Origin of the sequence: Kroppenstedtia sanguinis, from assembly GCF_050433445.1 — a bacterium.
GTDB classification, from domain to species: Bacteria; Bacillota; Bacilli; order Thermoactinomycetales; family DSM-45169; genus Kroppenstedtia; species Kroppenstedtia sanguinis.
The window spans coordinates 1-56,612 of record NZ_JBNPXF010000022.1 but is presented as its reverse complement, the minus strand read 5'-3'; the positions used below and the strand labels follow the sequence as shown (position 1 = coordinate 56,612).

The window sequence follows — 56,612 nt, the reverse complement described above, 5'->3', positions numbered from 1 at the left end:
GCCGCATCTGGTTAATCAACAGCCCTGATGGAAGTCGCATTCTCTGGCAAATGGGGATTCCGATTCAACAAGGTATAAAGGATATGCGATGACTTATTTCACGTTAGGATGCTACCGCTTGGTTGGTCTGGTCAGTTATTTGTTCCTTACGCTGTACCTTCCTAACCCACTTGGGTCCCCTTTCACAAAGTAGTTTCTATCAACGTATTTTTTATGGGGGAAATGATCGGACGCAACCGAGGCCACAAAAAAAGAGACCGGTCAGCTGAGGCTGACCGGTCTCTTGGTTGTTTAAGCATCTAGACCGACGGCGTCGGTGATGGAAGTCAGACCATCTTGTTCCAGAAGTTGAAGTAACTCCAGGTTGATGGCACGGGCAATAGAAGGGCCTCGGTAAATCATGCCGGTATATACTTGAATCAATGAGGCGCCTGCCCGGATCGCCTGGTATGCGTCTTTTCCGTCAAAGATTCCTCCTACCCCGATAATGGGGAGCTTCCCTTCGCTGACCCGATGGATCTGTCGGATCCATTGGAGGGCGCGGGGTTGAAGCGGCCGTCCGCTCAAACCTCCGGACTCGGTGCGGTGGAGACTTTTCAGCCCTTCCCGGGTCAAAGAGGTGTTCACCGCGATCAAGCCATCGATTCCCTGTTCCAAACCGATCCGGACTGCCTCTGACAACGCATCCTGACTTAAATCGGGTGCCAGCTTGACGAACAGAGGACGGATCTCCCCGGTTTCTTCCCGCAACTCCTCTCGCTCCTCGATCAGAACAGACAACAATTTCGCCAGGGAGTCCGCTTGTTGCAAATCTCGCAGTCCTTGGGTGTTGGGGGAGCTGATATTGATGACAAAGTAATCCCCATGCCGATACATAGCCCGCAAGCCCGTACGGTAGTCACCCGCCGCCTCCTCCCCCGGAGTCTTCCGATTCTTCCCCAGATTGATCCCGATAGGGATGGCAGGGCGGGGGAGAGTGGCCAGGGAGGTGGATGCCTGGATGATGCCTCTGTTGTTGAAGCCCATCCGGTTGATCAGCGCCTCATCTTCGGGAAGCCGGTATAGTCGGGGGCGAGGATTCCCCGGTTGAGGCTTGGGAGTGAGGGTCCCCACTTCCACGAACCCGAAGCCCATAGCCGCCAGAGCCGGGTAGACATGAGCGTTTTTGTCAAATCCCGCCGCCAATCCCACCGGATTGGGAAATTGGAGTTGGTTGCATTGAACCGTCAATCGTGGATCCCGGACAGCCATATTCCGTTCCAAGACCCATAGCAGGCCGGGAAGGTTTTGTGCAGTCCGGAGACCGCGAAGGGCCCACTCGTGGGCTTGTTCTGGATCCATTCGGAATAATAGGTTGCGTATGAAAGAATACACGTTGTTGGAGTCCTTTCCTCAGCTTCTTCACGTAGCATATCATAACTTCCGGAAGTTGTGTTATCTAGAAGGAAACCTTGCCGATGAGCGGAGGAGATCAGCACACAAGATCTCCAGGATGATGCCTCATTATTTTCCATTAGGAGGGGAAGGGTCGGATCTGGTTCTTAAGATGATATGATGCGACCCCGCTGTTTATTGTATCTGAACAACAGAGATGGATCATGGGATCTCCTTCAATCCTCCCCGTTGCGGGAAGTATAATGAACGGCAGAGAGAAAGGAGGAAGTCCAGATGATACTACCCTTTGCCACTCAAAACCAAGGAAAACTGACGGAAGCGAGACAGGTGCTTGAGCCCATGGGAATCCAGGTAGATTCTTTGCCGTTGGATTTGGCAGAACCGGATTTCGGTTCAGTGGAGGAAGTGACCCGAGAGAAACTTCGGCAAGTCCAGGCCATGGGTTATCAACGGGGGATGGTGGATGATGCCGGGATCTTTTTCAGTGCTTATGACGGGTTTCCCGGAATCCTCAGTAAGCGGGTGTTTCAGCGCATTGGGTACAAGGGAGTGATGAGGCTCTTAGAGGGAGAAAGCCGGGAAGCCTGGTTTGAAGGGGCCGTTGCAGTGCTGTGGGACGGGGAGACGGCGATCTTCTCCGGAAAAACTCCGGGACATCTATTGAAGGCGGATCCTGCAGATCTTTCGCCGGAACCGGATTTTCCTTTCAATCCGATTTTTATCCCCCGAGGAGATGAGCGAACCCTGTCGCAAATGAGCCCACAGGAACGAAAGAAGTACTCCTACCGAAGAAAAGCGCTGGAGGAATTGGCGAGTTGGCTGAAGCAACGATTTGACATTGACGGGTGTTTCTCCCGGTGTTAAACTAGCAGAAATTATGTTGATACTTTAGTTTGCTAATGAACTAAAGTATCCGTGGGAGTGGACAGTGGATGCCCAAACCGCGCCAATTTGAAAAACCCATGGGGGTGCGTGATTTCCCACCTGAATTTGTCTCCGGAAAAAGGTGGGTGGAAAAGCAGGTGGAGGATCGTTTCTCTGCCTGGGGATATCGGGAAGTGATGACACCGACCCTAGAGTATTTTGACACTGTCGGGATGGCCAGCGCCATCGCAGAGCAGAAGTTGTTCAAGCTCTTAGACAGTCAAGGGCAGACGCTGGTCCTGCGACCGGATCAGACGGCACCGATCGCCCGCGTCGTTTCCTCTGTGCTGAGAGAGGAGCCATTGCCGATTCGGCTCTCCTATCATGCCGGTGTCTATCGCTCTCAGGAATGGGAAGCAGGGCGCAACGCCGAGTTTTTTCAGTCCGGGGTGGAGTTGGTGGGGGACAGCTCCCCAGAGGCTGACGCAGAAGTAATCGCCCTGGCGGTGGAGTGTCTGCAAGCTTGCGGTGTCGAGAATATTCAGGTGTCCCTGGGGCATATCGGTTTGTTGGATGCCCGATTACTGGAGGAGTTGGGGGAGCCGGAGATGATGGCGGATTTGAAAAAAAGTCTGGGCCGTCGCAATCTGGTCCAATTTCGGGAAAAAGTTCGAACATCGGAATTGTCGACGTGTAGGCAACAACGCCTCCTCGCTCTGCTGTCCCTCCGGGGAGAACGAGAGGTGTTACAGCGATTGCAGCGGGAGAGTCAGGGAACAGAGTCGGCGGCTGCGATCGCCCACCTGGAAGCGATGTGGGATGCCCTGGAGGATTGGGGGGTTGCCTCTCATGTGATGTTCGATCTGAGTCTGACGGGAAGCCTCGATTATTATACCGGGATGTATTTTGAAGGATATGGAGCAGACGGGTCTTACCTCTTGTCTGGGGGGCGTTATGATCGGTTGATGGCTCTGTTCGGTCGACCGGCTCCAGCGCGAGGATTCGCATTGAAGACGGATCGGTTGGTGATGGCTTGTCCCCCAAGGCCCGACTCACGGGAGGCGGTTGCCCTGGTCTGTCCCCGCCGATTGCATCGGGAAGCTTGCCAGCAGGCACAGGAATTGCGTAGACAGGGACATCGGGTCACCCTCTTGATTGCGGAATCCGGTTTTTCTCCGGAGAAGCGGGCCGGGTTTGATCAGGTCGTGGAGGTGAGAGAAGAGGATGGGGATGGATGAAAGACTGACTGTGGCGATGCCTAAGGGGAGGATCTTCAGCGATGCGCTGGACTTATTAAAAGAAGCAGGCCTAAAACTGCCCCGAGAATTGGCGCAGGATTCCCGGAAGTTGAGGGTGGAAGCGCCGGTAGAGGACCTTTCTTTTCTGTTAGTGAAGCCGGTGGATGTGCCTACTTGTGTGGAACATGGAGTGGCAGACTTAGGCGTGGTAGGAAAGGATGTACTCATGGAAGAGGAAAGGGATGTCTATGAGTTGCTTGATCTGCAAATCAGTCCCTGTCGGCTCTCCCTAGCGGGAAAGCCGGATTGGCAACCGGTTTTAAACCCTAAGGTGGCCACCAAATATCCCCGGATCGCCAATCGCTGGTTCCGGGAACAGGGACAGCAGGTGGAAGTGATCTGTCTGAACGGTTCCGTGGAGCTGGCACCTTTGACGGGTCTGGCTGACCGGATTGTGGATATCGTCTCCACGGGGCAAACCTTGCAGGAGAATGGACTGGTGGAATTACAGGAGATCACCCGGGTCACCTCTCGCCTGATTGCCAATCGGGCCAGCTACCGTCTGAAAAGCCGACGAATCGATAAGTTGTCTGAGCGATTGGCCCGGGTGGTTACGGGAGAGGGGGTTCTGCGATGATCCCGGTGGTCCGTCCGGAGCAATTGTCTACGCGCCGGAAAGTGGAGGATGGGGAAGCGTATCAGGAAAAAACCGTCCGGGAAATCTTGTCCGCAGTCCGAACTGAAGGGGATGTCGCCCTCCTGCGAGTTACCCGGGAATTGGACGGAGCGGATCTGGATAGCTTGGAGGTGGAAAAGTCCGAGTTTGAAGAAGCTTATCGACAGGTGGAGCAAACCTTTGTTCATTCCTTGCGGCAGGCGGCGCAAAGGATCCGTCGCTATCATGAGGGGCAGAAACGTCGTTCTTGGATGGAAACCGAGACAGACGGGACGGTTTTGGGTCAGTTGATCCGTCCCTTGGCTCGGGTGGGAGTCTATGTGCCTGGGGGACGGGCGGCTTATCCCTCCAGTGTGCTGATGAATGTAATCCCCGCTTCAGTGGCAGGTGTGGAGGAGGTAGTGATGGTCACCCCGCCTCGGCCAGGGGGAGATGTCCATGCTGCCACCCTGGTGGCGGCCCAGGAAGCGGGAGTGGATCGAGTGTTGAAGGTGGGCGGTGCTCAGGCGGTGGCGGCTCTCGCTTGGGGCACGGAGTCCGTTCCGGCAGTGGATAAAATCGTCGGACCGGGAAATATCTATGTCGCTTTGGCCAAACGATGGGTTTATGGACAGGTGGATATCGACATGGTGGCAGGACCCAGCGAGATTGTGGTGGTGGCTGATGAAAGTGCCGATCCCGCCTATGTGGCGGCAGACCTCCTATCCCAGGCGGAACACGATCCGATGGCTTCTCCTGTCCTACTCACCCCTTCTTCACCTCTGGCGGAATCGGTGGTACTGGAATTGGAACAACAGTGTGATCGACTGGAGCGCAAGGGGATCGCCAGCCAATCGATCCGAGAGCAGGGAGCCATCTGTCTGACCGAGGATCTCGATGAGGCGCTGGAAGTGGCCAACCGATTGGCTCCGGAGCATCTAGAATTGATGGTGGCAGATCCTTGGAGTTGGGTGGGCCGGGTGAAAAACGCCGGGGCTCTGTTTTTGGGGCCTTGGAGTCCAGAACCGGTGGGGGATTATTTCGCCGGACCCAATCATATTCTTCCCACGAACGGCACAGCACGCTTTTTTTCACCGCTGGGGGTGGATGATTTTCTGAAAAAGACCAGCCTGATATCCTACAGCCGGGAAGCTTTGGCGCGGGATGCGGAACATGTGATCACGCTGGCGGAAGCTGAAGGGTTGACGGCCCATGCTGCATCGATTCGCACCCGCATGATAAAGGGGGAGGAGAATGGGTAACCGATCTGCGGAGATCTACAGGGAGACAGGGGAGACAAGGATCCGAGTCCGTATAGATCTGGATGGGACCGGAAAAGCACATTTACAAACCGGCGTCCCATTTTTGGAGCATATGCTGGAGCTATTTTGCAAACACGGTTTGTTTGACCTGTGGGTGGAAGCCGATGGGGATTTGGAAGTGGATGACCATCATACAGTGGAGGATATCGCCATCTGTCTCGGCCAAGCCATCCGAGAAGCGTTGGGGGATAAGACCGGGATTCGCCGTTATGGTCAGGCCTGGATTCCCATGGATGAATCCCTGGGGCAAGTGGTGTTGGATCTGTCCAACCGTCCTCACTTGGAGTTTCGCGCCGATTTTCCTGCGCAGCGGGTGGGCCGTTTTGATACGGAACTGGTACATGAGTTTTTTTGGAAACTGGCCTTGGAGGCTCGCATGAATCTCCATTTGATTCTTCACTATGGGGGGAATACCCACCATCGGATCGAGACTCTGTTCAAAGCTTTGGGAAGGGCGTTGGATGAAGCGGTAGCTGTCGATCTCCGCGTTACCACCGTTCCTTCCTCCAAAGGGGTGTTGTAAAGTGATCGCCATCATCGATTACGGAATGGGTAATCTATACAGTCTCAGCCGGGCCCTGGACCCGATGGGAAGTTCGGTCCAAGTTATCTCCGATCCACAGGAGATTCAACAGGCAGATGGAGTGATTCTGCCAGGAATAGGAGCCTTTGGAAGTGGGATGAAGGCTTTGAAAGAGCAGGGATGGGTGGATGTGATCAAGGAAGTCGCCTTGAAAAGGGAGACACCCCTTCTCGGGATCTGTCTGGGAATGCAGTTGCTGTTTAGCGGAAGTGAGGAGCATGGGTACCATCAGGGTCTCAATCTGTTTGCCGGGCATGCGGTTCGCTTTAAAGAGGATCAGCAGATTCCTCACATGGGTTGGAACGGACTTCGTTTCAAGGGGCCTCATCGGCTGTTACAGGGAGTGGGAGAAGGAAGGGTATACTTTGCTCACTCCTATCATGTGCTCGCCGACAATCCCGAGGATGTTCTGGCTGTGACCAATTATGGCGGGCCCGTCACGGCTATCGTGGGCAGAAACAACCTCTTCGGGATGCAGTTTCATCCGGGAAAAAGCGGAGAGACAGGTCGCCGGCTATTGGAGCGCTTCGTTGCTCTCTGTGAAGAAAGGGTGACGGTGGGATGAGTTTTACGTTGTATCCGGCCATCGACCTCAGAGGGGGACGTTGCGTCCGCCTGGTTCAGGGGGATTTTGCGCGGGAGACAGTCTATGGAGAGGATCCGGTTCAGATCGCCTGCCGTTGGGAAAAAGAGGGAGCCCGCTGGTTGCATGTGGTGGACTTGGACGCGGCCAAAACTGGAGACCTTGTCAATCTGTCGGCGGTACAAGAAATCCTCCATGGGGTGAGCATCCCGGTACAGGTCGGGGGTGGCGTCCGGGATCTGAAGCGATTGGAGAAGCTTCTCTCCTTGGGGGTTTCCCGGGTGGTGATCGGTTCAGCAGCTATCGATGATCCCCTTCTTGTCAAGGAAGCCCTTCGCCATTATGGAGACCGGCTCGCCCTCAGTTTGGACGCCAGGGAGGGCAAGGTGGCCACCCATGGTTGGCTGGAAACCTCAGAAAACCGGGTGGAGGACCTGGGCTGTGAGATGGCGGATCACGGTGCGGAAACCTTTATCTTCACCGATATTTCCCGGGATGGGACACGGACCGGCCCCAATATCGCTGGGGTCCGTGCTCTGGCAGAGGCAACGGGAAAAGAGGTGATCGCCTCCGGCGGGGTGGGTCATCTAGATCATCTGACTGCCTTGGCACGATTGGCACCGCTAGGTGTGAAAGGATCTATCCTGGGGAAATCTCTCTATACCGGGGATGTCGATCTGCAAGCCGGGTTGTTGGCGGTAACGGAGGGGGGCCGATGATTACGAAACGGGTGATCCCTTGTCTGGATGTCCAGGATGGACGGGTGGTGAAGGGAATCTCCTTCGCTCACATGCGAGACGCCGGAGATCCGGTGGAATTGGCAGCCCTTTACGATCAGACAGGTGCCGATGAACTGGTCTTCCTCGATATTTCTGCCACTGTCGAAGGGCGAAAAACGATGGTGAAGGTAGTCCAGGAGGCCGCTGGGGTGTTGAATATCCCCTTTACCGTCGGAGGCGGGATTCATTCCACTGCGGATATGCTCACTCTGCTCCAGGCCGGGGCAGACAAAATTTCTATCAACACCGCCGCTGTCAAAAAACCGGATCTGATCGACCGGGGCGCCCGCCAGTTTGGAAGTCAGTGTATCGTTGTCGCGATCGACGCCTGTTATGATCCGCAGAAGAAAGACTGGTGGGTCTATACCCACGGTGGCCGCAAACCCACAGAGAGACGAGTGGTGGACTGGGCCCGAGAGGTAGCGGAACGGGGAGCAGGGGAGATCCTGCTGACCAGCATGGACCGAGACGGGCATAAAGGTGGGTTTGACTTGGAACTGACTGAATTCGTGTCAGAAGCGATCCCGATCCCAGTGATCGCCTCAGGAGGGGCTGGAGATCGGCAACATTTTTACGATGTTTTCACCCATACCGGGGCGGCAGCGGCATTGGCGGCTTCCATCTTCCACTACGGAGAGGTTCCCCTGCAGGAACTCAAAGCGTATCTCAAGGAGAAGGGGGTGCACGTCCGGTGAAACAGCGTCTGGATCCAACCGAGCTCCACTTTGACGATGATGGGCTGATTCCGGCGATCATCCAGGATGCGATCAGCAAAGAGGTACTCACCCTGGCTTATATGAATGAAACCTCCCTCGCCAAAACATTGGAAACCGGGGAGACTTGGTTTTGGAGTCGCTCGAGACAAGAGTTGTGGCATAAAGGGGCCACTTCCGGCCATACCCAGCAGGTGGTGGAGATCCGACCCGATTGTGACCAGGATGCCCTCCTCATCCGAGTCCAGCCCCAGGGACCGGCCTGTCACAGTGGGGAGTATTCCTGTTTTCAAGGAGCCGACGAAGTGGATTCCCCAGACCGCTATGCAATCTTGAATACCCTGGAGCGGGTGATTGCAGACAGGGACTCCCGCCGTCCCCAAAATTCTTACACATCGTATCTGTTCGATGAAGGAGTGGACAAGATTTTGAAGAAAGTGGGGGAAGAGGCGGCAGAGGTGATTATTGCGGCCAAAAATGAGTCCCATCAGGAATTGGCCTGGGAAGCCTCGGATCTCCTCTTTCATCTGATGGTCCTGTTCAGACAACAGCATCTTCCCTTGGACCGGGTTCTCTCGGAGTTGCAAGGTCGACAGGGTGCCCATTAGGAGGAGGGGGTTTCACATGGAGCGTCTTTGGTTCGTCAGAACTTGGGTACCCAAATGTGAAACCCCGTTCCTAAATCACAACGCTTTTCCTGATGTGGGCCAGGAGAGACCGAAGATGAATGGGGCGCGCCCCTTTTCCAGCTGGGAGAGGGGTGTATTGCTGTGCTTCGCAGGAAAAGAGATGCCAGTTGACGGAGGGATGAAATTGTCTCTACAATAAAATGGGGAACCTCCCATCTCGAGAGTGTGATTGCTTGAGGTGTCGGAATATTCCTGTCTCCAGTGAGACCGGATGGGAGTGCCATCGATCCCGTGTGTAGGTGCCAGTGGGAGCGAAACTGGTGTCCATCGGCACCGGTTGGATCAGGTATGTAAAATCACTTCGAATATGATATACTTTTGCCGACATGTACTCAACAAAACCTCATGACCCTGTGTGATGGGTGGGGAGTAGCGATGAAAAAACAACATGCCGATGCATGCTCCAAAGAACACAAGGTGGTCCGGTTACGGTTGGATGCGGGATTTTTCTTTGAACGGGCTGTTCGTTCTCTGGATCGCCACCGTTATGATAAGGCATTGAAATACTTTCGGCTGGCAGTTGAAAAAGAACCGGACAATCCGGTCAATCAGTGTAATCTGGCGGGAATACTGTCCGAGATGGGCTGTTTTGAAGAGTCGAACAAGGTATTGGAGAAAGTATTGACCGAAGTGGATCCGGATTTGTCCGAGTGTTGGTTTTATATGGCGAACAATGCGGCCAACATGGATGAGTTTGAACTGGCCGAAGAGTACTTGATCCACTATCTGGAGGAAGAGCGGAACGGGGAGTTCGCGGCGGAGGCGGAGGAGATGTTGGAGATGTTGGCCTATGAACTGGGCCGTTCACCTCGCCAACCCCGTCAACCCCAAGTGAGACCTAGGCAAAATTGGATGAGCAAGCATGATGAGGCGAGAGAATGCCTGGAGTCAGGCCGGTTCTTGCAGGCGATGGAGATCCTGGAGGAATTGTTGGAGGAACACTCTGATTTCCACGCAGTGATGAACAATCTCTCACTAGCCTATTATTACACCGGTGACGTCGATCAGGCGATGGAGACCATTGAGCGTGTATTGGCCTCCGATCCTGGAAACTTGCATGCTCTCTGTAATCTAGCCGTGTTTACCCAACATCTGAGGGAGTGGGAGAGTCGGAACCGGTTGGTCGGACTGCTGAAAAAGTGGATTCCTTTTTACCCGGAACATATGTATAAATTGGCCACCACTTTGGGGATTCTGGGGGAGCATGAAGCCGCTTTCGACATGTTCCTTCGACTCATCAAGCGGGAAGAGCGTCCCGAGGCCAGTTTGTACCACTATGCGGCAGTCGCTGCTTTCAACAGCAAATCCTTTGATCGGGCCCGCAAGTATTGGCGTCTGGCCCAGGAACTGGATCCGGACTCGAAGGTCCCCGTTTTCTATCTCAATCAATTGGAACAACGGGAACACCTGCCGCCGGAACAGGTGCCCCCGGTCAGTTATCACTACCAGTTGCCCTTTGAAGAGCAACTGATGCAACTGGACCGGGAACGGAGTACCATTCCGGAACAGATCCGGCAAAACCCGTTGATACGTTCCTCCTTTTTCTGGGCGTTAAATTACGGGGATAAAGAGACCAAATTGCAGGTGCTTCAAGTTTTTGAGTGGTTGGGTGACAAAGAAGTGGAGCAGGTTCTCCGAAATTTTTTGATGAAACGGGAAGAAGAGGATGACCTGAAGCGGCTGGCTCTCTATGTATTGAAAAAAATCGGTGCGGCCCAACCCTACCGAGTGGTTCTGGAGAGTCGAGAGATGACCATCCACTCCCACGAACTGGCTCAGGAGCTCCCAGGGTGGCTGAAGACGTGGGAGCAGGTTCTCCACTGTTGTCTGGAAGGGATGAAAGGGCGGTATGATACGGCCCATTTAAATGATGCACAGCTGATCTGGTCTGAATTTCTCCGTGAACATCGCGCTGATTTCCCTGAGATCCGCAAGGTGGAAGGCTGGGCTGCGGCATTGGAATATATCGTGGCCCGACTGCATGGAAGCTCCCTCACCCAGGAGTCTGTCGCCAAACGGCATGCGGTTTCTTCTTCCACTGTGGGGCGGAATGTTCGTTTCCTGGAGCAAGTATGCCGTGCAAACGAAGGGGATGAACCTCGCACTTGAATTTCACTTCCCCATGTCCCGGGCAGGGGCTTTTGACCATTCCTTCCCGGGATCCTTTCGGTTTGAAAAAGGCTGGAAGGGGTCATCGACTGTTGGCGGGATCCTGGTTCTCACGTCTCACCTCTCATCTTTCACCTCTGATCGGGAGGAGTTTGCGATGGAAAAAGAGCAACTCAGTCTCTTTGATCGTGAGATCTCTCCTTTGATTGTCCCCCGGGAAAAAGTAGTGACGGTTCACCCGGATTGGACATTGGAGAGGGCCCTGTTGGTTTTGACCCGGAAAGGATATGCCTCCGTTCCTGTGATCGATGATGACAGGAAGGTGGAAGGGGTCATCAGCAAAACGGACATTCTCGACTTGATGTTGAATCGAAGCCATTTTCACTTGGATCGTCTGGCCAATATCAATGTTCGGGATGCGATGGATCAAAACCATTCGGGCATTTTGTCCAACTCCATTTTTTCTTTTGCCTTTGATGTGTTGTTGGACCGCCCTTACATTCCCGTGATCGATCTAGACAATCGTTTCATCGGAATCTTGACGCGCAGAGTACTGATGGAGAAAGTGACAGAGTTTTTTCAGCAGGAATTCTTCAAAAGCGTGTGGGAAGGACAAGAAGGAACCCAAAAAGTATGATCCGGCTCCAAGATCTGTTGGTTATCAGGGGAGACCTCCTGTATAATAAGGGAGTGGCCCCGATCAACATTCTCACAGAACACACTACGCGGGTTGAAAAAACCCGCTTTTTTTGTGTCTGAACTGTGTACAGATTCACATTTCAGAGGTGAAGCCCATGCAACGGATTGCAAATTGCATTCTGATCTCAGAAGGTCAGGTGTTGCTATTGAAAAAACCCCGTCGTGGCTGGTGGGTGGCACCAGGCGGAAAGATGGAACCCGAAGAAACCGTGCTGGAAGCGGTCTGCCGAGAGTACGAGGAAGAAACGGGCTTGATGCTGAGAGATCCTTCACTCTGTGGTGTGTTTACCATGTGTCTGGAAGAGAGGGGAAAGCTGGAGAAAGAGTGGATGATGTTCACCTTTCGGGCGGAAGGATATGGTGGAGAGCTTCTTCCCCACTCTCCGGAGGGAGAACTCTGCTGGCATCCCTTGGATCAGGTGAGGGGTCTTCCCACATCGGAAATAGATCGGAAAATTCTGTCCGATGTGCTGGATGGCGGACCGCTATCGATTGGCCGATGGGTATATAACCGAGAGGAAGAAGTGCTCCGTCATCATCTGCATGGTGGCCTGGCTTGACCCGATGGATACAATCAAGTATATTCATAGCAAGTTTTGGGGGGGAACGGAAACCATGGGGGGAAACTTCATCGGAATCGACCTAGGAGGAACCTCGATCAAATTAGGGGTCACTGATGAGACAGGGCATCTCCTGCACAAGGTGGAGATGCCCACATGTCCTGGGGAGGGGGCCCAAGCCGGTGTGGAGCGAATGGCGGCGGGAGCCCGTCAGTTAGTGGAGTCGGCGGGGATTCCCTGGAAGGATGTAAAAGGACTTGGACTGGGAGCACCTGGCTTTTTGGATCTGGCCCAGGGGAAGATTCTCCGTCTCACCAATATTCCCTGGGAGGATGTGCCGATCCGGGATCAGTTGCAAGATTTGCTCGGAATCCCTGTCGTTCTCGACAATGACGCTAATGTGGCAGCCCTAGGAGAAGCCTGGAGCGGAGCGGGTGCCGGACTGACCGATATGATTCTGATCACTCTGGGAACGGGAGTCGGCGGGGGTGTGATCGCCGGCAATCGTTTGATTCATGGTGCTGGACTGGCGGGGGAGATCGGTCATATTCCGGTGGAGCCGGAGGGGGTCCCTTGCGGTTGCGGGCAACGGGGGTGTCTGGAGACCATTTCCTCAGCCACAGGCCTGGTTCGACTCGTGACAGTAGCCGTGGAAGCCGGGCGCAACACTTCTTTGAAATCCAGTGTGAAGACAGGGACCCTCACCACCCGGGAAATCGTGAATGCAGCAGAGAAGGGGGATTCCGTCGCCCTGGAAGTGATCGACACCGCTGTCGATGCTTTGGCCCGAGTGATGGCCATCTTGACCTTGATCAACCATCCCGCCGCCTTTGTGATCGGCGGTGGGGTATCGGGTGCGGGAGAGACTCTTTTTGCTCCTCTGCGCCGAGCTTATCACCGCCATACCTTACCCGATTCGGCCCGAGGGGTTCAGATCCTTCCGGCCCAACTGGGTAATGACGCAGGGATGATTGGTGCGGCAGGTTTAACTGCAAAAGGAACCATGATGGGTTAAAATATCATATAATGAATGAAAGCAGGTGACGGGGTATGGTTGCTGAAACGGACCAAGAGATTCAGCTGGTGGTGATCACCGGGATGTCGGGTGCGGGCAAATCCGTCGCAATGCAGAGCCTAGAGGATCTCGGCTATTTTTGCATCGATAACCTGCCGCCTGTTTTACTATCCAAGCTGGCTGAGTTATTGGAGCAGTCCGGCGGGAAACTAAGAAAAGCGGCCTTGGTGACGGATCTGCGGGGAAGGGAGTTTTTTCCTACGCTGTTTGAATCCCTTGACACCTTGGAAAAACATCACAATATCCATTACCAGATTCTCTTTTTGGATGCGGCGGATCAAGTGTTGGTCCGCCGGTACAAAGAGACCCGTCGTCGCCATCCCCTGGCTCCAGAGGGAAGTCCCATGGACGGGATTCGTCTGGAGCGCAATCTGCTGGAGGAGATTAAAGGACGAGCCCATCAGATTATCGACACCAGCCATTTGAAACCGGCCCAACTGAAAGAGAAGATCAGCTCCCGCTTTGCCCGGAGGGATCAAGACCGTTTGGCCATCACCTTTCAAAGTTTTGGGTTTAAGTATGGTATTCCCATCGATGCCGATCTGGTGTTTGACGTCCGTTTTCTTCCCAATCCCCATTACGTGGAGTCCCTCAAACCCAATACCGGGTTGGATGCGGATGTGAACGACTACGTGATGAAGTGGGAGGAGACACGGAAGTTCCTCGAAAAGTTGGTGGATATGCTCTCCTTTCTTCTCCCGCATTACCAACGGGAAGGAAAGACCAGTTTGGTGGTGGGGATCGGTTGTACTGGTGGTAAGCACCGGTCGGTCTCCATCGCCGAATACTTGAACCGTTATTTTCAGGATCATGAACAGACTCGAGCAACACACCGGGACATCGAGAAGAGCGGTTGACAGAGAATAAGAGGTGTCCACCATGAAGACAAAAGAAGCCTGCCATCGAAAACGGCGTATCGTGGTGGTAGGAGGAGGAACCGGCCTGTCCGTGATGTTGCGTGGGTTGAAGGAACTTCCTATGGAGATCACAGCCATTGTCACCGTCGCTGATGATGGCGGCAGCTCCGGCCGGATCCGGAATGATCTGCAGATGCCTCCACCTGGGGATATACGCAATGTGATGGTGGCTTTGGCAGATGCAGAGCCTTTGCTGGAAGAGGTGTTGCAATACCGTTTTCAGAATGGAAATGGTTTGGCCGGACACAACCTTGGAAATCTGATGCTCGCTGCCTTAAAAGATATCACCGGAGATTTTAATCATGCCATTCAGTATATGAGCGGGGTGCTGGCTGTCCGCGGTCAGGTTCTTCCCTCCACAGGCGAAGAAGTCAATCTGTGTGCGGTCATGGAAGACGGGAGTGTGGTGGAGGGAGAATCCCGCATTCCCCAAGCGGGTGGAAAGATCCACCGTGTCTTTCTGAAACCCAAAGTGGCCCATCCGCTGCCAGAGGCCTTGCAAGCGATTGAGGCGGCAGATGGAATCATCATCGGACCAGGTAGCTTATACACCAGCATCCTGCCCAATCTATTAGTGAAAGGGATGGCAGACGCCATCCGCAAGTCCCATGCAAAAAAAATATACATCTGTAATGTCATGACCCAGGCGGGAGAGACGGATTACTATACAGCAGCCGACCACGTGACCGCCATTGAGGACCATGTAGGGGAAGGTTTTTTTGACGTGGTGATTGTAAACAAGGAAATCCCACCAGCTTCCATTCAAGAACGTTATGCCCAGGAAGGGTCCGGGATGGTGCGGGCGGATGTGGAACGTTTAAAGAGATTCGGTTGTCAGGTGATTGCGGATGATCTGATGCAATTTCAGCAGGTAGTCCGACATGATGCCGCCAAACTGAATCGATGGGTTCGTCGCCTGGTTCAGGCATAAGGGTCGGAGGGTCGTGACAGAGGATGAAGGAAGTGACGGAGGATGTCCTTTGCATCCGCCACCAAACAGGAACTGACTCGCATCCAATCTCCCTATTGTTGTCGCCGGGCGGAGTTGTCGGCGTTGATACGGATGAATGGAACGGTTCAGATCGGAAACGGTCGAATCGGTCTGGAATTTACCACTGAGAACAATGCGATCGCCCGTCGCACCTACTCTCTGATCAAGGAACTGTACCAAGTGCAACCGGAAGTGTTCGTGCGCAAGAAGATCCGGTTGAAGAAGAATAATACCTATGCGGTACGTCTGTCCAGTGGAGCAGAAGGGATTCTTCGGGATTTACGAATCCTCGGGAAGGGGATGGAAGGGATCAGTGGGATTGATCCTGAATTGACAGCAAAGGAATGCTGTGTGAGATCCTATTTACGAGGGGCTTTCCTGGCTAGCGGTTCTGTCAACAATCCGGACAGCGGCTCCTACCACCTGGAGATGGTCTCCACGTATCAGGATCACAGTGAAGATTTGTGCTCCCTGATGAACCGGTACCATCTCCATGCAAAATGGCTGGAACGAAAAAAAGGCTTCGTCGTTTATCTCAAAGAGGGGGATAAAATCGGCGAATTCCTGAATATTATCGGTGCCCATAGCACCTTATTCCGGTTTGAAGATGTCCGGATTCTGAAAGATATGCGAAACTCTGTCAACCGACTCGTCAATTGTGAAACCGCCAACCTGAACAAAACGATTCAGGCTGCAATGCGACAGGTGGAAAATATCCGTCTGATTGACAGGGAAATCGGTCTGGATCAATTGCCGGACCGGCTCAGAGAAGTAGCTGAGACCCGGCTGAATCATCCGGAGATCTCACTGACGGAACTGGGCCAGATGCTTCCAGGACGAAAGGTGAGCAAATCGGCGATCAACCACCGACTCCGTAAGTTGGAGGAAATCGCACAAAAGTTGAGAGTTGGATCCACTGATCATACATTGTGACCCAGCCCAAATCTTATACATTCCTTGGAGGGATGATCCATGACTGAAAAAAATGTGACTGTGAATCTGAAAACGGGGCTCCATGCCCGTCCCGCGGCGCTATTCGTCCAGGAGGCCAATAAGTACAGCTCTGAGATCTTTGTCAGCAAAAACAATAAAAAAGTGAATGCCAAAAGTATCATGGGGATTATGAGTCTGGCGGTGGCCTATGGTTCGGAGATCACTATTTCCGCTGAGGGTTCCGATGCGGAGCAAGCGATTGAAGCCTTAGCTGCCATCGTCAGCAAGGAAGATTTGTAACCGCGGATACCGACCGAATAGGAGCGCCGGTCCTCACAAAGGACCGGCGCTCTGTCTTGGTCTGATCTTTATCTATCTGTAAAGGTCTTGGCCTTCTTGATCTTATGATACGACGGGGGCCGAGCTGTTTCAATAGACGAAAAGTTATTTTTATATAATATAATTCCCTGACCCTTTGGTCTATCAAGGTGGGGGTCCCACTGGGTTGTACCCTGCTCTTGACATAGAAAATCGGGGTGCATTTCTTAGAAAACGGGATCCACCTCAAAGGCGGGAATGGGTCAGACCCACTTCAATCCATCTAGAAAAAAGACAGACCAAGTTCGGTCTGTCTGCGGGTGGATGGGCGTTTAAGTATTATGATTTAAATTTCGGTAGAGAATGATGTCACTGGGGGCTTGCAACCCGATGCTGTAATTCCATATGTGAAAGGGATACGGTGACACCATGATCGCTTCCGCCGAAACCCTCCTCAACCCGGAAAGATACGGGCATCTGCTGTGGAGACTGCCGGATCAACCGTCGTCTTAGTTACCCGGTTGACGCAGAGAACGGAAGCCTAAAAGGGCGCATCCCAACAAGAACAGTTGGAGTCCGAGTTGGGCAGGGGAAGCATCCACGCCGGTTTCCGGCATCGGCCCCCCAGACTCTTTTTGACTGCTGTTCATCTGTTGCAGGGTTCCGGTCTCTTCTTCATCGGAAGAGGTCCCGGAGTTGTCGGTGTTTCCGTCACCCGAGGGTGTGGCCGGATCATCCGTCGGCGCTGTTCCTGCATTTTGCGCCGCCTCTGATTTTTTGGCCTGTTCCGCAATTTCGTCAAATCCGCAATCCTTCAACTGGATCGGATCTGTTGCAGAATCGGCATCCTGGGCTTCGAGTTGGAAACAGCCGTTCAGATCGACGGGTTGTTCGCCATCTTTTCCGTAGAACACGGCGATGATCTGATAGTTTCTTCCCGGTACCAGGTCGTCGTATTCTGCGGTGAATTTTTTCAATCCGGCGTCTTCAGGTGAGCTTTGTTCATCACTTCCGTTAAGAGTGGTGAACCAGCTTCCGAGGGGTTGAGTCCCCTCGGGAAGGGAGACTTCCACCTGGTGTTTGCCATCTTTGACAGTATAGACGGCTTGGAGGGCAGTATTCTCCTGGGGAGTTTCAGCGAAGGCGAAGGGTGCTGCCGTGAAGGTCAACAACAATATCATCATCGTGAACGCGGCAGTCCTCAAAGCATGTCCTCCTCAGCATGCCCATCACTTACCCAAAGTTAGCGTATCATATAAAGCTGTTAAAAAGCAATTAAAAATTCGGGAAAAAAACAGTGAAAAAGCCAATAAACATGAGGAATTCACAGATTGACGAAAGATACGGAAATCGATGTAGGACGTAGTTTCTATGGAGTATCAACGAAAAAACCGGCTGATCAGGGAGAGGAACATCACCAAACCGACAACAACAGAAACCCAAAACAAGATTCGCTCCTGTTTGTCAAAAGAGTTCACTGGGAAGGCACCCCCTGATGACATGTCTGGTCATTCAATGACGATGCAAAGAGAAGGAGAGACCAACGGAGAGGCACAAGTCTCGCCAATCCCTTCATACAGGCCGAAGCCGGCAATGGATGGATCAGACAGGCCCGAAGCAGAATTTCCGCCAGCTTCCTCTTGATCTTACCCTTGTTCGGGTAAATGCGGGGAAAAGAGAGGTTAACTTTTTATGAATTCCAAGAAATGAGTTCTTGCTTCCGTCAGGCGTGTCGGTTTGGCGATGCAAAAGCATGAATGGTCCCGAAGTGGGATCTTTATAAAAAGAGCCGCAGATCTGCAAAAATCCACGGCTCTAATGGGGCAGGTTACTTTTGATGTTCGATGATTTTATCGATCAACCCGTATTTCTTGGCTTCCTCCGCCGCCATGAAGTTGTCGCGGTCGGTATCCTGTTGAATTTTTTTCAAGGGTTGGCCGGTCTGCTCCGCGAGGAGATGATTGAGGCGATCCCGCATGCGCAGGATGCGCTTGGCGCTGATCTCAATGTCCGAAGCTTGCCCCTGGGCACCGCCGAGGGGTTGATGGATCATCACTTCACTGTTGGGAAGAGCCAGCCGCTTGCCCTTGGTTCCAGAAGAAAGCAGGAAGGCGCCCATGGAAGCAGCCATTCCGATGCAGATGGTCTGAATATCGCACTTGACGTGTTGCATCGTATCATAGATGGCAAATCCGGCGGAGATGGATCCTCCCGGTGAGTTGATATACAGCTGGATATCTTTGTTGGGATCTTCGGTTTGCAGGAACAGCAACTGGGCTACGATAGTGTTGGCCACAGCATCATTGATCTCGCTACCGAGGAAGATAATCCGGTCTTTCAACAGGCGGGAATAGATATCGTAGGATCGTTCGCCACGACTGGTCTGTTCAACCACATAGGGAATTAAATTCATCAGGGTCCCTCCTCTGGGATGGCATATACCCATCATAACCCAGTCAAAATGCAAAGGTCAAGATAGGTCAGGAAATAGCGGAAAATAAAAACGGCAACCGATAATGGCTGCCGTCTCTTTTGGTGCGCCTACCAGGATTCGAACCTGGGCACCTGGTTCCGGAGACCAGTGCTCTATCCCCTGAGCTATAGGCGCACAATCGCAAATTAATCAGCGACAAAGACTATTATAACGAGGCCTCGATAAAAAAGCAAGAGGTCACTTGAAATTGAATATAGTCACAATTGTGCGCCGAAGGGAGGCAACCTGAAAGGAAAATCGCGAATTTTGTTTTTTGCAGAGATGAGGAACCAGGGGCCTTTATGATAAAATATATCTTAAGTGACCGAATAACCTCCTTTTAGATATCAGGAAATCCGCCGGAAATTGCATCGAAGGCGGAAAGGCACACATATACTGAACCACACGGAGGTGACGGAAATGGCTTTATCCATGGATTACGGACTGGTTCAGGATCAGCGGATGAAGCTGGTGATGACCCCCGAACTGCGGCAAGCGATCCAAGTGCTTCAACTTTCAACTGTGGACCTTATACAGTATATACAAGATCAGGCGATTGAAAACCCGGTATTAGAAATAGAAGACCCCGCCCAGATGGCGGAGGCGGATTCAGTGGAGAGCGCAAGTGTGGATCAATTGGCGGATTGGGGAGCCTTTATGAGAAAGGGTGGAAATTTCGGCGGAGCCTCCTTCACCTATGACGAAGAAGAAGGGCATCCGGTGGACCGGATCGCTGATTCAGCCCTCAGTCTGTCCGAAGTTTTGGAAGAACAACTTCGCTACCTTTCCATAGATTCACGCATTTATCAGATCTGCCGGTATATCATCGGAAATCTGGATGAGGACGGTTATTTGAGGTTCAATGGTGAACAATTATGTAAGCGCTTTAATATCCCGGAGTCGGACTTTTCTCGTTCTCTCCAGGTGGTCCAGGGACTGGACCCAGCAGGTGTGGGAGCCCGAGACTTATCCGAATGTCTGATCCTGCAACTGAGACGGCAGGGAGATCTTAGCCCTTTGCTTTGCCACATCGTGAGCGATCACTTGCAGGATCTGGCCGAGGGAAAGCTAAAAAGAGTGGCCCAAACTTTAAATTGCACCCCATTGGAAGTGCAGGATGCCGCCGATCAAATTCGGAAGCTGAATCCCAAACCCGGTCTCGCCTGCCACGGGGAGAGCCCCCGCTATATTTTCCCGGATGTGACTGTGAGAAAAATGCAGGGGGAGTGGGAAGTGTGGGTGAATGAAGGCTATATGCCTCGCCTAGGCATCAGCACCCAGTATGAACGGATGCTGCGGGAGAATAATGAAAGTGCTCACCAAGCGGCCACCTATATCCGAGAACGGATTCAATCGGCGATGTGGCTGTTAAAAAGTATTGAGCAACGACGCAACACGCTGTATCGCGTCAGCCAAGCGATCATGGAAGTGCAACAAGACTTTTTCGAATACGGGGTCTCCCGTCTGAAACCTTTGACCCTGCGGGAAGTGGCGGAAGAGCTGGAGTTGCACGAATCCACAGTCAGCCGAGCTACCCAACATAAATATATCCAGACACCCCGGGGCCTGTTCCCTTTCCGCTTTTTCTTCCCTTCAGGTGTCTCCAATCAGAGTGGTGGGAATACATCTGCCCGCAGTGTAAAGAATCGCATTCAACAGCTGATCCAAGGGGAAAACAAGGGGAAACCCTTGTCTGATCAGGTGATTGCAGACCGGCTCCGAGAGGCGGGGATCCACATATCCCGCAGAACCGTCGCCAAATATCGGGAAGAGATGGGGATCATTTCGTCCCAAGCGAGGCGCAGGTTCGATTTGTGAAAAAGATTCATTTGCCTGAAGACAGCATCTACCCGATTCCGCGGGTCCCTCTTGTCAGGAGTACGGAAATGAACTACAATCGTGAAAGAGGATGCTGTCTCTTTTTTTAACCTAATTGGGACGTATTTTGTCACGAGGGACATTTTTCGTCCCGTACCGGAGGCGATCATGGAGTCCATTCTGAAACTGCAGAGCATACTGCTTCCCGATCTGTTGGAAGTGATGCGCAAACGATATGAAGTATTACGTCACCTGCAACTGATGCAACCGGTGGGGAGACGGGGTCTTGCTGTCGCTCTCAACCAGACGGAACGGGTCTTGCGGGCAGAAGTGGAGTTTCTCAAGGAGCAGGGTCTCCTCCGGATTGAATCAGTCGGAATGACCCTGACCCCGTCTGGAGAGGGGCTGATCCTGGAGATGGAGCCACTCATCAAAGAGCTCTCCGGTTTGACGGAACTGGAGACCGCCCTCGCCCACGTGCTGCAACTGAAAAGGGCGGTGGTGGTTCCAGGCGATTCCGACCGGTCGGACTGGGTGAAAAAAGAGATGGGGCGGGCAGGTGCCCGTCTGTTAAAGGAGATGGCCCGACCGGGACAGGTGACGGCAGTGGCCGGAGGAACCACTGTGGCTGCCGTCGCCGATCAGATCACCGCAGCCCCGGTTTTGAAGGAGACGATCTTTGTCCCTGCTCGGGGCGGACTGGGAGAGGCGGTAGAGTTGGAAGCCAACTATATCGTCTCCCTGATGGCCCGCAAGTCCAGTGGACAATACCGGATGCTCCACGTTCCCGAACAATTGAGCGAAGAAGCCTTGGAAACCCTGGTACGGGAACCTCACATCCGGGAAGTGATGGAGCTGGCTCGTTCGGCCCGCATTGTCGTTCATGGGATCGGAGATGCTAAGAGCATGGCAACCCGGCGAAAGTCATCCCCTGAATTGTTGAAGCTGTTGGAGGAAAAAGGGGCGGTGGGGGAAGCCTTTGGCTACTACTTCAACCGCCAGGGGGAGATTGTCTATCGCGGCCGTCATATCGGCCTCAGCTTGGAAGATCTGGAAAAAGTTGAGATGACGATTGCGATTGCAGGCGGAGCGGCCAAGGCGGAGGCGGTGGCGGCGGTCTGCCCGGTTTCCGGCAGTGGCGTGTTGGTCACCGATGAAGCGGCTGCTCGCGCCATTCTTGAAAGGGCCCATTGAATTTTTAATTTGATTTCAATAACGGAGGGATCCCTATGACAACCAAAATCGGGATTAATGGATTTGGACGTATCGGACGTGCTGTTTTTCGAATCGCCATGGCTCATCCAGAGTTGGAAGTGGTGGCGATCAATGATCTGACCGATTCGGAAACATTGGCCCACCTTCTCAAATACGATTCGGTTCATGGACGATTCGACGGCTCCGTTGAGGTCTCCTCAGGGGGACTACGGGTGGATGGAAAAGAGATCAAGGTCTTGGCCGAACGAGATCCAGCCCAGCTTCCTTGGGGTGAACTCGGAGTGGAGATTGTTGCGGAATCTACCGGCCGTTTCACCAAAAAAGAAGATGCGGAAAAACATTTGCAAGCTGGCGCCAAAAAAGTGATCATCTCCGCTCCGGCTAAAAACGAAGATTTGACGGTAGTGATGGGGGTAAATGACGATCAGTATGATCCTGGCCTTCATCAGGTGATCTCCAACGCTTCCTGTACCACTAACTGTTTGGCACCTGTGGCCAAAGTGTTGCACCAAACCTTCGGTGTTCGTCGCGGTCTGATGACCACCGTTCACTCCTACACCAATGATCAGCAGATCCTGGATCTTCCCCATAAGGACTTGCGTCGGGCCCGTGCTGCGGGATTGTCCATCATTCCCACCACCACAGGGGCGGCCAAGGCTGTAGCCAAAGTGTTGCCGGAGTTGGAAGGGAAACTGAATGGTTTTGCGATGCGGGTGCCCACCCCGAATGTTTCGGTGGTTGATTTTGTGGCGGAGTTGGACCGGGATGTCAGTGTGGATGAAGTGAATGAAGCTTTTCGCAAGCAGGCGGACACCGGATTGAAAGGGATTCTGGGCTATACCGATGAACCTCTGGTCTCCAGGGATTACAATGGAGATACCCACTCCTCTATCGTCGATGGACTGTCCACTATGGTTCAGGATGGAAACATGGTGAAAGTAGTGGCTTGGTACGACAATGAATGGGGCTTTTCCAACCGCATGGTGGACCTGATCCATCACATTGCCAAGAAAGGTGTGTCAGTCTAAAATAAAGGGGAAAAAGAGAGGAGAGGGGAAGACTCTCCTCTTTTTCTCTATGTCGAGGAGGAAGACGATGAACAAGCTGTCGATCCTAGATGTGGATGTTAGAGGAAAGCGCGTCTTTTGCCGAGTCGATTTCAATGTACCACTAGATCAAGGAAGGATTACTGATGACAATCGGATTCGGGCAGCTCTGCCGACGATCCGTCATCTGACGGAACATGGGGCGCGAGTGATCCTGGCCAGCCATTTAGGAAGACCCAAGGGGAGAGTGGTGGAGGAGTTGCGGCTGACTCCTGTCGCTGAACGCCTCTCCCAACTTTTGGGACAACCGGTGGTCAAGACGGAGCAAACTGTGGGCGCAGAAGTAGAGCAAGCGGTCGCTGGACTGAAGGAAGGGGAGATACTCCTATTGGAGAATGTCCGCTTCTGTCCCGGTGAGGAAAAAAATGACCCACAGTTGTCCCAGGACTTTGCCAAGTTGGCAGACCTCTACGTCAACGACGCCTTTGGCACCGCTCATCGGGCCCATGCCTCCACAGCGGGGATTGCCGAGCATCTGCCGGCGGTGGCGGGTTTCCTGATGCAACAAGAACTGGAAAGCTTGGGGCGAGCTCTGCAAAATCCTGACCGTCCCTTTACAGCGATCATTGGAGGAGCCAAGGTGAAAGACAAGATCGGCGTCATCGACAACCTGTTGGAACAAGTGGATCACCTCCTGATCGGCGGCGGACTCTCCTTCACCTTTCTGAAAGCTAAAGGATTGGAGATCGGCCAGTCTCTACTCGAAGCGGACAAGATCGATTTGGCCCGATCCTTCATGGAAAAGGCGGAACAGAAGGGGGTCCGTCTTCTTTTGCCTGTGGATGCGGTGGTGGCCCCTGCTTTTGCTGCCGATGCCCCTGCGAAGACGGTGGACGTGGAGGCAATCCCGGCGGATTCCATGGGATTGGATATCGGTCCACAAACTCGGGAGTCCTTCGCCGAGGTGATCCGTTCCTCCAAGTTGGTGATCTGGAACGGTCCCATGGGTGTATTTGAGTTTGACCGGTTTGCCGAGGGCACCTTTGCCGTCGCTCGGGCAGTCGCCGCCTGTACGGGGATGACCATCATCGGCGGAGGGGATTCCGTGGCTGCTATCAAAAAATCGGGTTTGTCAGAACAAGTGGGCCATATCTCCACCGGTGGTGGCGCTTCCCTGGAATTGATGGAAGGGAAAACGCTTCCGGGAGTGGCGGTTCTCCAAAACAAGTAATCAGGTGGTGAATCACATTGCGAAAATCAGTCATCGCAGGAAATTGGAAAATGTACAAAACGGTGACGGAAGCGCTGGAGTTTTTCTCAAAGGTTGAATTTGCCGGTAAAACAGACCGTGTCGAGACCGTAGTGTGCGCTCCTTTTGTCGCATTGCCTGCACTGGTACAAGAAACGAAAGCGAGTGGGATCCAGATCGGAGCTCAAAACATGCACTGGGAGGAAGAAGGGGCCTACACCGGTGAAATCAGCCCGTCGATGTTGACAGCGCTGGGAGTGACCCACGCGATCATCGGCCATTCCGAACGGAGAGCCTACTTTGCTGAGACTGATGAATCGGTCCGGCTCAAAACCCGTTCCGCCCTGGATCATCAGCTCACTCCCATCGTATGTGTGGGAGAGACCCTGGAAGAGCGGGAGGCAGGGCGTACGCGGGAGTTGGTGCGGGAACAAGTGGTGGCCGCCATCCGAGGGTTGAGTTCCGAAGAGGCTTGTCGGCTCATTTTAGCCTATGAACCGGTCTGGGCGATTGGGACCGGCCGTTCGGCCACTGTGGAGGATGCAACGGATGTGATCCGATTCATCCGTAAAAGTGTGGCAGATCAGTTTGATCAACAAGTGGCCAATGAAGTTCGCATCCTCTATGGAGGGAGCGTTAAACCGGACAACATCCAATCTTTTCTCGACACAGAAGAGATTGACGGAGCTCTGGTCGGAGGGGCCAGTCTGGACCCCAGTTCCTTTGCCCGGCTGGTAGAAGTTGCTGCTCAACGGGGGGATTTAGGATGAGTCAACGAAAACCTGTCGCTTTGGTCATCCTGGATGGATTTGCTCTCCGGGAAGAGACTCACGGCAATGCAGTCGCTCAAGCGAAAAAGCCCAACTTTGATCGATACTGGTCCCAGTATCCCCATACCACGCTTACCGCTTCAGGAACGGGAGTAGGTCTGCCTGAGGGGCAGATGGGCAACTCGGAAGTGGGCCATCTCAATATCGGAGGCGGTCGGGTAGTCTATCAGGATCTGACCCGGGTCAGCAAATCGATTGCGGAAGGCTCCTTCTTCGAAAATGAGACCTTTCTCGGAGCAATTCGCCATGTGAAAGAGAACCACAGCACCCTTCATCTCTATGGACTCCTCTCTGACGGCGGGGTTCACAGTCACATCGATCACCTGTTTGCACTCCTCGAACTGGCGGCCCGAGAGGGGCTCCAGGATGTCTGCATCCACGCCTTTCTGGATGGACGGGATGTCGCTCCCGACTCTGGCGTCAAATATATCCAGCAGTTGCAGCAGAAGATCGCTGACACCGGCGTGGGACGGATTGCCTCGGTGATGGGCCGCTACTATTCCATGGACCGGGACAACCGCTGGGATCGGACGGAGAAAGCCTACCGAGCCATGGTGTATGGAGAGGGGCCCCACTACCAGGATCCGGTGCAGGCGGTGCAAGAATCCTATGAGCAGGGTGTCTACGATGAATTTGTGACGCCGACAGTCATTGTGGATGAACAGGATCAACCTGTCGGCCCCATCCAATCCAAGGATGCCGTCATCTTCTACAACTTCCGTCCTGATCGGGCCATCCAGATTTCACTGCCCTTCACCAACGAGGATTTCCAGGGCTTTGACCGAGGAGAGAAGCGACCGGGCTCTCTCTATTATGTATGTCTGACTCAGTTCAGCGACGCGGTTGAGGGATATGTGGCCTATAAACCGACCAATCTGGAGAACACTTTCGGGGAAGTGGTCTCCCAGCACGGACTGAAGCAGCTCCGGATCGCTGAGACAGAGAAATATCCCCATGTCACCTACTTCTTCAGTGGCGGTCGGGAAGAGACTTTTCCCGGTGAAGATCGGATCCTGATCAAATCCCCCAAAGTAGCCACCTACGATTTGAAACCGGAGATGAGCGCCTATGAAGTGACGGAGGCGCTGGTGCAGGAGATCGAGGCGGAAAAACAGGATGCGATCGTTCTCAACTTCGCCAATCCAGACATGGTGGGCCACTCTGGCAAACTGGAGCCGACCATCCGTGCAGTGGAAGCGGTGGATGAATGTCTGGGACGGGTCATAGATGCACTGCAGGCCCACGGGGGAACCGCAGTGGTGATCGCCGATCACGGCAACGCGGATATGGTGTTGAACGAAAACAACGAGCCGGTCACCTCTCATACCACTTTCCCTGTCCCTTGTATCGTCACGGATTCAACCGTCAGCTTGAGAGAAGGCGGAATCCTAGCAGATGTGGCTCCGACGCTTCTTCAATTGTTGGGCTTGCCGCAACCTGCGGAGATGACCGGTCGTTCTCTAATTAAATAACTTTTGACAGTAGCGAGGAGGATGCATGCATGAGCATGATCATCGATGTATATGGCCGGGAAGTACTGGACTCTCGGGGAAATCCCACTGTTGAAGTGGAAGTGATTCTGGATTCTGGTGCCGTCGGTCGGGCAATCGTTCCTTCCGGTGCCTCCACCGGGGCCCATGAAGCGGTGGAGTTGCGCGATGGGGATCGGGGTCGCTTTCTGGGAAAAGGAGTGCTCCAGGCGGTGCAAAACGTCAATGAAGTGATCGCGCCGCAAATCCAAGGGATGGATGCATTGGATCAGGTCGGGATCGATCGTGCCTTGATCCAATTGGACGACACCCCGAACAAAGGGAATCTGGGAGCCAACGCCATCCTGGGTGTTTCCATGGCCGTAGCCCGGGCAGCGGCGGAAACGGTAGGTCTTTCACTCTATACTTACCTCGGCGGATTTAATTCCAAGGTTCTTCCCGTACCGATGATGAATATCCTTAACGGCGGGGCCCACGCAGACAACAACGTGGATATCCAGGAGTTCATGGTGATGCCCGTTGGAGCAAAAAGCTTCCGCGAAGGTCTGCGCATGGGAGCAGAGGTCTTCCATCATCTGAAAGCGGTCCTCAAGGAGAAGGGGCTTTCCACCTCTGTAGGTGATGAAGGAGGCTTCGCGCCGAACCTCTCTTCCAACGAGGAAGCGTTGCAAACGATTGTTACCGCAGTGCAGCAGGCGGGATACCAACCAGGAACCGATGTGTTGCTGGCTCTCGATGTGGCCTCTACGGAACTGTACAAAGAGGGCTCCTACCATCTGGCGGGAGAAGGAGTTTCCAAGTCTGCTGATGAGATGATCGCCTATTATGAAGAGCTGGTACAAAAATATCCGATTATCTCCATCGAAGATGGTCTGGCCGAGGATGATTGGGAGGGCTGGAAAAAGTTGACCCAGCGTCTGGGGAAAAAGGTTCAGCTGGTAGGTGACGATTTGTTTGTCACCAATACGGTTCGTCTTCAGGAGGGGATCGAAAAAGGGGTGGGCAACTCCATCCTGGTGAAAGTCAACCAAATCGGTACCCTGACCGAAACCTTTGATGCAGTGCAAATGGCGACACGGGTGGGTTACACAGCGGTCATCTCCCACCGTTCCGGTGAGACGGAAGATACCACCATCGCTGATATTGCCGTAGCCACAGGGGCAGGTCAGATTAAGACCGGGGCTCCTTCTCGAACCGACCGGGTGGCTAAGTACAATCAATTGCTCCGGATCGAAGAAGAGCTGGAGCAGAACAGTCAGTACCTAGGGAAGAATACTTTTTACAATCTGCGCGGATAACTTATCAGCCGGACCTAATCGGGTCCGGCATTCTTATGTCCGTGGGTTGCACTTTTATTGAAAACTGCAGTCGGTTGTGATACATTAACACCAGTGAAAAATCGAACGGGCAACACCCGATCGGAGGTGTAGCATAACTATGAAACTCGCCATCGACATCATTTTGGGCATTGTTTGTGTCGCACTGATTCTCGTGGTTTTATTGCAATCAGGTAAAAGTGCAGGCCTTTCCGGTGCGATTGGGGGAGCATCCGAACACTTGATTGGGAAGACTAAGGCCCGCGGCATAGATGCGCTGTTGGGGAAAGTCACCGTCGTTTTGGCCGTCCTCTTCATGATCCTTACCCTATGCGCCGCCTTCTTTGTCAGTTAAGAATCGCCCTTGGAGTGATCTTCTCAGTTGGATGGGGAGCTGAGGGAAAATAGGAAATAACAGACCCGCATGTCCAGCGGGTCTGGAACGCTTGTTTGGGGTTGCGAGGATCCATTTTTCTTAAAAAAAGTTGAAAAACCCTCTTGTCAAAAAGAGAGGGCCATGCTATTATAATAAATGTCTGGTGGCGATGGCGGAGGGGAACCACCCGTTCCCATCCCGAACACGGAAGTTAAGCCCTCCAGCGCCGATGGTACTTGGGGCGCAGGCCCCTGGGAGAGTAGGACGTTGCCAGGCAGAGAGACAGCTCCGCAGAGCTGTCTCTTTTGTTTTTTTTATGACATGGTTTTTGATCTGTGATATCTGTGATACCCTGAAAACAGACCCGGTTTCCAGTTCTTTTTCCATCTGAGCCCGGTTCGAAATCGACTGGGTTGGAAAAACTGAGATTACAGCAGGGTCCAGACAAGGAGAGGAGACCCAAGAGCATGAAGATCAAACGCCGTTCTCCGGATCCTTTTTTTTATCCAGGAGGAGAGACGGGAATCTTATTGGTGCATGGTTTTACGGGAACGCCTTCAGAGATGCGCCCCCTGGGACAATTTTTGCGGGATCAAGGATATACCGTCCATGCTCCGTTGCTGGCGGGTCATGGCACCACTCCTGAAGATATGGAACAGAGTGCTTGGCCGGATTGGTGGAAGAGTGTGCTGGATGCCTATGATCGTTTGCAGGAGGAGGGGAATGTGCGCCAGATTTTGGCCGTGGGCTTGTCCATGGGTGGGGCATTGGCGCTCCAACTGGCACATACCCAGCCTTTGGCGGGAGTGGTTTCGCTCTGCGCTCCGGTTTGGCTTCGGGACAAACGCCATCACCTGGCTGGGGCTGCCCAGTGGGTACAGCGTTATCATAAACGAGGTGGGGGCAAACTCCCTCATATTGAGGAGCACCTGGTTCCCTATGATCGCACTCCGCTAAAATGCATTTCCAGTCTGAACGTACTGATCCGGCAGGTGCGGCGAAATCTTTCCGAAGTGGAAGTTCCAGCGTTGATCATACAGTCCAAACTGGATGAGACTGTGGATCCGAACAGCGCTAAATACATATACAAGCATATTTCCTCCAGAGAAAAACAGCTCCGGTGGTATGAAAAATCGAGTCACATCATCACCTTGGACAAAGAACGGGAACGGTTGTTCAACGAGATCGACGCTTTCGCTGTCCAAGTGACCGGAGATAACCGCTGAACCGGCTCATGGGGGGAAAGGAGATTAAATAGGTGGAACCGGAAATTCTGAAATTCATGCGAAAAAATGCATACAAGCCTTTGACCGCGGAAGAATTGCACCAATCCTTCGCAGATCTGGAGTGGAACTCTTTTATCGATATCCTGAATCAGATGGAAGCGGAGGGCAAGATTGTCCGCACCCGAAGCCATCGTTATGGGGTGCCGGAGCGTCTCAATCTGGTTCGCGGTCGGTTGCAGGGAAATGCCAAAGGATTTGGTTTTGTGATTCCTGATGCGGAGTTTCCCTTTGAACAGGATGTCTTTATCCATGGGACAGATATGAACGGAGCCATGGATGGGGATTTCGTGTTGGCCCGGGTAGAGAGCTACAAAAAGGAAGGCAGGAGGCCGGAAGGGGAAATTGTGCGTATTTTGAAACGAGGTCGGACGGAAGCAGTGGGCACCTACTCCGCCTCTAAACATTTCGGCTTTGTCATTCCCGATGATAAACGTCTCTCATCAGATATCTTCATTCCCAAGGAAGCCATCAGCGGTGCCAAAGAAGGGGATAAAGTGGTGGTTGAACTGACTAGTTACCCCAAAGGGCGGCGCAGTGCTGAAGGCAGAGTGAAGGAAGTGATCGGTCATAAGGATGATCCGGGAGTAGATATTCTGTCGATTATTCGCAAATATCATCTGCCAGAAGCATTTCCCACCGAGGTGATAAAAGAGGCCGAGACCGTCCCGGACTCCATCACTGCCGATGAGATCCAGGGGCGCCGGGATCTTCGCGGGCGGCGCATGGTGACCATCGACGGGGAAGATGCCAAGGATCTGGATGACGCAGTCTCCGTGGAGACACTGGAGGGTGGCAACATCCGGCTGGGTGTCCATATCGCTGATGTCAGCTATTATGTCAAAGAGAACAGCGCACTGGACCGGGAGGCGTATCTTCGGGGAAACAGTGTCTATCTGGTGGACCGGGTGATTCCCATGCTTCCCCAACGACTGTCCAATGGGATCTGCAGTCTGAATCCCCAGGTGGATCGGCTCACCATGACCTGCGATATGGAACTGGACGGTCAAGGGAACTTGATTCACCACGAAATTTACCCCAGTGTGATCCAAACAGACGAACGGATGACCTATCATGATGTGAAACGGATTCTGGTGGATGAAGACCCGGAATTGATTCAACGTTACCAGACCTTGGTGGAAGACTTTCGCCTGATGGGACGACTGGCCAAGATCCTGAACCAGCGACGTGTGAACCGGGGAGCGATCGATTTTGATTTTCCTGAGGCCAAGATCTTGGTGGACCCTCAGGGCAAGCCGGTGGAGATCGTAAAAAGGCCCCGCACCGTAGCTGAACAGATGATCGAAGAGTTTATGCTGGCGGCCAATGAAACGGTTTCGGAGCACTTTTTCAAGCGGAAGATTCCCTTCTTGTACCGGATTCATGAGCGTCCCAATCCGGATAAACTGCAATCCTTCGTTGAGTTTATCACCCGGTTTGGTCACTCTGTTCGGGGAAAGATAGATCGGATCAAACCCCGTGCCCTTCAGCAGTTACTGCATGAAATCAAAGGAGAACCGGAAGAGCCGGTAATCAGCAAGGTGATGTTGCGCTCCATGCAACAGGCCAAATACTCACCGGAATGTCTCGGTCACTTCGGTTTGGCAGCTCCATATTATTCTCACTTCACCTCACCGATCCGCCGCTATCCTGATCTGATGATTCACCGGATCATCCGGGAAGTGTTGGAGAATGAGGGAAAATTGTCGGACAAGCAGCGGAGTCATTTCAAGGATGTGCTGCCCGCGACGGCGGATCATACCTCGGAGCGGGAGCGGATCGCCATTGATGCTGAGCGAGAAACCGATGATCTGAAGAAAGCCGAGTTTATGATGGACAAGGTGGGAGAAATCTTCACGGGCACGATCAGCAGTGTCACTTCCTTCGGTGTCTTTGTTGAATTGGAGAATACGGTGGAAGGCTTGGTCCATGTCAGTTACATGACCGATGATTACTACCATTTCAACGAATATAGCATGTCTCTGATCGGGGAACGAACCGGAAAAGAATACAATATCGGAGATCCGGCCCAGGTTCGGGTGACCGGAGTGAACCTGGATGAGCGCAAGGTCGACTTTGAATTCACAGAGGGGGAAGATTCCGACTCGCCCCGTGCGGCCCAGGTACCCTCAGCGGAGACCAAGGTAAAAAAACCGCACAAACCCACAGCCGGCCGTACAGGCCGTACCAGCCGTGCCACCTCCGCCAAGCCAGGTAAACCCTCTACCAGTCCCACCAGTCGCCGCAGAAAAAGCAAAGAGAAGGGGCACAAAGGGAAAAGAAATAAGCGAAAAAGATAAGGCGGGGCCAGGGCTGTTGATGAACCTGAAAATGGGCGGTGGTGTGTTATTACCTTAGCGACATACCATCTGAAATCAAGGTAGCCATCTAGCCAGTGGATAAGTTTACGAGAGGGCGACTGGACCATACCCAGAGCACACGTCCTACCTGCTGCACGATCAGGGAGGATAGGGTTTCACATGGAGCGATTTTGGATCGTCAGAACTTTGATGCCGGAATGTGAAACCCTATCCCGACCGTCGGCGAACGCAGGGGTTCACCACGTTACTAGGGGCGACATTTGCTCCCATCCCGGTTGCCCCTGCTCGAGGTGATTCTTAAGCGAACCGTCTCCATTTCCTTGGGGGATGGCAGGGTCATCTCCCTCATCAAAAGGCGGGGAATCTTCCATTGACACCGATCCTCTGTGGTTGGTATAATTTAGATTACGATATTTAAAGATGGAGGTGGGGCACGATGTCCAAGGGCGGAGTCAAAGTGGTGGCCCGGAACCGAAAAGCCCGTCATGAGTACCATGTGGAAGACACTTATGAAGCGGGCATCGTGCTCACGGGAACCGAGATCAAGTCGATTCGGCAGGGGCGGGTCAACCTGAAGGACAGCTATGCCTTGATCAGTGACGGAGAGGTTCACCTGGTCAATATGCATATCAGCCCTTTTGAACAAGGCAATCGGTTTAACCAGGATCCTACCCGAACCCGAAAACTCCTGCTACACAAAGAGGAGATCAACAAGCTGATCGGATTGACCAAGCAGAAGGGATTTACCCTGGTCCCGCTGGATCTTCATCTTCGCAACGGCTACGCCAAGATTCAATTGGCCTTAGCCAAAGGGAAGAAACTGCACGATAAACGGGAAACTGCCGCCAAGCGGGATGCGGACCGGGAAATCCGCCGTCAGTTGAAACAGAGGGTGTTGGGATGACTCCTACCGGATGAAACCTCCGGCGGGATTCCGCAGGAAAACCCTTTACAAGCAAGCGTGATCAGAGTTATAATAGATGACGTTGACGCTTGAAACCTTATGCGGGGGCGTTTATAGGACTCGACGGGGACAGTTCGAGCGTCGGTAGCGAGCCGTGGGGTTGCGTCCTTCGTTAAAAACGCAAAGTGCCTAAATTTAACTGGCAAACAAGAAAACTACTCTCTGGCTGCTGCTTAATCTAAGCCAGCCAGGATCCGTTGCTCCATCGCCTGTGTGGAGTACTCGGGTCTCATAACTTAAGCAGGCTAGCTGACCGGCTCCGCTACTGACCGGAAAGCGAATCTAAAGTAGCTAGCATTTCGGGACGCCTGTCGCTTGGGCAGTCCGGGATGCGAATCCTAAATACAGCGACTGCGCTCGGAGAATCCGATGTGGCGATGTCTTCGGACAGCGGTTCGAATCCGCTCGCCTCCACCATTATCAACCCATAGTTTTTTGCTGATGTAGCTCAGCTGGCAGAGCACTTCACTCGTAATGAAGGGGTCGGGGGTTCGAATCCCTCCATCAGCACCATAACACAATTATGCTTAATTGGAAGAGCAGGGGAAATCCCTTGCTCTTCTTTAATTGTATTCAATATTAATGTCTTGGTCTGTCTTTATAGGCATTTAAGGTGATTTCTTGTATCAACGCTTTTGATAAGTACTTTGAAACTCTGAATGCAGGATGGTAATCTCCTCTAGGTAACGAAATTCATCATCGGGTAAGATCACTTCATCTATCAAAACTCCAAAAAAAGCAAAAAAGACCAATCGTGGTTTTAACGAATGGTCAGCTTCGTTATCGACTGGCTACCATGAATTGGGGCGAAAGGGGCCATGGATCTGGAAGCCGGGACGTTTTAAGTTTACTTCTGAAGAATATTCAACGCCAGGCGTATTGATTAACCATATTTTAGGTGGGGAGATCGTGTTCTACCACCATTGCCATCTGGCAAGGCTGTCGATTATCCAAATTTAGAAAAAAACGCCCGTTGTTGCTTACCCGAAACAATAATAAACAGATAATCACATTTCTCCTATTCCATAGATAAGAATACTAAATAAAAAGCTAATTATTGTTAGGCCTCCAACGGGAATAGAAAAAAACTTGTTGTTTTTGAATTCAACGATAGCTGTGATTGCACTCCCTACACACAGCACCAACCATACAGGCACAAACAATGCATCCGCAACGTTCACTGGTAATAAAGCGTAACCACCAGTCAAGAAAAACACCCATTGAAAAATCAATAGTCCCACTACTACATAAGAAATCTTATAGGGGCGTTTTCCTTTCTCACTTTTTCTAATAGCTATAATCGCAGGTACAATACACATTGAAAGCACAATGACACCTACAATCGTTAAAAATATTAATGAAAATGTAATGATTAACACCCCCATCCAATTGTTGTAACAAGTACGATCTTCTATATCTCTTGTATCTTGCAGTAATCACTTCACAAGATATCATGTTCAACTACTTTTTTCCTGCATATTTCACTAGTAAATAAATCGATAATAGTCCCCAAATCAAAAGCGATATCCAAAAATATTTAACAGGTATAATAAGTATAGATATTACTCCTATTACCACTAGTATCAGACTAATTCCAATTATTATTAGAATAATATCAAACATTTCCAATATCATCTTTGCTTTCCCTCTTGTATCTCATTTTTTTGTATTTATTAATCACCATTTGTTGCAAGACTTCAAGCTCGATTTCGCCATCAACATATGTTTGCAATAATGTCCGATTTTCTTTGGTGAATGCTTTAGCACCAAGGGAATTAATCGCTAAAGCGTCAGCAAAAAATTTCGCTCGTTGCTCTTTTGTCGCTATATTTACTCACAAAAATCAATCTCAACATCCCATATTTTTATCTATAAATTTATTCCTTTCATAATCATTCGGGTCAATCTCATAATTAACTGTTCCAGTACGTTTAAAATAAATCATTTGGAGACTTTCTGTTAAACTCTCTGTACTAACTTCTGGTAGTTTCAAAGTATCTAATGGCTCAATGAACTTACCTTTCTTGAAGCCACAGGAGAGACCTGTTTCACGTCTTATTTGTGATCCAGTTGTTTCAACAATCATATTTTCCTTCCCATCCCTGTTTCATTCCAGTCACTTTCATCTATCATAAGTATAGCATAAACTATTTTGAAACATTGCTATAAACTTGTAGATATGAAAGGGAAATATAATAGTTCAGGCGTAAACGGGTGGAGCATTTATTTACAGAATCCAAAGAATGGCATGGACTGCGAAAGCCTGGGGACGGGGCCTTTGGTGTGTCCGAAGTCAGGCACTCCTGACGGCCATCATGCAAAACTTCAAGCGGATAGTCCATTTTTTCCACCGCCACAGTCCGGTGGAGGAGATGGTTATCCGTTATCCTTTCGGGAATTCTTCACCTTTTCCACCTAACCAGCATTCTACATCGGTACGCCTGATGGATTGAATACATATTTCAATACGCTAGGGAGAGGTTATTATGAAAAAAACAGGTATTCTTAAGAATAGGAATTACCGTTATCTGTGGTTGGGTCAAGCCAGTAGTGTAATGGGAGATTGGTTTAATCAAGTCTCCTTGGCCCAGACGGTTCTTTTTTTGTCCAATTCCGCTTTGTCCGTTGGGATCCTGTTGATGTGTAGAGCATTACCCGCTGTGATTTTGGGACCCTTTGTCGGCCCTTATGTGGATCGGTTACCTAAGAAAAAAACGATGGTGATGACAGACTTGCTTCGGGGAGTGACCGTCGCTACTTTTATTTTCGCCTTTCTTTTTGAACAGATCTGGTTGTTGTATGTAGGATCTGTGGTGATTGGACTGCTCAGCATGTTTTTTAATCCTTCCCGTCAAGCCACTATCCCGATGATTGTTTCTAGAGAAAAATTAGCGGAGGCTAATGCATTCTCATCAGCTACCAACAGTTTTGTCACCATCCTGGGATCGATCCTGGGGGGAATCCTATCTGCCATCGCCGGCCCTTTAATCTGTTTTACTCTCAATGCATGTTCCTATTTTTGGTCTGCTCTGTGTATTTTTCAAATGAAATGGTCGGAAAACAAATCGACAGTAACCTCGGTCCCTTACGGGGTAGCCCTCAAAGAAGGATTTCGAGAAGCGACTCAGAATCCGGTTATACGCGCGGTGATCTGGATCGGGATCAGCTGGGGATTTGCCGGGGGCGGTTATCAGATTTTAATTCCCCTGCTAGGGAGTAACGTGTATGACATGCAAGGATTTGGCATCGGTGCTTTATATGCCGTCGATGGATTAGGCGTATTAACAGGTGCGTATTTGGTTAAACAATTTATTAAAGATCAGCATCGTCGGGCCGTCATTTGGTATGGGGCTTCTTATTTGATTCAAGCGTTATTTTTTGTATTACTTACCCAAACGGAAACCCTTTTTTGGGGTGTTTTAATGCTCTATTTCATGCGGATCAGTTCTGGTGTGATCATTCCACTGGATAGTTATATGTTGCAGACCCATACCCAAGAAGAAGTTCGCGGACGTGTGTTTTCCCTTCACTTGGCGACTTATGGAGGATTTATGCAACTTTCCTATATTTTATCTGGATTGGCATATGAACAGTGGGGAATTCCATATGTGGGGTGGGGAATTGGGATCGTCTCCTTTGTCTGTGGAACCAGTTGGCTCATTCAATATCGACAGGGGAAACTGACATCCTCTCCGTCTGCTGTTCCGATGGAAAATCGACTGTATAAGTAAAATCCTTATGGTCTTAACCCAAAAAAGGGCATGCTACTTTGTAGTAAAGGCAAGAGATTTCCTGATCGTACAAGTCACTATCAGGATGAGAGATCACCTAGGTGGGACTCACTTCAGATAGGGGAGGAGGAAGGTTAATAGTTCAGATTACTATGTATGTTCGCCAATTATTAATCACTTAGGCAAAGGAGTGCAATTCAGGAACAAATATCTGCGCGCTGTATTGTAGAATCGAGCTGGTTGGTTAACCGAAAAATGGGCGTTAGAAACGAGTAAATGGCTTTTGCTTTGACGCTTACATCTATAAAACATAGTCGAAGATATCGTCATCATTCCGGATTGCAGCTGAAAAAGCCATGGGTTTTGTATGGTTTGCATATCCTCCTTTACAGTGTGTATAATAAAGACAAGAGAGAACGGCTTAGGGGAGCCCCACCGTGGGCCTGTAGCCATTAACGAGGTGCAACTCGTTAATGGCTTTTAACTTCCTGCCCAAAATTTACAAGGGGTCAACGCTTACTTCTTCCGCTGGCGATCCTGCCAGTCTAGGAAGAAGCGAGCAACGGCCACAAGTGCGACGAGTAATGCCGCGATAACCTGAAGCCATTCCATGCGCCTCACCCCCTTCCACCGATGACTCGGCCCGGGCGGTGAGGCTTTTCCGTTCTCTCCTGTCTACGAATCCTTTACCCTGGGCAGTGATGGCATACTAGACCGGGATTTCGTATGAATCAGACGAATCAGGCGGATGATGCTACCTGGGTACCTCGAATACATCTGCAAAACTTTTTGCATGATTCATAAACCAGAGCCCGACAGGCTTTTATTTATTATCAGGCGTATTGATTAGCCATATTTTAGGTGGTAAATCAGGTCGAGATGGTGGGGACGGTGAAAAGCCTTTGCACCCATAGGGCACAAGTCTCGCCAGGGTCGCTTTCCGCTCCGGGTCTCGCTATGCGTTCTTTGCAAGAGATCGGAGCCGTCCCACCATCCCCGTCCCCGCAAGCCATATTTTACGATAGAGGGTCGTTTCGTTCCCGTCATCCACTTGATGGTTAATCAACAGCCCTGATTTATTATAGGTTCTTGATACTGCTATAATGGTCAATAAAGCCGCGAAATTCGCCCTACCTTGCGAAGGGCGTCGCCATCCCATCCTTCCGGCTTTGCGTTTAGTTGCTACTATTAGAACAAGGTGGTGTGGACATGCTGAAGGTACATGGACGTCTGTTGGATCTGTTAGACCAATTTCTGAAAAATGAGTCTGTATTAAACCGGTCGATTCTTTCCCAGGCACTGGGTGTCTCAACAAAAACGATCCAAAAGGATATTCGAGAATTAAATGACCTGATGAGACCCTATGGGGCGGAGATTGAATCCCGGCGTGGAAACGGTTATAAACTGCGAATTGAAGACAAAGAAAACTTCCGTCGCTTTCGCCAAGAATTCTACCCATCGGCTTCATCCCGAATTCCCTCGACTCAGGAAGAGCGAATCACCTATATATTGACGAAATTATTAACCGGAAAATCATATATCAAATTGGAGGAGTTGGCAAAGGACCTATATGTCAGTAAATCGACGGTCCATCTATTGATGAAAGAGGTGTCGGAGATCCTCCAACCCTATCGCTTGACGATCGAAAGACGGCCTTACCATGGCATCCGTGTGACTGGGGATGAACTCTCCCTCCGGTCTTGTATATCCCAGTACCTGCTTCCAAGGGATGTTCATGTCCCCTTACTGGAAAAGGAATATGAATGGGAAGGGATTTCTGATCTTCATCTGATCCGAGATACAGTTTTGAAATATATTGAACAGACCAATGTTTATCTATCGGATTTGGAACTGGATAATTTGGTTATTCACATTGCGATTGCTATTCGAAGGATCAAGGAACAGCATTATATTGAGTCATTTCAACTGGATCTACAAGAAATTGCCGAAACGCGGGAGTATGAGATTGCTGAACACATTATCGGGTATTTGGAAAAAGTGCTTCAGATCTCGTTTCCGAAAGAAGAGATCTTTTACGTGACCATTCATTTGCTGGGTACGAGCATGACGACCCGGGGCTTGGGGAGTTTGCAGGAGGTGCTGGGGGAACCCGTCCATTCCATATTGGAAGAGATTTTGCAGACAGTCAGCCACCGGATGGGCAGGAATTTCAAGCAGGACCGAGAATTAAAGTTCGGGTTGGGATTGCATATCAAAGCGGTGATGAATCGTATGAAATATGGTCTAAACATTCGGAATCCGTTGTTGAGTGAGATCAAAACCAGCTATCCCTATGCTTTTGAACTGGCCTTGACGGCATCGGACATTTTAAGCCGTCATCTGGGCACCCCCATCCATGAAGATGAAACGGGATACTTGGCCATTCATTTTGGTGTGGCATTAAACCGTTCCCAGGATGCCAAGCCGCGGAAGCGGTGTTTATTAGTGTGTGCTTCCGGATTGGGCAGTGCTCAATTATTGAAAAATAAGGTCCATGAAACCTTTAAAGATGAAATCGAGATTGTAGGGGTGATCGGATACTATCAATTAAGCGGGGAAGAGATTGCCCGCCAAAATATTGATCTGGTTGTCAGCACGGTCCATATTCCCCTTTCCTTGCCGGTTCCCGTCATCAAAGTACATTCCATCTTTGATCAACAAGATGTGAAAGCGATCCGAGAGGGTTTGTCTATTGAAATTCGGAATGAAGTCAAGCCCTACATCCGAGAGGACATGATTTTTTTACAACATAAATTTTCCAGTAAGGAGGAAGTGATCCGGTTTTTATGCGATCAGGCGAAGCAAGCAGGTCTGGTCCCGGAAGGTTTTTACAACGCGGTGATCGAGAGGGAAAAAGTTTCTTCCACAGCTTGGGGGCATTCCGTTGCGATTCCCCATCCGATTCGCCCTTTAAGCGATCAAACCTTTATCGCCTTTTGTACACTGAAAAAACCGATTCCATGGAAGGACCAACAGGTGCAGCTGATTGCTTTACTCAGTGTGAAGCAAGGGAATGTTCAAGACTTGCAAATGTTGTATGATCTCTTGTATAACTTGATGAATCATGTGGGGACCGTGCATCACTTGGTTCGAGCAGAAAATGTGAGGAACTTTGTGAATATACTATTAAAAACTTCCGTTACCTAACGGAAGTTTTTTGTGTTTAGGTGCATGGAAGTATTCGATATGATCGTTCTTAAGATATACATATTGAATCATAGGAGGAGAACCATTGGAGGAACAAATGCCTATTGCGTTTCAGCTGATCCTGCATGGGGGTAATGCACGCAGTGCAGCTCTAGAGGCGATTGCCTTTGCTAGAAAAGGGGATGTCGAAGCGGCGGAGACAAGTCTAGATCAAGCTGAACAGGAAATATCGACGGCACATCGCATCCACATGGATCTGATACAGAAAGAAGCAGAAGGAGACGAAACGAAAGTCAATCTCATCCTGGTTCATGCCCAGGATCATTTGATGAACGCCGTGACCATCAAAGAACTGGCGACAGAATTTGTTCATCTGTATCGCGAAATCAAAAACAAATAAAAGGAGACTGAATGATGAAAAACATTTTACTGTGTTGTTCTGCAGGAATGTCGACGAGCATGTTGGTGAAAAAAATGGAGAAAGTGGCCAAAGAACAAGGTAAGAGCTATCGAATCAAGGCGGTGGACACCGGAAAAGCCAAAGAAGAAATGGCAGATACCCATGTGTTGCTGATCGGGCCGCAAGTCAAATATTTGCTCGCCTCGATGAAAGAGTTCGCCTCCCATTACCATGTTCCCGTAGCAGTGATCAACCCGGTTGACTATGGAATGTGTAACGGTGACGCTGTTTTAAAGCAAGCTGAACAATTGCTTTCGGAGGCATCGTCCCAGTAAAAGGGTTTGGGAAGGAGAGAAACAGCATGAATGCATTTATGGCTTTTATGGAAAGCAAAGTGATGCCGATTACACAAAAGATTGCCGCTCAGCGACATTTGCTGGCGGTTCGAAATGGGATCTTATCGACATTGCCTTTAACAATTGTCGGCTCCTTTTTTGTCATTTTTTTAAATGTTCCTATTGAAGGTTACAACGAATGGGTTGAACCCTATCGAGAAGTTCTGGATGTCCCCTTTCGATTTACGGTGGGGATGATGGCTCTGTATGCCGCCTTTGGGGTGGGAGCCTCATTGGCAACCTCCTATCAGCTCAATCCATTGAGTGCCGGGTTGCTATCGGTGATCGCCTTCTTGATTTCTTCTGTGGTGCCTGTTCAAGTGAATGAATCCGTCGAGGGAGTCATCGAGGCGGGGAAGTATTTATCCATCGGAGATTTAAGTGCCACTTCGTTATTTGGTGCGATTGTCACTTCTCTGATCGCAGTTGAGATTTATCACCGCATGATCAAACACAACATTTCCATTAAATTACCGGAGAGTGTTCCGCCAGCGGTGGCCAACTCCTTCAGTGCTTTGCTACCTGCCTTAGCTATTATCCTCCTGTTCTGGGGGATCCGTTATGGAATCGGATTTGATCTCAACTCCATGATCACTTTCCTCATTTCCCCCTTGAAGTCCGTATTGGTAGGGAACAGTTTGCTGGGTGGTTTATTAACGGTGTTTTTGATTGTATTTTTCTGGTCATTTGGTATTCACGGTCCTGCTGTATTAGGTCCCATCATCCGCCCGATGTGGGATGCGGCTATTTTGGAGAATATGGAACAATTTGCAGAGACCGCCGATGCCTATGCATTGCCGAACTTGTTTACGGAACAATTTATCCAGTGGTTTGTATGGCTGGGTGGATCCGGTTCGACATTGGCATTAGTAGTTCTCTTTATGTTCTCCAAGGCCAAGTTTTTAAAGGAACTAGGACGTCTGGCTTTTGTCCCAGGGCTGTTTAATATTAATGAACCGATTATTTTTGGTGCACCGATTGTCATGAATCCCATTCTTATCATTCCCTTTGTACTCACACCTGTTGTATTGACGACGATTGCCTACTTAACCACAGTGTCAGGCTTGATTCCGCTGATGATGGCAAAGCTTCCATTTACAGTGTTTTCGCCTATTGCCGCTGTGATCAGTACCGACTGGACGATTGCTGCGGGGATTCTGGTGGTGGTTAACTTCATCATCGCACTGATGATCTACTATCCCTTCTTCAAAGTTTACGAAAAACAGATTTTGCGAGGGGAACAAGAGAACCATGGTTGAGATGATTAGTGCCTTGATTGCATTTGTCATCAGCCAATATCTCGCTCATCACTCTCCATGGATGAAACGATGGTCTCTGCTAAGGTTGATGGGGATGGCCATAGGGATGATCGCCATATCGATTCTTGTATTTGTGATGTTAGATGCACAGTTTCTACCGATTGTGGTCGTGCCGACGGTGGTTTCTGCCACATTTTTATCGGCCAAATTCCGTTTACATGTCACTCAGTCCATTCAGAGGGAGGAAACAAAAAATGGAACGTAAACTCGGGGTTTCCATTTATCCTGAACATAGTACCAAGGAACGGGATCTCGCTTATTTGACCCAGGCGAGTCGGTATGGATTTGAACGGGTCTTCACCTGTCTGCTGTCCGTCCATCGTCCCAAGGAGGAGATTATCGATGAGTTCAGGGAGCTGATCACCCATGCCAAAGGCCTGGGGATGGAGGTGATTCTGGATGTGGCACCTCCGGTATTGGACCAACTGGGCATCCGTTATGATAACCTTCGTTTCTTCTCCGATCTGGGTGCAGACGGGATCCGTTTGGATGTAGGGTTTGATGGTCTGAAAGAAGCACAAATGACACACAATCCCTACGGTCTGGCAATGGAATTAAACATGAGCAATGATGTTCATTACTTGGAAAACATTTTGTCCCACCAGCCGAACAAAGCCAAACTGATGGGGTGCCACAATTTTTATCCCCAGCAATATACCGGTTTACCCTATGATTTTTTTATCCGATGCAGTCAACGGTTCAAAAAACAGGGGATTCGGACGGCGGCATTTGTCACTTCACCATCCGGTAGGATCGGCCCTTGGAATATCAATGACGGGTTGTGCACCCTGGAACAACATCGTCAGCTACCGATCGATGTCCAGGTGAAGCATCTATGGGCGACTGGAGTGATCGACGATATCATCATTGGTAATGCTTATGCCAGTGATCAAGAGCTGGAATCCCTCAGTCAACTGAATCGATCCGCTTTGGAATTGAAAATCAAATGGCATCCTGAGGCCACTGCATTGGAGAAACACGTGTCTCTGAATGAATCTCACCTCCGCCGGGGGGATATCAGTGAATATATGATTCGCTCCACAAATGTCAGAGTAAAATATAAAGATGAAGATTTCCCGGTACGGACCAGTCAGCCACAATCCAGAGGGGATGTTTTCATCGGAAATAACCAGTTTGGAAAGTACAAAGGAGAATTGCAAGTCATTTTAAAAGAAATGCCTATGGACGAACGAAAAAATCCCGTGGGCCAAGTGGTAGCGGAGGAGTTGTTTTTACTGGATTATATTCATCCCTGGGGAACCTTTTTGCTGAAGGAATGGGATGACGATACACAGTGCTGATCTTCAAAGGGGCCAAACTTACAGATGGATCCGTCCAGGATCTTGCGATCCAAGAGGGTAGGATTTACGAGGTGGGGGAGCATCTCCAACATGATGGTTCAAATGAGATCGATCTCCATGGAGAGGTGTATGTGTCCAGGGGATGGATCGATCTGCATACCCATGCCTTTTCCAAATTTCCTCCCTACTGTGCCTATGGAGATGAAATCGGTTACCAAACTGGTGTCACCACTGTTGTGGATGCTGGAAGCAGCGGGTATGAAGATATCGATGAGTTTTATGAGGAAAGCAAAGAGTGTAAAACCCGTGTACTCGCTTTTTTAAATGTTTCCAAAACCGGTTTGGGGAGAGTGGATGAATTAAGTGATCTGAACCATTTGTCCTTTCCCGGTTTAAAGAGGGCCTGTGAAAAATATCCCCATTTCATCATTGGCCTCAAGGCACGGATCAGTTCCTCAGTCGTGGGCAAGCAAGGGATTCAACCCTTGAAAATAGCTAAGAGATATGCGGATGAACTCCATTTGCCGCTGATGGTTCATATCGGGAATGGGCCGCCCATGCTCGGGGACATTTTGGCAGAGTTAAGGGCCGGGGATATCGTCACCCACTGTTTTCACGGTAAAGATAACCATTTGTTTCGAAATGGACTCTTTCCCGGTCTCCATGCACCGATCCAGCCATGCCGTGAAGCATTGAGTCGGGGTGTGCTGTTTGACATCGGACACGGAACGGACAGCTTTTCCTTTGCTGTCGCCAGAAAAGCCAAAGCAGAGGGGGTTCCTTTTCATACGATCAGCACGGATTTGTACAAGCGCAATCAAGAAAAGGGCCCGGTCTATGACATGGCCACCACACTGACCAAGTTCCTATACTTGGGCTATGACCTGGAAACCGTCATAGACGCTGTAACAGACGCACCGGCGAACCTGTTGTATAAAGGACAATCAGGCCGACTGAAAAAAGGGATGGTTGCCGATTTGACTCTATTTACAGTCGATGAGGGTGAACATGTGCTGACGGACTCACTTGGGGAATCGGTAACCTATCATCAAAAAATATCACCCAAAGGGGTTGTGCTGAGGGGGGAATATATTGAACTTTGAAGGACTGGGTCTGCGCAGAGTGATTAATGCCAGCGGGAGAATGACGGTGTTGGGAGTTTCCACCTTGGCGGATTCTGTAGTGGATGCCATGGGACAAGGGGGACAACAGTACTTTGAAATGGCTGATTTGATGAAAAAGGCGGGGGATTATGCCGCTGCATGGTTCGGAGCGGAAAGGGCTCTCATCGTCAACTGTGCGGCGGGAGGGATCGCCCTGACCGTGGCCGGGTTGATTGCCAAGGATGACCTGAGAGCCATAGACAATCTGTACGAAGTGGCCGAGGAGAAGCCCCATGAAATTGTTATTCTCAAAGGACACCATGTGGACTTTGGCGCGCCAGTGGAAACGATGGTTCGTCTCGGTGGAGGACGATTAAAGGAAGCCGGTTATGCCAATGGATGTCGTGTGGAGCAACTGGAAGCAGCGATCACCGGGAGGACAGTGGCTGTTCTATATGTAAAATCCCATCACTGTGTACAAAAAAACATGCCCTCCCTGGAGCAAGTCAAAGCCCTTTGCAGACAGTATGATCTGCCATTGATTGTAGACGCTGCTGCAGAAGAAGACTTCTCCCCATATCCTGCACTGGCGGATGTCGTCATCTGTAGCGGAGCGAAAGCGATTGCAGGCCCCACCTCCGGAATCGTCGCCGGGAAAAAAGAGTTCATACAATATATCGAAAAGCAGTTGTCCGGAATCGGTCGGGGGATGAAAGTGGGCAAAGAGACGATCTTTGGGCTGTTGCAAGCACTGGAAAATTACAAGAAGCAAACCCCATCCCTTGAATCCCAACGATCTCTGTTGAAACAGTTAGAAACCTTGAACGACATGGAGGGTGTAAAGGTAGCGATTCAGCAGGACGAAGCCGGGCGTCGGATCATTCGTGGTCGTGTCTATATTCAGTCTCCTGTGACCTATTCGGCCAAAGAGGTGGCAGAACTTCTGAAAAGCGGTGAAATCGCCGTGTATACACGTGACTATGAGGCCAACGCCGGATATATCGATATAGATCCCCGTCCCTTGAAAGATGGAGATATGGAGATCATTGTGGGCAAACTCCAACAAATACTGAGTGTTACTTCTTGAAGGGGGCGTACGCCAATGGGGCTGAATTTCTATAAACACCGCGTCTGCTTCAATGTACTTGCAAACCGTGTTCAGAATGCAAGAGAGATTGATGAAGCGGCAGAAGGTCATGTATTAGTGGGGTTGCTTGCCAAAAACTACAAAACGGTGGAGGAGGCGATACAGGATTTAAAGCGATACGATGAAGTTGTTCATGGGTCCGTGTCTCTAGGATTGGGTAACGGTGATCCTTTACAATGGCGGAAAGTGGCGGACATCTGCCGCTTCTACCCACCGCCTCATGTCAATCAGGTATTTACAGCGGTAGGATACACTCGTGCTGCATTAAACCACGAGGCCCCTCTGATCAATTCCTTGGTATCGCCTTCAGGTCAACCGGGGTTCGTACGCATTTCAACCGGTCCTTTAAGTGAAGAGTCCCCGCCCGCTCTTGTCCCCATCGATACAGCGATCGCTATGGTGAAAGATATGGGGGGAAACTCCATTAAATTTTTCCCGATGAAGGGACTGACAACTGTCGAGGAATTTAAAGCAGTGGCGGAGGCATGCAGGGAAGCGAACTTCTGTGTGGAACCCACCGGGGGTCTGAATTTGGCAAATTACGGTGAAATTCTGCAGATAGCTTTGCAAGCCGGGGTGCCCCAAATCATTCCGCATATCTATTCTTCCATCGTGGATCCCCATACCGGGGATACCGATGTGGAACAAGTGAAACAGTTATGGAGGCTGACGAAGAAGTGGGTGGATGCCTGTGCGTAGTGTATTGGCATTCGGTGAAGTGATGATGCGATTGGAGGTACCCGCTTACGCCACATTGGAACAGAGTCGGACCCTTCATTATTTATTTTCCGGTTCCGGTGTGAATGTTCTGAGTGGATTGTCGAAATACGGTTATTCCACCCGGTTGATCTCCAAGTTGCCGGCCAATCGGCTGGGGGATGCAGCGCTGGCGCATTTACGCATGCTGGGCCTTTCCACTTCCTCGATCCTGCGGGGCGGGGAGTATATGGGGATGTATTTTTTGGAATCAGGTTTTGGGGTGAGAAGTTCCAAAGTAACCTATACAAACCGAAAGGAAAGTGCGTTTTGTCAGTCTCAGTTAGAAGAGTATGAAATGGACGTTCTATTGGCGGATGCGAACTGGATTCATTTTTGCGGTATCAGTCTGGCAGTCACACCGAATGTTCGCGAAATTGTGGTGGCTCTTGCCGTTGAGGCGAAAAAAAGAGGGTTAACTGTCAGTTTCGACTGTAACTTCAGACCGAAACTATGGGGAAGCTATGCAGAGGCCAAACCGTGGTATGAGAAAATGCTATCCCTTGCTGACATTTGCATGATCAGCGAACAGGATGCCATCCATATTTTAAACTGGGAAACGAAGGAAACGGATCGGGAAAAACAAATGCAGGATTTCCTCCCCAAGATCTCTGAAACGTTTAACCTGCCAGTTGTAGCTGGAACGATTCGTGAGGTTGTGTCAGATGGACATTTCCTGAAAGGATTTGTTCTGATGAACGGCGAAATGGCCTGCTCCAAGCCTTATCGATTTCCTGTATTGGATCGAATTGGAGCCGGTGATGCCTTTGCCGGAGGAGTGATTCACGGTGTTCTTGAGAACCTGTCATCCCAAGAGACAGTCAATTTCGCTGTGGCAGCAAGTGTTTATGCCCACACGACTTACGGCGATTCGCCGATCGCTGGTTTGAAAGAGATCCAGGAATGGATGGAATCATCATTTCGGGAGATCGAGAGGTGAATTTTGGGGGAGTGCAAAATACTTAAATGAAACTGTTTGTGTCAAAAAATGGTTTCAGATTCATGCGACCTGTTGGCCGGACTATCACGGAAGTCCCGGCGGTAGGTTTGCACTTACGATCTCAGAGATTTTGGTAAATCATCTTCTATCCATAGGAATCAACATACGGTTTGGATCGCTCTGTGATCGGGGATGGACACTTCCATGAACCTCCAAAGGAATTCAGGATTTTGTTGGAATCTCATGCGTGAAGAAAAATGTGAAGAGGGTATACTGGAAGAAGAGTTACACTGACTCAGGGATTGCGTAGGGATCTTAGAGAAGGGGGATGTCTCACATGCCTAAGGCGGGCAAAACGTCGCGCATTGTCGTCGTGGGTACGGGAGCGGTCGGTTCCAGTTTCGCATACGCCTGCTTCATTAAAGGGCTGTGCCATGAACTGATCCTCATCGACGCCAATGAGGAGAAAGCGAAGGGGGACGCGATGGATTTAAACCACGGCCTTCCTTTCGCCGGGTCCGCGATGACCATTCGGGCGGGGGACTATTCCGATTGTGAGGATGCGGATATCGTTGTCTTGACGGCGGGGGCTAATCAGGCTCCTGGGGAGACGCGCCTGGATCTGGTGGAGAAAAATACCCGTATCTTTGAGTCGATCATCGACTCGGTGATGAAAAGTGGTTTTAACGGGATCTTTATCGTTGCGACCAACCCAGTAGATGTATTGAGCTATGTTACCTGGAAGTATTCGGGCCTACCGTCGGAACGGGTGATCGGTTCCGGCACCATTTTGGATACCGCCCGCTTCCGCTACTTGCTCGGACAAGCCTACCAAGTGGATACGCGCAATGTGCACGCTTATATCATCGGCGAACACGGGGACACGGAACTACCGGTATGGAGCTTGACCGATATCGGTCGCCGTTCCATCGGCCAATACTTGGCGGAGGGCAAAGGGCCTTCCAAACAGGAACTGGATGACTTGTTCGTTCAAGTGCGGGATGCTGCATATCATATTATCCAAGCCAAAGGGGCGACTTTTTACGGCATTGGCATGGGACTGGTGCGATTGACCCAGGCCCTTCTGGAAGATGAAAATTCGATCCATACCGTTTCCTGTCTGGCTCGGGGAGAATACGGTCTGAAGGATGTCTATATCGGACTCCCCGCCATCTTGAATCAAGATGGGGTTCGGGAAGTGGTGGAGTTGCGATTGAACGAGGAGGAAACCCGGAAATTACACCACTCCGCCGATGTGATTTCACAAGTGATCCGCAGGGGTTAATCCGCTCCGCACGTTGTCGTGGTAGGTTTTTGTCACGGTATGTTCAATGATTCACAAATGGAGGCGCAGCAATTGAACCCGGATGTTCCCGGCTGTATAATTATATTCAAATGAGGTGATGAAGCTAAAGGATATGCAACGGGAACGACTCAGGGGAGAAAGGGATGAACTATGCGGATTGTTATTGAAAGAGCAGATCATTCGCTTGACTCTCCGATCAGGGGATCGGATTCATCTGGCTCCGACACCGAAGGTAGTCCAAGCCTTTCTGGCGGAGCAGGCCTCCATCCAAGCGGAGCTAAATACCATGCGGATCCAAGAGAACAAGTGGCGGGAGTTTGCCGGAGAATTGGCTTATGCTCTGATCCAGACTTTGATGGCAGCCAATCAGTACACGAATTTTCGTCAGCAGGATATTAGCCGTCTGGAACGTCTCTTTCTGTCTCTGCTGGATCAATTGGCCGCCTTTTACGAGCAGAGGGAAAGGACTCCGGAAATGCTGGTCGATATTTTGCGCCAGCATGGGTTTCAAGTGCTTCTTTTGTTGCTGGGAACCAATGGTACACACTTTCAGTTAGTGGAGAAAGATCAACTGATGGTGCGCCAGGTGCCCTGCAGTGAATACGAAGCCCCTTTTCAGTTGGAGTTACTCGGTATAGAAAGGGAGCGGATGCAAGAGCCAGTGCTAGATCTCGGTTGCGGAAGCCAAGGGCGATTGGTACAGGCCTTACGGGAACAGGGTATAGAGGCGTATGGTCTGGAGCGCACGGTGTCCAGGGAGACGCCGTTCATCTATGGGGTGAATTGGCTCGACTTTCGCTTCGTACCGGGTAAATGGGGGACGATCATCTCCAACATGGCTTTTTCCAATCACTTTTGGCACCATCATATCCACAAAGCCGGGGACTATACCACCTACGCCAAGAAATATATGGAGATCTTACGTTCACTCCAAGTGGGTGGTAGTTTTATTTATGCACCGGGTTTACCCTTCATTGAACCCCTGCTGAAAAAAAGCGAGGATACGTATACCGTGCGTTGCAGGAAACTGGATCCGCCAGCTCTCAAACCGGGTCTACCGGAGGACATAGACGCCTCCCGTTGGTATGTGACACAGGTGATCCGGGAACGGTAGACGATGGCGAAGGCTTGTTCAAACTTTCTCATACCCGCAATTTATTGAAGAACAGGGATCTCCCTGTTCTTTTTTATTCGTTTTCCTTATGGGAGGGAGGCACGATCACCCACTGTGTGAATATATCAGATTATTCAGTTATGATATAAAAGAAAGAGAGACCGGTGTGACCGGACATACCCTGAAAAATTTTGTGTCATAAGGGACTGGGATGTGCTTTGCCTCGGTTTTTCTTACAGTTTATTAACTTCGAAGTCATACTCCATCAATATTTTGACTTTACAATGACGAGGAAACATGACGGGGAACGAATCAATCAGGAGGTTTTTTTATGGACATGCTGAATTCAAACAAAGAGTTGGATCGGCGGAGTTTTATCAAAATGGGGAGCCTGAGCACCCTGGCTTTGGCACTCGGTGCGATGATCCCGGGGGATTTAGTAGGGAATGAGGTCTTTGCAGAAAGCAGCAGAAATTCAAAACTGAGATTTAATCGGGATGGCAAATTCAAAATTGTGCAGTTTAATGATGCGCAAGATGATGAACGCATCGATCGCAGAACCATCGAGCTGATGGAAAAAGTGCTCGACTCGGAAAAACCTGATTTTGTCGTGCTGAACGGGGACAATATCGCAGATGGTTGCGATACCCCGCTGGAAATGAAGCAAGCGATCCACAATGTGGCTCATCCGATGGAAAAAAGGAGGATCAAATGGGCGATTACCTACGGAAATCATGATGAAGATTCCACTCCGAACAGTGGTTTGAATAAGGCAGCCCAGCTGAAGATCTACATGTCCTATAAACATAATGTCAATCAACCGGGGGCTAAAGGAATCACAGGCACAGGAAATATGAATCTACTGATCAACCATTCCCGTGGGAATTCCCCCGCCTTTAACCTCTGGTTGTTGGATAGTGGCCAATATGCTCCGGAAAAGATCGCCGGCCAAGATTTTAAAGGATACCCTACCTGGGACTGGCTCCGTGGAAACCAGGTAAATTGGTACTTTGAAACATCTAAAAAATTGGAAAATAGATTCCGCCGTAAAATTCCTTCCCTGATGTTTATCCATATCCCCTTATGGGAGCATCGCTTTATGTGGTTTTCCAGTGTAGATGACCGCTCCGCTGCAGCCCACGAACGTGCAGTGACGAAACACAAGATTGTAGGTGAAAGAAACGAAGAGGAGTGTACGGGTCCCTTTAACAGTGGCTTATTTTCAGCGATGCAAGACCGTGGGGATGTCAAGGGCGTCTTTTGTGGCCACGATCATGTCAATACCTACTGTGGTAATTATTATGGGATTTTGCTGGGTTATGGAGGCAGTGTCGGATTTGGTGCCTATGGCTTGTCAGGTGCGGAGAGAAATCGGCTGCGTGGGGCGAGGGTTTTCAACTTGGATGAAAAGAAAAAGGATGTGCTGGTGGAAACCCACATGGTTTTCGCCAAAGACTACGGAATCGATTTAACAGCTAACGATCAAAGCATGAAACCGATACCGCTACAGGATGACTCTTCCGATCGGTGACCCATACAGGAAGGACCCGAATATCAGATCCTAGGAAGGAGACTGGGGCATGAAACGAGGAAGGGGAGAACAGAGAATAAAGAAAAGGAGTTTGTTGATCCTCCTATGTACTTTGTCGCTCGTATGGACCCCAGTCTTTGACTTTTTTGCACAACCTGATGACATCCATGCCCAAACCGAACAGTCGACTGAGTCGGTGACACCACCTAAAAATGTGGCTTTAAATGCCAAGGTAAAAGCCAGCGGTCAGTGCAACGAACATGAGCTTCCAGAATACGCAGTCGATGGACAAACGGATACCAAGTGGTGTGACAATTCCGGTCAGCAGAAGAAATGGCTCGTGCTCGATCTGGGGAAGAAATACAAGATGAATCAGTGGGTTGTTAAAAATGCCTGCATCGGCGAGTCTGGGCACTGTCCGTTCCGAAATACAAATGCCTTCAAACTCCAAAAGAGCGCCGACGGTGTCGGGTGGGAAGACGTGGATGTGGTGAAAGATAACTATCAGACTATCGTGAAGCGTGATATTCCTACTTTTACCAGCCGATACGTGAGATTGTATATTGATCAAGGGGGCGTTCAAGATCCCCATGCCCGAATCTATGAATTTGAATTGTATGGGACCGAGACCGACAAAGAGCTTCCGGACCCGGAGTTGAACCGAGAGCCGGTGGATTATGTAGATCCCTTTATCAATACCCTGGGGGATAATGGCCAATCCAATCCCGGAGCAACCACGCCCAACGGGATCGTCAAGTTGGGGCCGGATTCCGATGGAAATGCATTTAGCGGCTATTATTATGAGGATCAGTACCTGGAGGGATTCTCCCATCTCAGGGTAGACGGCGCAGGTTGTAGCGGAGCCGGGGGCAACATTCTGATGAAACCCGGCATCGGAGAATTCACGAAGGATCGCAGCAAGTACAAGGAAAGGTATGATAAAAAAAGTGAGACCGCTTCCCCCGGTTACTATGGAGTGGGACTCGACTCCGGTATTGATGTAGAATTGACCGTCTCTCCCCGGGTGGGGATGCATCGATACAAGTTTCCCCAGTCGAAAGACGCCTATGTGATGATCGATCTGGGGAATTCCTATGCCACAATGCTGGATGCAGATCTACAGGTCGAAAACGGCAATGAAATTTCGGGCATGATTCAAGCCCGCAACGTGTGCGATCATGGCCATTACACGCTCTATTACTCCATTCAATTTGATCAGAACTTTGAAACTTACAAGACATGGGAAGGCGATGCTGTAGACGATAAAAAGGAACATCGGTCCGGGACAAATATCGGAGTGTGGGCTAAATTCGATACGCAGGAGAAGGAGACCATTCAAGCGAAGGTGGGCATCTCCCCCATCAGTGTGGAGCAAGCCAAATATGAAAGAGAGCATGAAATTGCAGACTGGGAGTTTGACAAACAGCATCGCAAAACGCGGGAGGCATGGAGCCGACTCCTGAATAAAGTGGAAATTATCGATGGCAACGAAGAGTATAAAACGATCTTCTATACAGGACTTTACCGTACATTTTTGCTCCCGACCAACGTCACCAGCTCGGTTGGAACCTATCGTGCTGCTAGGGATGAAGGAAGGATCCGCAAAACAGCAGATACCGCTGCAGATTTTGACTACTATTCAGGTTGGACCACCTGGGATGACTTCCGCAAATTCTCTCTCCTCTCCCTTCTGGAGCCGAAAAAATTCGAAAATATGGCGCGCTCTCTCGTGGATGTGTACAAGACCCGAGGCACTTATGTTCAGTGGGGGGATGGTTATTGGCCGAATCCGACCGTACGCAACGAATTTGCCGGTGCGCTGGTTCTCGATGCTTACGTCAAAGGTTTAGACCGTTTTGATGCCAAAGCCGCCTTAAAAGGCATGGCGATCGATACAGAAAATTATTCTACGGACGAAGGGCAGGTTTCAGGTCAGCTGGAAAAGGCGTATAGTGCCTATTTTCCAATGAAGATGGCTTATCTGCTGGGGGACAAGAAAACATATGACAAATATCGTGGGATCTCCGCTTCATATAAAAAGCTGTGGAATCCGACGCAGAAGGATAACCAGGGAAATATCCGAGGGTTCTTCACACCCCATGCACAAAGGGTAAATGATGTGGAGAAGGTGAATCAGTATGCGTATCAAGGAAATCTGTGGACGTATCGCTGGTTTGTGCCTCATGATATCCAAGGATTCGCCCATCTGAGCGGGGGTCGCGAAAAGATGGCAGCGGATCTGAAATACTTTTTTGACAGGGATGAATATGTGGCGGTAAACGAACCAGATATTCATGCTCCCTATCTGTTCAACTACTTGGGCAAGCCCTATCTGACGCAATATTATGCGAGACAATTTACGACTGAGGTAGTCACACAGAAATATCACAACCATGGATTGTATGATTACCCGATTCATTCCCGCGTGTATCGCGCGGATCCAGAAGGATTTCTCCCTTCCATGGATGACGACGCCGGTGCCATGTCATCCTGGTTCGTCCACAGTGCAATGGGATTGTTCCCGAGTAATCCCGGCGATCCTTACTATTTGGTGGGTTCACCCATTTTCCCGGAAGTCCGGTTGCACCTTGAAGGAGGAAAAACCTTTACCATTAAAGCCAATGGGGTATCCAGTGACAATCGCTATATTCAACAGGCGACGTTAAATGGTGCTAATTTCAACCACACATGGATCGATTATTCCACCATCATGGCAGGCGGTACACTGGAGCTGAACATGGGCGCCACCCCCAATGTGGAATGGGCAGCCGATCCGGAGTCTGCGCCTCCAGTACTTGGACTATGGGATTACGAGGGTCTGGGGGCATTAACCAGGCAATTCATTGAAGCAAAAGGGGGCGATGAACGGATCATCAAAGGATTGGTATCCAGGATAGATGCCGCAAAGAAGGCGGAGGAACAAGGGAACCGAAAAGCCCGCAACTTGCACCTCAAAGCCTATGAGGTACAAATCCGTATCTTGAGGGGAAAGGTGTTAACTAAGGAACAAGCGAATGCACTCATCCGTTGGAGTCGGACATTTTTAGACCCAGTATCATAAATCATTGCAACACCTGAACCATGGTCGTGACCGAGCTTGTTCAGGATCAATTGTTGACATTGGAGACACAGTTCCTGATGGAAAACAATCATTTCGGGAGAGTTATCGTATTGAGCCGATCTCAGAAAAATCTTGCCGTGTTCATTTCACCATTCAAGTTGGCAACGTTCCGAAGATAGCTGAATTTTTCATGCGCCAATCGATGAAGAAAGAGTAGCCGAAAACAGCTGCCCGCTTGAAGATGGTCCTTAGGCCTAATCTCCGTTGGCCCCCACGTCTGGGTAGAGGTTAAAAAGAAGCCACAGGCATGTACCTCTGGCTTCTTTTTGTTAATGAAGATTGTTAATTGCGCCTTTGCAGCCATCGCTTGAATTCGGCAGGTGTTTGCACATGATTGTCTAACACAGCGGTGTAGATATCAAAGCTTTTCACTTGCTTCCCATACTCGGCTCGTGCTGCCCAAACAGTTTTAATGCTTAAAATAGAGACAATGGCTGCTGGAGTAAGGCGATCGGGCATCGTGCGAATATGCTGCAGATCAGGCTGTTTTTCAGGATCGTCTACAAACCAAATGTCCAAGTTCCATTTGTTTCCGCTTTTGGACTCGTACGTCACACCGAGAAAATAGCCGTCGGGATAGGCCGGATCGGTGTTCCAGTTGCCAGTATCGTTGATAAATTTCAAATCCCGGACTTGAGGATTGGACATCAATCGCGAAGCAACCCCAGATATTGCAGCGATATTCAACTTGGAACAAACAACCGTAATATCGAGGTCTCTCCAAACCATTAAACCAAGCGCCGCACTCCCTACTTTTACTGGTGTACCGGCTACTGTCAGCAATTGCTTAAGGTGCATCTCTTCAGCAACCTCATCTGCTTCAATCTGCAGCTGCAGTTGGTGGGCAAGCAGATCCTCCTGTTTTATCATTTTCTGCACCCCTTTTAACCTTCATGTGAGTGTATGTGGAATGAGAAGCTCTAACTTTTTGTGCTAATTTCACAAAACTGTTTTAACTTTCGCCCTGCTCTTGAGGCTGCCTCTGTCCGGATAACCCATAAAAGAATAACTCCATCAGTTGATCCATGCTCAGGGTTGTATGTTCTTGATTCGATTCGTCCCAATACCGGTTCAGTTCATTCTTGAACATCGTGAAGTAACGCATCGTCACCTCTTCTGTTTGATCTTTATTAATATAACCTTCTTGTTTGCCAAGTGCGACAAACTTCCTAACAAAGTGCACGACCTTCTGCTCGCTATAGCTTTCCATCATTTGCATCCATCCGCTCAACTCAGAGGATGGGACTTTCGGAAACTCATCCGCCAATATATTTAAGTTTTTAGCCTCCAACAGCATAATCTCCTGAGTCTTCTCAGGAAAAGATAGCCTGGAATCCAGAATGCTCTCATACTGCACCAGTTGCTTGTCCATCCAGTTCATCAGAGTATCGGTATAGAGCTGTTCTTTTGTACCGAAATAGTTATATATGGTAGCAGGGGAAACCTTCGCTTGATGAGCAATCTCATTCACAGTGATCTTTTGGAATCCATATTTAAAAAATAATTCCAAGGATGCGTCGTATATTTGCTCCATTTTTTTCTGTTTCCGTCGTTCGTAGCCGTTCATCACTTTTCACCTCATATGAATTGTAACTAAAGTTTTAGATTGATTCAATAAATATAGTACAAAACATTGAACGTTGGAATTTATTTAGATATAATGGTTTTGTATTTTAATACTACATATAGTACATAACTTTGCGGAAATAAAATATTTGGGATGATCCACTGTTGATGGGAGTGAAATGAAATGAGAGAACTTCGAATTCCTTCTTTTTTGCATGATGTATTTGGTGAAAAACAGTCTGTTGGATCTATTCTGACGATACTGCTTTTTGGTGGAATACTGACGGCTGCGTTATACTACAGATTCCCGGAATTGATTGGCCATTTGCCGGTGTGGCGCAGCGCCCTGGCATTATTATTGATATTCGATATTTTTGCCGGTTGTATAGCGAATTTTACGGCCTCAACCAGCAACTTTTATGCGGCGCGAAAAACAAATCGGATCGTATTCATTGCGATACACATCCATATCGTGCTTGTTGCCCTTCTTCTCAATACCGATATTGGGTATTCATTGGGGATATGGGCTTATACGATGATCGGGGCCTTTATCGTAAATGCCCTTAGCGGAAAGCATTCGCAATTATTCTTCGCGGGATTGCTTTTGTCTGTTGGTCTGGGTTGCATGCCTATGCTACCTGGAATAACACCCTATATGCTGATCATTGGCATACTGTTTTTGATGAAAGTATTGTTTAGCTTCGCCGTCGATCATTATGGCAAAGCAAAATATAACATCCGTGAAGAAACATGAATATTACGCTTGGAATAATTAAGCGGGCCAAGATGGAAGAATCCTGATTCGTATCCATGCGTGTGGATTACATATTTTAGGTAGGAAACAGGGGCAGAAGGGTGGGACGGCGTCGCGTTCTTATTAGGAGTTGGAAACATTAAATCAGGGCTGTTGATTAACCGGAAAATGGGTTGT

General features: G+C 50.3%; 51 protein-coding genes, 2 tRNA genes, 1 rRNA gene and 1 other RNA gene. 47 read left to right on the top strand and 8 right to left on the bottom strand.

Annotated elements, in window-relative coordinates:
- Positions 1–291: 291 nt before the first annotated feature.
- Positions 292–1,374: a quinone-dependent dihydroorotate dehydrogenase gene (locus tag JOD24_RS12900; protein WP_380165536.1), complete on the bottom strand. Its 1,083-nt coding sequence runs from the start codon at positions 1,372–1,374 to the stop codon at positions 292–294.
- Between the two features lie 294 nt (positions 1,375–1,668).
- Between JOD24_RS12900 and JOD24_RS12895 the strand changes: the two genes are divergently transcribed.
- The 17 genes from JOD24_RS12895 (at position 1,669) to JOD24_RS12815 (ending at position 16,405) form a co-directional block, all read left to right on the top strand.
- Positions 1,669–2,259, top strand: coding sequence for a non-canonical purine NTP pyrophosphatase (locus JOD24_RS12895; protein ID WP_429247045.1), 591 nt, complete (start codon positions 1,669–1,671; stop codon positions 2,257–2,259).
- Positions 2,260–2,327: 68 nt separating this feature from the next.
- Positions 2,328–3,497 carry an ATP phosphoribosyltransferase regulatory subunit gene (hisZ, locus tag JOD24_RS12890; protein ID WP_380165540.1) on the top strand — a complete coding sequence of 390 codons (1,170 nt, stop codon included), beginning with the start codon at positions 2,328–2,330 and terminating at the stop codon, positions 3,495–3,497.
- On the top strand, positions 3,490–4,134 hold the full coding sequence (hisG, locus tag JOD24_RS12885; RefSeq protein WP_380165542.1) for an ATP phosphoribosyltransferase: 645 nt from the start codon (positions 3,490–3,492) through the stop codon (positions 4,132–4,134). Before hisZ ends, hisG begins: the two co-directional genes overlap by 8 nt.
- Positions 4,131–5,414, top strand: coding sequence for a histidinol dehydrogenase (gene hisD, locus JOD24_RS12880; RefSeq protein ID WP_429247044.1), 1,284 nt, complete (start codon positions 4,131–4,133; stop codon positions 5,412–5,414). The genes hisG and hisD overlap by 4 nt, the downstream gene beginning before the upstream one ends.
- Positions 5,407–5,997, top strand: coding sequence for an imidazoleglycerol-phosphate dehydratase HisB (hisB, locus tag JOD24_RS12875; RefSeq protein ID WP_380165546.1), 591 nt, complete (start codon positions 5,407–5,409; stop codon positions 5,995–5,997). The genes hisD and hisB overlap by 8 nt, the downstream gene beginning before the upstream one ends.
- Before the next feature lies 1 nt (position 5,998).
- The gene (hisH, locus tag JOD24_RS12870) at positions 5,999–6,622 is read left to right on the top strand and encodes an imidazole glycerol phosphate synthase subunit HisH (RefSeq protein WP_380165548.1); all 624 of its coding nucleotides are present in this window, start codon (positions 5,999–6,001) and stop codon (positions 6,620–6,622) included.
- Complete coding sequence (hisA, locus tag JOD24_RS12865; protein ID WP_380165550.1) at positions 6,619–7,359, top strand: 1-(5-phosphoribosyl)-5-[(5-phosphoribosylamino)methylideneamino]imidazole-4-carboxamide isomerase; 741 nt, start codon at positions 6,619–6,621, stop codon at positions 7,357–7,359. The genes hisH and hisA overlap by 4 nt, the downstream gene beginning before the upstream one ends.
- Positions 7,356–8,114 (top strand): imidazole glycerol phosphate synthase subunit HisF, encoded by a 759-nt coding sequence (gene hisF, locus JOD24_RS12860; protein ID WP_429247043.1) that lies wholly within the window; start codon positions 7,356–7,358, stop codon positions 8,112–8,114. The genes hisA and hisF overlap by 4 nt, the downstream gene beginning before the upstream one ends.
- Complete coding sequence (gene hisIE, locus JOD24_RS12855) at positions 8,111–8,740, top strand: bifunctional phosphoribosyl-AMP cyclohydrolase/phosphoribosyl-ATP diphosphatase HisIE (RefSeq protein WP_380165554.1); 630 nt, start codon at positions 8,111–8,113, stop codon at positions 8,738–8,740. Before hisF ends, hisIE begins: the two co-directional genes overlap by 4 nt.
- A gap of 456 nt (positions 8,741–9,196) precedes the next feature.
- Positions 9,197–10,930, top strand: a complete 1,734-nt coding sequence (locus JOD24_RS12850; RefSeq protein ID WP_429247042.1) for a tetratricopeptide repeat protein — start codon at positions 9,197–9,199, stop codon at positions 10,928–10,930.
- A 157-nt stretch (positions 10,931–11,087) separates the two neighbouring features.
- Positions 11,088–11,567 (top strand): CBS domain-containing protein, encoded by a 480-nt coding sequence (locus JOD24_RS12845; protein WP_380165558.1) that lies wholly within the window; start codon positions 11,088–11,090, stop codon positions 11,565–11,567.
- A gap of 157 nt (positions 11,568–11,724) precedes the next feature.
- A complete protein-coding gene (locus tag JOD24_RS12840; RefSeq protein ID WP_380165560.1) occupies positions 11,725–12,189 on the top strand; it encodes an 8-oxo-dGTP diphosphatase in 465 nt (154 codons plus the stop codon).
- A gap of 55 nt (positions 12,190–12,244) precedes the next feature.
- Positions 12,245–13,204, top strand: coding sequence for an ROK family glucokinase (locus JOD24_RS12835; RefSeq protein WP_380165562.1), 960 nt, complete (start codon positions 12,245–12,247; stop codon positions 13,202–13,204).
- 35 nt (positions 13,205–13,239) lie between these two features.
- Positions 13,240–14,121: an RNase adapter RapZ gene (rapZ, locus tag JOD24_RS12830; protein ID WP_380165564.1), complete on the top strand. Its 882-nt coding sequence runs from the start codon at positions 13,240–13,242 to the stop codon at positions 14,119–14,121.
- Positions 14,122–14,143: 22 nt separating this feature from the next.
- The gene (locus tag JOD24_RS12825; RefSeq protein ID WP_380165566.1) at positions 14,144–15,112 is read left to right on the top strand and encodes a gluconeogenesis factor YvcK family protein; all 969 of its coding nucleotides are present in this window, start codon (positions 14,144–14,146) and stop codon (positions 15,110–15,112) included.
- A 42-nt stretch (positions 15,113–15,154) separates the two neighbouring features.
- Positions 15,155–16,105, top strand: coding sequence for a DNA-binding protein WhiA (whiA, locus tag JOD24_RS12820; protein ID WP_380165568.1), 951 nt, complete (start codon positions 15,155–15,157; stop codon positions 16,103–16,105).
- A 39-nt stretch (positions 16,106–16,144) separates the two neighbouring features.
- Positions 16,145–16,405: an HPr family phosphocarrier protein gene (locus JOD24_RS12815; RefSeq protein ID WP_380165570.1), complete on the top strand. Its 261-nt coding sequence runs from the start codon at positions 16,145–16,147 to the stop codon at positions 16,403–16,405.
- A gap of 527 nt (positions 16,406–16,932) precedes the next feature.
- Here the strand turns inward: JOD24_RS12815 and JOD24_RS12810 are convergent.
- From JOD24_RS12810 to JOD24_RS12800, 3 genes are all read right to left on the bottom strand, one after another.
- A complete protein-coding gene (locus JOD24_RS12810) occupies positions 16,933–17,628 on the bottom strand; it encodes a hypothetical protein (protein ID WP_380165572.1) in 696 nt (231 codons plus the stop codon).
- 623 nt (positions 17,629–18,251) lie between these two features.
- Positions 18,252–18,836: an ATP-dependent Clp endopeptidase proteolytic subunit ClpP gene (gene clpP / locus JOD24_RS12805; protein ID WP_380165574.1), complete on the bottom strand. Its 585-nt coding sequence runs from the start codon at positions 18,834–18,836 to the stop codon at positions 18,252–18,254.
- 120 nt (positions 18,837–18,956) lie between these two features.
- A tRNA-Arg gene (locus JOD24_RS12800) sits at positions 18,957–19,031 on the bottom strand.
- Positions 19,032–19,316: 285 nt separating this feature from the next.
- Between JOD24_RS12800 and rpoN the strand changes: the two genes are divergently transcribed.
- The 14 genes from rpoN to JOD24_RS12730 all read left to right on the top strand — a co-directional run bounded on the left by rpoN (position 19,317) and on the right by JOD24_RS12730 (position 33,317).
- The gene (gene rpoN / locus JOD24_RS12795; protein ID WP_429247041.1) at positions 19,317–20,714 is read left to right on the top strand and encodes an RNA polymerase factor sigma-54; all 1,398 of its coding nucleotides are present in this window, start codon (positions 19,317–19,319) and stop codon (positions 20,712–20,714) included.
- Positions 20,715–20,882: 168 nt separating this feature from the next.
- On the top strand, positions 20,883–21,908 hold the full coding sequence (locus tag JOD24_RS12790) for a sugar-binding transcriptional regulator (protein WP_429247040.1): 1,026 nt from the start codon (positions 20,883–20,885) through the stop codon (positions 21,906–21,908).
- Positions 21,909–21,943: 35 nt separating this feature from the next.
- The gene (gene gap / locus JOD24_RS12785) at positions 21,944–22,957 is read left to right on the top strand and encodes a type I glyceraldehyde-3-phosphate dehydrogenase (RefSeq protein WP_429247039.1); all 1,014 of its coding nucleotides are present in this window, start codon (positions 21,944–21,946) and stop codon (positions 22,955–22,957) included.
- A 67-nt stretch (positions 22,958–23,024) separates the two neighbouring features.
- Positions 23,025–24,206, top strand: coding sequence for a phosphoglycerate kinase (locus tag JOD24_RS12780; RefSeq protein WP_429247038.1), 1,182 nt, complete (start codon positions 23,025–23,027; stop codon positions 24,204–24,206).
- A gap of 17 nt (positions 24,207–24,223) precedes the next feature.
- Positions 24,224–24,994 (top strand): triose-phosphate isomerase, encoded by a 771-nt coding sequence (tpiA, locus tag JOD24_RS12775; protein ID WP_429247037.1) that lies wholly within the window; start codon positions 24,224–24,226, stop codon positions 24,992–24,994.
- A complete protein-coding gene (gene gpmI / locus JOD24_RS12770; RefSeq protein WP_429247036.1) occupies positions 24,991–26,526 on the top strand; it encodes a 2,3-bisphosphoglycerate-independent phosphoglycerate mutase in 1,536 nt (511 codons plus the stop codon). The genes tpiA and gpmI overlap by 4 nt, the downstream gene beginning before the upstream one ends.
- A 29-nt stretch (positions 26,527–26,555) precedes the next feature.
- Complete coding sequence (eno, locus tag JOD24_RS12765) at positions 26,556–27,842, top strand: phosphopyruvate hydratase (RefSeq protein ID WP_429247035.1); 1,287 nt, start codon at positions 26,556–26,558, stop codon at positions 27,840–27,842.
- Between the two features lie 139 nt (positions 27,843–27,981).
- On the top strand, positions 27,982–28,215 hold the full coding sequence (gene secG, locus JOD24_RS12760) for a preprotein translocase subunit SecG (RefSeq protein ID WP_380165590.1): 234 nt from the start codon (positions 27,982–27,984) through the stop codon (positions 28,213–28,215).
- 180 nt (positions 28,216–28,395) lie between these two features.
- Positions 28,396–28,512 (top strand): 5S ribosomal RNA (gene rrf, locus JOD24_RS12755).
- A 191-nt stretch (positions 28,513–28,703) separates the two neighbouring features.
- Complete coding sequence (locus JOD24_RS12750; RefSeq protein WP_380165592.1) at positions 28,704–29,462, top strand: alpha/beta hydrolase; 759 nt, start codon at positions 28,704–28,706, stop codon at positions 29,460–29,462.
- Between the two features lie 32 nt (positions 29,463–29,494).
- Positions 29,495–31,819 carry a ribonuclease R gene (gene rnr / locus JOD24_RS12745; protein ID WP_429247034.1) on the top strand — a complete coding sequence of 775 codons (2,325 nt, stop codon included), beginning with the start codon at positions 29,495–29,497 and terminating at the stop codon, positions 31,817–31,819.
- A gap of 457 nt (positions 31,820–32,276) precedes the next feature.
- Positions 32,277–32,744: an SsrA-binding protein SmpB gene (gene smpB, locus JOD24_RS12740; RefSeq protein WP_380165596.1), complete on the top strand. Its 468-nt coding sequence runs from the start codon at positions 32,277–32,279 to the stop codon at positions 32,742–32,744.
- A gap of 103 nt (positions 32,745–32,847) precedes the next feature.
- Positions 32,848–33,221, top strand: a transfer-messenger RNA (tmRNA) gene (ssrA, locus tag JOD24_RS12735).
- A 20-nt stretch (positions 33,222–33,241) separates the two neighbouring features.
- Positions 33,242–33,317 (top strand) — tRNA-Thr (locus JOD24_RS12730).
- A gap of 494 nt (positions 33,318–33,811) precedes the next feature.
- Here the strand turns inward: JOD24_RS12730 and JOD24_RS12725 are convergent.
- Both JOD24_RS12725 and JOD24_RS12720 read right to left on the bottom strand, forming a co-directional pair.
- Positions 33,812–34,183 carry a hypothetical protein gene (locus JOD24_RS12725; RefSeq protein ID WP_429247033.1) on the bottom strand — a complete coding sequence of 124 codons (372 nt, stop codon included), beginning with the start codon at positions 34,181–34,183 and terminating at the stop codon, positions 33,812–33,814.
- A gap of 470 nt (positions 34,184–34,653) precedes the next feature.
- Positions 34,654–34,890, bottom strand: coding sequence for a hypothetical protein (locus JOD24_RS12720; protein WP_429247032.1), 237 nt, complete (start codon positions 34,888–34,890; stop codon positions 34,654–34,656).
- A gap of 400 nt (positions 34,891–35,290) precedes the next feature.
- On the opposite strand from JOD24_RS12720, the gene JOD24_RS12715 reads away from it, so the two are divergent.
- From JOD24_RS12715 to JOD24_RS12645, 15 genes are all read left to right on the top strand, one after another.
- Positions 35,291–36,535 (top strand): MFS transporter, encoded by a 1,245-nt coding sequence (locus tag JOD24_RS12715; RefSeq protein WP_429247031.1) that lies wholly within the window; start codon positions 35,291–35,293, stop codon positions 36,533–36,535.
- A 1,209-nt stretch (positions 36,536–37,744) separates the two neighbouring features.
- Entirely contained in the window at positions 37,745–39,682 is a 1,938-nt protein-coding gene (locus JOD24_RS12710) for a BglG family transcription antiterminator (RefSeq protein ID WP_429247030.1), read from the top strand.
- A gap of 97 nt (positions 39,683–39,779) precedes the next feature.
- Positions 39,780–40,082 carry a PTS lactose/cellobiose transporter subunit IIA gene (locus tag JOD24_RS12705; RefSeq protein WP_429247046.1) on the top strand — a complete coding sequence of 101 codons (303 nt, stop codon included), beginning with the start codon at positions 39,780–39,782 and terminating at the stop codon, positions 40,080–40,082.
- A gap of 11 nt (positions 40,083–40,093) precedes the next feature.
- Positions 40,094–40,417 carry a PTS sugar transporter subunit IIB gene (locus JOD24_RS12700; protein WP_380165602.1) on the top strand — a complete coding sequence of 108 codons (324 nt, stop codon included), beginning with the start codon at positions 40,094–40,096 and terminating at the stop codon, positions 40,415–40,417.
- A 26-nt stretch (positions 40,418–40,443) separates the two neighbouring features.
- Positions 40,444–41,736, top strand: coding sequence for a PTS sugar transporter subunit IIC (locus JOD24_RS12695; RefSeq protein WP_429247029.1), 1,293 nt, complete (start codon positions 40,444–40,446; stop codon positions 41,734–41,736).
- Complete coding sequence (locus tag JOD24_RS12690; protein WP_429247028.1) at positions 41,729–42,001, top strand: hypothetical protein; 273 nt, start codon at positions 41,729–41,731, stop codon at positions 41,999–42,001. The genes JOD24_RS12695 and JOD24_RS12690 overlap by 8 nt, the downstream gene beginning before the upstream one ends.
- The gene (locus JOD24_RS12685; protein WP_380165608.1) at positions 41,991–43,097 is read left to right on the top strand and encodes a DUF871 domain-containing protein; all 1,107 of its coding nucleotides are present in this window, start codon (positions 41,991–41,993) and stop codon (positions 43,095–43,097) included. Before JOD24_RS12690 ends, JOD24_RS12685 begins: the two co-directional genes overlap by 11 nt.
- Positions 43,091–44,200 carry an amidohydrolase/deacetylase family metallohydrolase gene (locus JOD24_RS12680; RefSeq protein WP_380165610.1) on the top strand — a complete coding sequence of 370 codons (1,110 nt, stop codon included), beginning with the start codon at positions 43,091–43,093 and terminating at the stop codon, positions 44,198–44,200. The genes JOD24_RS12685 and JOD24_RS12680 overlap by 7 nt, the downstream gene beginning before the upstream one ends.
- Positions 44,190–45,287: a DgaE family pyridoxal phosphate-dependent ammonia lyase gene (locus tag JOD24_RS12675; RefSeq protein ID WP_429247027.1), complete on the top strand. Its 1,098-nt coding sequence runs from the start codon at positions 44,190–44,192 to the stop codon at positions 45,285–45,287. The genes JOD24_RS12680 and JOD24_RS12675 overlap by 11 nt, the downstream gene beginning before the upstream one ends.
- A 15-nt stretch (positions 45,288–45,302) precedes the next feature.
- Complete coding sequence (dagF, locus tag JOD24_RS12670) at positions 45,303–46,046, top strand: 2-dehydro-3-deoxy-phosphogluconate aldolase (RefSeq protein WP_429247026.1); 744 nt, start codon at positions 45,303–45,305, stop codon at positions 46,044–46,046.
- Positions 46,033–47,043 (top strand): sugar kinase, encoded by a 1,011-nt coding sequence (locus tag JOD24_RS12665; RefSeq protein WP_429247025.1) that lies wholly within the window; start codon positions 46,033–46,035, stop codon positions 47,041–47,043. The genes dagF and JOD24_RS12665 overlap by 14 nt, the downstream gene beginning before the upstream one ends.
- A 337-nt stretch (positions 47,044–47,380) precedes the next feature.
- Complete coding sequence (locus tag JOD24_RS12660) at positions 47,381–48,328, top strand: L-lactate dehydrogenase (protein WP_429247024.1); 948 nt, start codon at positions 47,381–47,383, stop codon at positions 48,326–48,328.
- Positions 48,329–48,446: 118 nt separating this feature from the next.
- The gene (locus JOD24_RS12655; protein ID WP_380165620.1) at positions 48,447–49,463 is read left to right on the top strand and encodes a class I SAM-dependent methyltransferase; all 1,017 of its coding nucleotides are present in this window, start codon (positions 48,447–48,449) and stop codon (positions 49,461–49,463) included.
- 331 nt (positions 49,464–49,794) lie between these two features.
- Complete coding sequence (locus JOD24_RS12650; protein WP_429247023.1) at positions 49,795–50,994, top strand: metallophosphoesterase family protein; 1,200 nt, start codon at positions 49,795–49,797, stop codon at positions 50,992–50,994.
- Positions 50,995–51,043: 49 nt separating this feature from the next.
- Positions 51,044–54,055 carry a GH92 family glycosyl hydrolase gene (locus tag JOD24_RS12645; protein WP_429247022.1) on the top strand — a complete coding sequence of 1,004 codons (3,012 nt, stop codon included), beginning with the start codon at positions 51,044–51,046 and terminating at the stop codon, positions 54,053–54,055.
- 342 nt (positions 54,056–54,397) lie between these two features.
- On the opposite strand, the gene JOD24_RS12640 is transcribed toward JOD24_RS12645, so the two are convergent.
- Together JOD24_RS12640 and JOD24_RS12635 are read right to left on the bottom strand one after the other, a co-directional pair.
- Positions 54,398–54,985, bottom strand: a complete 588-nt coding sequence (locus JOD24_RS12640; RefSeq protein ID WP_380165626.1) for a hypothetical protein — start codon at positions 54,983–54,985, stop codon at positions 54,398–54,400.
- Positions 54,986–55,067: 82 nt separating this feature from the next.
- On the bottom strand, positions 55,068–55,682 hold the full coding sequence (locus JOD24_RS12635; RefSeq protein ID WP_429247021.1) for a TetR/AcrR family transcriptional regulator: 615 nt from the start codon (positions 55,680–55,682) through the stop codon (positions 55,068–55,070).
- Positions 55,683–55,865: 183 nt separating this feature from the next.
- Between JOD24_RS12635 and JOD24_RS12630 the strand changes: the two genes are divergently transcribed.
- Positions 55,866–56,435 carry a hypothetical protein gene (locus JOD24_RS12630; protein ID WP_380165630.1) on the top strand — a complete coding sequence of 190 codons (570 nt, stop codon included), beginning with the start codon at positions 55,866–55,868 and terminating at the stop codon, positions 56,433–56,435.
- Positions 56,436–56,612 lie beyond the last annotated feature (177 nt).

Excerpts from the sequence above, each read along its gene's own strand:
- JOD24_RS12895 (WP_429247045.1), top strand. The coding sequence starts at position 1,669 with ATGATACTACCCTTTGCCACTCAAAACCAAGGAAAACTGACGGAAGCG.
- hisZ (WP_380165540.1), top strand. The coding sequence starts at position 2,328 with ATGCCCAAACCGCGCCAATTTGAAAAACCCATGGGGGTGCGTGATTTC.
- hisG (WP_380165542.1), top strand. The coding sequence starts at position 3,490 with ATGGATGAAAGACTGACTGTGGCGATGCCTAAGGGGAGGATCTTCAGC.
- hisD (WP_429247044.1), top strand. The coding sequence starts at position 4,131 with ATGATCCCGGTGGTCCGTCCGGAGCAATTGTCTACGCGCCGGAAAGTG.
- hisB (WP_380165546.1), top strand. The coding sequence starts at position 5,407 with ATGGGTAACCGATCTGCGGAGATCTACAGGGAGACAGGGGAGACAAGG.
- hisA (WP_380165550.1), top strand. The coding sequence starts at position 6,619 with ATGAGTTTTACGTTGTATCCGGCCATCGACCTCAGAGGGGGACGTTGC.
- hisF (WP_429247043.1), top strand. The coding sequence starts at position 7,356 with ATGATTACGAAACGGGTGATCCCTTGTCTGGATGTCCAGGATGGACGG.
- JOD24_RS12850 (WP_429247042.1), top strand. The coding sequence starts at position 9,197 with ATGAAAAAACAACATGCCGATGCATGCTCCAAAGAACACAAGGTGGTC.
- JOD24_RS12845 (WP_380165558.1), top strand. The coding sequence starts at position 11,088 with ATGGAAAAAGAGCAACTCAGTCTCTTTGATCGTGAGATCTCTCCTTTG.
- JOD24_RS12840 (WP_380165560.1), top strand. The coding sequence starts at position 11,725 with ATGCAACGGATTGCAAATTGCATTCTGATCTCAGAAGGTCAGGTGTTG.
- JOD24_RS12835 (WP_380165562.1), top strand. The coding sequence starts at position 12,245 with ATGGGGGGAAACTTCATCGGAATCGACCTAGGAGGAACCTCGATCAAA.
- rapZ (WP_380165564.1), top strand. The coding sequence starts at position 13,240 with ATGGTTGCTGAAACGGACCAAGAGATTCAGCTGGTGGTGATCACCGGG.
- JOD24_RS12825 (WP_380165566.1), top strand. The coding sequence starts at position 14,144 with ATGAAGACAAAAGAAGCCTGCCATCGAAAACGGCGTATCGTGGTGGTA.
- whiA (WP_380165568.1), top strand. The coding sequence starts at position 15,155 with ATGTCCTTTGCATCCGCCACCAAACAGGAACTGACTCGCATCCAATCT.
- JOD24_RS12815 (WP_380165570.1), top strand. The coding sequence starts at position 16,145 with ATGACTGAAAAAAATGTGACTGTGAATCTGAAAACGGGGCTCCATGCC.
- clpP (WP_380165574.1), bottom strand. The coding sequence starts at position 18,836 with ATGAATTTAATTCCCTATGTGGTTGAACAGACCAGTCGTGGCGAACGA.
- rpoN (WP_429247041.1), top strand. The coding sequence starts at position 19,317 with ATGGCTTTATCCATGGATTACGGACTGGTTCAGGATCAGCGGATGAAG.
- JOD24_RS12790 (WP_429247040.1), top strand. The coding sequence starts at position 20,883 with ATGGAGTCCATTCTGAAACTGCAGAGCATACTGCTTCCCGATCTGTTG.
- gap (WP_429247039.1), top strand. The coding sequence starts at position 21,944 with ATGACAACCAAAATCGGGATTAATGGATTTGGACGTATCGGACGTGCT.
- JOD24_RS12780 (WP_429247038.1), top strand. The coding sequence starts at position 23,025 with ATGAACAAGCTGTCGATCCTAGATGTGGATGTTAGAGGAAAGCGCGTC.
- gpmI (WP_429247036.1), top strand. The coding sequence starts at position 24,991 with ATGAGTCAACGAAAACCTGTCGCTTTGGTCATCCTGGATGGATTTGCT.
- eno (WP_429247035.1), top strand. The coding sequence starts at position 26,556 with ATGAGCATGATCATCGATGTATATGGCCGGGAAGTACTGGACTCTCGG.
- secG (WP_380165590.1), top strand. The coding sequence starts at position 27,982 with ATGAAACTCGCCATCGACATCATTTTGGGCATTGTTTGTGTCGCACTG.
- JOD24_RS12750 (WP_380165592.1), top strand. The coding sequence starts at position 28,704 with ATGAAGATCAAACGCCGTTCTCCGGATCCTTTTTTTTATCCAGGAGGA.
- smpB (WP_380165596.1), top strand. The coding sequence starts at position 32,277 with ATGTCCAAGGGCGGAGTCAAAGTGGTGGCCCGGAACCGAAAAGCCCGT.
- JOD24_RS12720 (WP_429247032.1), bottom strand. The coding sequence starts at position 34,890 with ATGATTGTTGAAACAACTGGATCACAAATAAGACGTGAAACAGGTCTC.
- JOD24_RS12715 (WP_429247031.1), top strand. The coding sequence starts at position 35,291 with ATGAAAAAAACAGGTATTCTTAAGAATAGGAATTACCGTTATCTGTGG.
- JOD24_RS12710 (WP_429247030.1), top strand. The coding sequence starts at position 37,745 with ATGCTGAAGGTACATGGACGTCTGTTGGATCTGTTAGACCAATTTCTG.
- JOD24_RS12705 (WP_429247046.1), top strand. The coding sequence starts at position 39,780 with ATGCCTATTGCGTTTCAGCTGATCCTGCATGGGGGTAATGCACGCAGT.
- JOD24_RS12700 (WP_380165602.1), top strand. The coding sequence starts at position 40,094 with ATGATGAAAAACATTTTACTGTGTTGTTCTGCAGGAATGTCGACGAGC.
- JOD24_RS12695 (WP_429247029.1), top strand. The coding sequence starts at position 40,444 with ATGAATGCATTTATGGCTTTTATGGAAAGCAAAGTGATGCCGATTACA.
- JOD24_RS12690 (WP_429247028.1), top strand. The coding sequence starts at position 41,729 with ATGGTTGAGATGATTAGTGCCTTGATTGCATTTGTCATCAGCCAATAT.
- JOD24_RS12685 (WP_380165608.1), top strand. The coding sequence starts at position 41,991 with ATGGAACGTAAACTCGGGGTTTCCATTTATCCTGAACATAGTACCAAG.
- dagF (WP_429247026.1), top strand. The coding sequence starts at position 45,303 with ATGGGGCTGAATTTCTATAAACACCGCGTCTGCTTCAATGTACTTGCA.
- JOD24_RS12665 (WP_429247025.1), top strand. The coding sequence starts at position 46,033 with ATGCCTGTGCGTAGTGTATTGGCATTCGGTGAAGTGATGATGCGATTG.
- JOD24_RS12660 (WP_429247024.1), top strand. The coding sequence starts at position 47,381 with ATGCCTAAGGCGGGCAAAACGTCGCGCATTGTCGTCGTGGGTACGGGA.
- JOD24_RS12655 (WP_380165620.1), top strand. The coding sequence starts at position 48,447 with ATGAAGCTAAAGGATATGCAACGGGAACGACTCAGGGGAGAAAGGGAT.
- JOD24_RS12650 (WP_429247023.1), top strand. The coding sequence starts at position 49,795 with ATGGACATGCTGAATTCAAACAAAGAGTTGGATCGGCGGAGTTTTATC.
- JOD24_RS12645 (WP_429247022.1), top strand. The coding sequence starts at position 51,044 with ATGAAACGAGGAAGGGGAGAACAGAGAATAAAGAAAAGGAGTTTGTTG.
- JOD24_RS12640 (WP_380165626.1), bottom strand. The coding sequence starts at position 54,985 with ATGATAAAACAGGAGGATCTGCTTGCCCACCAACTGCAGCTGCAGATT.
- JOD24_RS12635 (WP_429247021.1), bottom strand. The coding sequence starts at position 55,682 with ATGAACGGCTACGAACGACGGAAACAGAAAAAAATGGAGCAAATATAC.
- JOD24_RS12630 (WP_380165630.1), top strand. The coding sequence starts at position 55,866 with ATGAGAGAACTTCGAATTCCTTCTTTTTTGCATGATGTATTTGGTGAA.